Annotated in this window: 55 protein-coding genes (1 of these 55 only partly in view); 19 read left to right on the plus strand and 36 right to left on the minus strand. The window is 66.1% G+C overall.

Annotated elements, in window-relative coordinates; genetic code table 11:
• Window positions 1–263: 263 nt before the first annotated feature.
• Together J5474_RS18800 and J5474_RS18805 are read left to right on the plus strand one after the other, a co-directional pair.
• Window positions 264–1,430: a GAF domain-containing sensor histidine kinase gene (locus J5474_RS18800; protein WP_209362963.1), complete on the plus strand. Its 1,167-nt coding sequence runs from the start codon at window positions 264–266 to the stop codon at window positions 1,428–1,430.
• Window positions 1,427–2,155 (plus strand): response regulator transcription factor, encoded by a 729-nt coding sequence (locus J5474_RS18805; RefSeq protein WP_209362966.1) that lies wholly within the window; start codon window positions 1,427–1,429, stop codon window positions 2,153–2,155. Before J5474_RS18800 ends, J5474_RS18805 begins: the two co-directional genes overlap by 4 nt.
• 7 nt (window positions 2,156–2,162) lie before the next feature.
• On the opposite strand, the gene J5474_RS18810 is transcribed toward J5474_RS18805, so the two are convergent.
• Genes J5474_RS18810 through J5474_RS18830 form a run of 5 tightly spaced genes read right to left on the minus strand, consistent with a single transcriptional unit; the run spans window position 2,163 to window position 6,804 of the window.
• Window positions 2,163–2,837, minus strand: coding sequence for an RraA family protein (locus J5474_RS18810; protein WP_209362968.1), 675 nt, complete (start codon window positions 2,835–2,837; stop codon window positions 2,163–2,165).
• The gene (locus tag J5474_RS18815; RefSeq protein WP_209362971.1) at window positions 2,834–3,853 is read right to left on the minus strand and encodes an amidohydrolase family protein; all 1,020 of its coding nucleotides are present in this window, start codon (window positions 3,851–3,853) and stop codon (window positions 2,834–2,836) included. Before J5474_RS18815 ends, J5474_RS18810 begins: the two co-directional genes overlap by 4 nt.
• Window positions 3,850–5,367: a tripartite tricarboxylate transporter permease gene (locus J5474_RS18820; protein ID WP_245216587.1), complete on the minus strand. Its 1,518-nt coding sequence runs from the start codon at window positions 5,365–5,367 to the stop codon at window positions 3,850–3,852. Before J5474_RS18820 ends, J5474_RS18815 begins: the two co-directional genes overlap by 4 nt.
• Window positions 5,368–5,372: 5 nt before the next feature.
• On the minus strand, window positions 5,373–5,792 hold the full coding sequence (locus tag J5474_RS18825) for a tripartite tricarboxylate transporter TctB family protein (protein ID WP_209362973.1): 420 nt from the start codon (window positions 5,790–5,792) through the stop codon (window positions 5,373–5,375).
• Between the two features lie 43 nt (window positions 5,793–5,835).
• Window positions 5,836–6,804 (minus strand): Bug family tripartite tricarboxylate transporter substrate binding protein, encoded by a 969-nt coding sequence (locus tag J5474_RS18830; protein WP_209362975.1) that lies wholly within the window; start codon window positions 6,802–6,804, stop codon window positions 5,836–5,838.
• 244 nt (window positions 6,805–7,048) lie between these two features.
• Between J5474_RS18830 and J5474_RS18835 the strand changes: the two genes are divergently transcribed.
• Window positions 7,049–8,290, plus strand: a complete 1,242-nt coding sequence (locus tag J5474_RS18835; RefSeq protein ID WP_209362977.1) for a LysR family transcriptional regulator — start codon at window positions 7,049–7,051, stop codon at window positions 8,288–8,290.
• Window positions 8,291–8,395: 105 nt separating this feature from the next.
• Here J5474_RS18835 and J5474_RS18840 read toward each other — a convergent pair whose 3' ends face one another.
• Complete coding sequence (locus tag J5474_RS18840; protein WP_209362979.1) at window positions 8,396–9,496, minus strand: ParB/RepB/Spo0J family partition protein; 1,101 nt, start codon at window positions 9,494–9,496, stop codon at window positions 8,396–8,398.
• Complete coding sequence (locus J5474_RS18845; protein WP_209362981.1) at window positions 9,493–10,800, minus strand: AAA family ATPase; 1,308 nt, start codon at window positions 10,798–10,800, stop codon at window positions 9,493–9,495. The genes J5474_RS18840 and J5474_RS18845 overlap by 4 nt, the downstream gene beginning before the upstream one ends.
• 513 nt (window positions 10,801–11,313) lie before the next feature.
• Between J5474_RS18845 and J5474_RS18850 the strand changes: the two genes are divergently transcribed.
• Window positions 11,314–12,015 (plus strand): hypothetical protein, encoded by a 702-nt coding sequence (locus J5474_RS18850; protein ID WP_209362983.1) that lies wholly within the window; start codon window positions 11,314–11,316, stop codon window positions 12,013–12,015.
• Window positions 12,016–12,026: 11 nt separating this feature from the next.
• Here the strand turns inward: J5474_RS18850 and J5474_RS18855 are convergent, their stop codons facing one another.
• On the minus strand, window positions 12,027–12,788 hold the full coding sequence (locus J5474_RS18855) for a sulfite exporter TauE/SafE family protein (RefSeq protein WP_209362985.1): 762 nt from the start codon (window positions 12,786–12,788) through the stop codon (window positions 12,027–12,029).
• 38 nt (window positions 12,789–12,826) lie between these two features.
• On the opposite strand from J5474_RS18855, the gene J5474_RS18860 reads away from it, so the two are divergent.
• Complete coding sequence (locus J5474_RS18860) at window positions 12,827–13,762, plus strand: LysR family transcriptional regulator (protein ID WP_209362987.1); 936 nt, start codon at window positions 12,827–12,829, stop codon at window positions 13,760–13,762.
• Here the strand turns inward: J5474_RS18860 and J5474_RS18865 are convergent.
• The 6 genes from J5474_RS18865 to J5474_RS18890 form a co-directional block, all read right to left on the minus strand.
• On the minus strand, window positions 13,734–14,717 hold the full coding sequence (locus J5474_RS18865) for an NAD(P)-dependent oxidoreductase (RefSeq protein WP_209362989.1): 984 nt from the start codon (window positions 14,715–14,717) through the stop codon (window positions 13,734–13,736). The two genes, J5474_RS18860 and J5474_RS18865, sit on opposite strands and share 29 nt — an antisense overlap.
• Entirely contained in the window at window positions 14,714–16,387 is a 1,674-nt protein-coding gene (locus tag J5474_RS18870) for a thiamine pyrophosphate-binding protein (RefSeq protein ID WP_209362991.1), read from the minus strand. Before J5474_RS18870 ends, J5474_RS18865 begins: the two co-directional genes overlap by 4 nt.
• Before the next feature lie 9 nt (window positions 16,388–16,396).
• A complete protein-coding gene (locus J5474_RS18875) occupies window positions 16,397–17,512 on the minus strand; it encodes a 4-oxalomesaconate tautomerase (protein WP_209362993.1) in 1,116 nt (371 codons plus the stop codon).
• Window positions 17,513–17,520: 8 nt separating this feature from the next.
• Complete coding sequence (locus J5474_RS18880; RefSeq protein WP_209362994.1) at window positions 17,521–19,527, minus strand: tripartite tricarboxylate transporter permease; 2,007 nt, start codon at window positions 19,525–19,527, stop codon at window positions 17,521–17,523.
• A gap of 81 nt (window positions 19,528–19,608) precedes the next feature.
• Entirely contained in the window at window positions 19,609–20,694 is a 1,086-nt protein-coding gene (locus J5474_RS18885; RefSeq protein ID WP_342454067.1) for a tricarboxylate transporter, read from the minus strand.
• Between the two features lie 159 nt (window positions 20,695–20,853).
• The gene (locus J5474_RS18890; RefSeq protein ID WP_209362995.1) at window positions 20,854–21,924 is read right to left on the minus strand and encodes an AbrB family transcriptional regulator; all 1,071 of its coding nucleotides are present in this window, start codon (window positions 21,922–21,924) and stop codon (window positions 20,854–20,856) included.
• 79 nt (window positions 21,925–22,003) lie between these two features.
• Between J5474_RS18890 and J5474_RS18895 the strand changes: the two genes are divergently transcribed.
• From J5474_RS18895 to tcuB, 3 genes are read left to right on the plus strand one after another with little or no spacing between them, the layout of a single operon-like run.
• Window positions 22,004–22,684 (plus strand): GntR family transcriptional regulator, encoded by a 681-nt coding sequence (locus J5474_RS18895; protein ID WP_209362996.1) that lies wholly within the window; start codon window positions 22,004–22,006, stop codon window positions 22,682–22,684.
• The gene (tcuA, locus tag J5474_RS18900; RefSeq protein ID WP_209362997.1) at window positions 22,681–24,084 is read left to right on the plus strand and encodes an FAD-dependent tricarballylate dehydrogenase TcuA; all 1,404 of its coding nucleotides are present in this window, start codon (window positions 22,681–22,683) and stop codon (window positions 24,082–24,084) included. The genes J5474_RS18895 and tcuA overlap by 4 nt, the downstream gene beginning before the upstream one ends.
• Entirely contained in the window at window positions 24,074–25,186 is a 1,113-nt protein-coding gene (tcuB, locus tag J5474_RS18905; protein WP_209362998.1) for a tricarballylate utilization 4Fe-4S protein TcuB, read from the plus strand. The genes tcuA and tcuB overlap by 11 nt, the downstream gene beginning before the upstream one ends.
• A 4-nt stretch (window positions 25,187–25,190) precedes the next feature.
• Here tcuB and J5474_RS18910 read toward each other — a convergent pair whose 3' ends face one another.
• Window positions 25,191–26,078, minus strand: a complete 888-nt coding sequence (locus tag J5474_RS18910) for an NAD(P)-dependent oxidoreductase (RefSeq protein ID WP_209363000.1) — start codon at window positions 26,076–26,078, stop codon at window positions 25,191–25,193.
• 123 nt (window positions 26,079–26,201) lie between these two features.
• Here J5474_RS18910 and J5474_RS18915 point away from each other — a divergent pair, with 123 nt between their 5' ends.
• From J5474_RS18915 to J5474_RS18925, 3 genes are all read left to right on the plus strand, one after another.
• Window positions 26,202–27,407, plus strand: a complete 1,206-nt coding sequence (locus J5474_RS18915) for an acyl-CoA dehydrogenase family protein (protein ID WP_209363002.1) — start codon at window positions 26,202–26,204, stop codon at window positions 27,405–27,407.
• A 71-nt stretch (window positions 27,408–27,478) separates the two neighbouring features.
• Window positions 27,479–27,973, plus strand: a complete 495-nt coding sequence (locus J5474_RS18920; RefSeq protein ID WP_245216588.1) for a CinA family protein — start codon at window positions 27,479–27,481, stop codon at window positions 27,971–27,973.
• Window positions 27,970–30,033 carry an NAD(+) synthase gene (locus tag J5474_RS18925; RefSeq protein WP_209363004.1) on the plus strand — a complete coding sequence of 688 codons (2,064 nt, stop codon included), beginning with the start codon at window positions 27,970–27,972 and terminating at the stop codon, window positions 30,031–30,033. The genes J5474_RS18920 and J5474_RS18925 overlap by 4 nt, the downstream gene beginning before the upstream one ends.
• Window positions 30,034–30,083: 50 nt before the next feature.
• On the opposite strand, the gene J5474_RS18930 is transcribed toward J5474_RS18925, so the two are convergent.
• The 13 genes from J5474_RS18930 to J5474_RS18990 form a co-directional block, all read right to left on the minus strand.
• Window positions 30,084–30,287, minus strand: a complete 204-nt coding sequence (locus tag J5474_RS18930) for a hypothetical protein (protein ID WP_209363006.1) — start codon at window positions 30,285–30,287, stop codon at window positions 30,084–30,086.
• Window positions 30,284–31,519 (minus strand): formate dehydrogenase subunit gamma, encoded by a 1,236-nt coding sequence (locus J5474_RS18935; RefSeq protein WP_209363008.1) that lies wholly within the window; start codon window positions 31,517–31,519, stop codon window positions 30,284–30,286. Before J5474_RS18935 ends, J5474_RS18930 begins: the two co-directional genes overlap by 4 nt.
• The gene (fdh3B, locus tag J5474_RS18940) at window positions 31,516–32,112 is read right to left on the minus strand and encodes a formate dehydrogenase FDH3 subunit beta (RefSeq protein WP_209363010.1); all 597 of its coding nucleotides are present in this window, start codon (window positions 32,110–32,112) and stop codon (window positions 31,516–31,518) included. The genes J5474_RS18935 and fdh3B overlap by 4 nt, the downstream gene beginning before the upstream one ends.
• Before the next feature lie 3 nt (window positions 32,113–32,115).
• Complete coding sequence (locus J5474_RS18945) at window positions 32,116–35,319, minus strand: molybdopterin-dependent oxidoreductase (protein WP_245216589.1); 3,204 nt, start codon at window positions 35,317–35,319, stop codon at window positions 32,116–32,118.
• Window positions 35,320–35,345: 26 nt separating this feature from the next.
• Complete coding sequence (locus J5474_RS18950) at window positions 35,346–35,540, minus strand: twin-arginine translocation pathway signal protein (RefSeq protein ID WP_209363011.1); 195 nt, start codon at window positions 35,538–35,540, stop codon at window positions 35,346–35,348.
• Window positions 35,541–35,859: 319 nt separating this feature from the next.
• Window positions 35,860–36,987, minus strand: coding sequence for a flagellar biosynthesis protein FlhB (gene flhB, locus J5474_RS18955; protein WP_209363012.1), 1,128 nt, complete (start codon window positions 36,985–36,987; stop codon window positions 35,860–35,862).
• 3 nt (window positions 36,988–36,990) lie between these two features.
• Entirely contained in the window at window positions 36,991–37,746 is a 756-nt protein-coding gene (locus tag J5474_RS18960) for a flagellar biosynthetic protein FliR (RefSeq protein WP_209363013.1), read from the minus strand.
• Window positions 37,743–39,827 (minus strand): flagellar biosynthesis protein FlhA, encoded by a 2,085-nt coding sequence (flhA, locus tag J5474_RS18965; RefSeq protein ID WP_209363014.1) that lies wholly within the window; start codon window positions 39,825–39,827, stop codon window positions 37,743–37,745. Before flhA ends, J5474_RS18960 begins: the two co-directional genes overlap by 4 nt.
• Complete coding sequence (locus J5474_RS18970; RefSeq protein ID WP_245216590.1) at window positions 39,827–40,687, minus strand: lytic transglycosylase domain-containing protein; 861 nt, start codon at window positions 40,685–40,687, stop codon at window positions 39,827–39,829. Before J5474_RS18970 ends, flhA begins: the two co-directional genes overlap by 1 nt.
• Window positions 40,687–40,956, minus strand: coding sequence for a flagellar biosynthetic protein FliQ (locus J5474_RS18975; RefSeq protein ID WP_209363015.1), 270 nt, complete (start codon window positions 40,954–40,956; stop codon window positions 40,687–40,689). The genes J5474_RS18970 and J5474_RS18975 overlap by 1 nt, the downstream gene beginning before the upstream one ends.
• A gap of 17 nt (window positions 40,957–40,973) precedes the next feature.
• The gene (gene fliE, locus J5474_RS18980; RefSeq protein WP_209363016.1) at window positions 40,974–41,306 is read right to left on the minus strand and encodes a flagellar hook-basal body complex protein FliE; all 333 of its coding nucleotides are present in this window, start codon (window positions 41,304–41,306) and stop codon (window positions 40,974–40,976) included.
• A 13-nt stretch (window positions 41,307–41,319) separates the two neighbouring features.
• Window positions 41,320–41,730, minus strand: coding sequence for a flagellar basal body rod protein FlgC (gene flgC / locus J5474_RS18985; RefSeq protein ID WP_209363018.1), 411 nt, complete (start codon window positions 41,728–41,730; stop codon window positions 41,320–41,322).
• 11 nt (window positions 41,731–41,741) lie between these two features.
• Complete coding sequence (locus J5474_RS18990; RefSeq protein ID WP_209363020.1) at window positions 41,742–42,143, minus strand: flagellar basal body rod protein FlgB; 402 nt, start codon at window positions 42,141–42,143, stop codon at window positions 41,742–41,744.
• Window positions 42,144–42,210: 67 nt separating this feature from the next.
• On the opposite strand from J5474_RS18990, the gene fliI reads away from it, so the two are divergent.
• The gene (gene fliI / locus J5474_RS18995; RefSeq protein ID WP_209363022.1) at window positions 42,211–43,548 is read left to right on the plus strand and encodes a flagellar protein export ATPase FliI; all 1,338 of its coding nucleotides are present in this window, start codon (window positions 42,211–42,213) and stop codon (window positions 43,546–43,548) included.
• Here the strand turns inward: fliI and J5474_RS19000 are convergent.
• Genes J5474_RS19000 through motA form a run of 3 tightly spaced genes read right to left on the minus strand, consistent with a single transcriptional unit; the run spans window position 43,545 to window position 45,104 of the window.
• Entirely contained in the window at window positions 43,545–43,979 is a 435-nt protein-coding gene (locus J5474_RS19000) for a flagellar export protein FliJ (RefSeq protein ID WP_209363025.1), read from the minus strand. The two genes, fliI and J5474_RS19000, sit on opposite strands and share 4 nt — an antisense overlap.
• Window positions 43,969–44,241, minus strand: a complete 273-nt coding sequence (locus J5474_RS19005) for a hypothetical protein (protein WP_209363027.1) — start codon at window positions 44,239–44,241, stop codon at window positions 43,969–43,971. Before J5474_RS19005 ends, J5474_RS19000 begins: the two co-directional genes overlap by 11 nt.
• The gene (gene motA, locus J5474_RS19010; RefSeq protein ID WP_209363029.1) at window positions 44,238–45,104 is read right to left on the minus strand and encodes a flagellar motor stator protein MotA; all 867 of its coding nucleotides are present in this window, start codon (window positions 45,102–45,104) and stop codon (window positions 44,238–44,240) included. The genes J5474_RS19005 and motA overlap by 4 nt, the downstream gene beginning before the upstream one ends.
• A 140-nt stretch (window positions 45,105–45,244) precedes the next feature.
• On the opposite strand from motA, the gene J5474_RS19015 reads away from it, so the two are divergent.
• Window positions 45,245–46,312: a hypothetical protein gene (locus J5474_RS19015; protein ID WP_209363031.1), complete on the plus strand. Its 1,068-nt coding sequence runs from the start codon at window positions 45,245–45,247 to the stop codon at window positions 46,310–46,312.
• Window positions 46,313–46,314: 2 nt separating this feature from the next.
• Here the strand turns inward: J5474_RS19015 and J5474_RS19020 are convergent, their stop codons facing one another.
• Window positions 46,315–46,992, minus strand: coding sequence for a winged helix-turn-helix domain-containing protein (locus J5474_RS19020; protein ID WP_209363034.1), 678 nt, complete (start codon window positions 46,990–46,992; stop codon window positions 46,315–46,317).
• Window positions 46,993–47,144: 152 nt separating this feature from the next.
• Between J5474_RS19020 and J5474_RS23320 the strand changes: the two genes are divergently transcribed.
• The 6 genes from J5474_RS23320 to J5474_RS19050 all read left to right on the plus strand — a co-directional run bounded on the left by J5474_RS23320 (window position 47,145) and on the right by J5474_RS19050 (window position 52,145).
• Entirely contained in the window at window positions 47,145–47,402 is a 258-nt protein-coding gene (locus J5474_RS23320; protein ID WP_425342902.1) for a MucR family transcriptional regulator, read from the plus strand.
• A gap of 63 nt (window positions 47,403–47,465) precedes the next feature.
• Window positions 47,466–47,879 carry a Ros/MucR family transcriptional regulator gene (locus J5474_RS19030; RefSeq protein ID WP_209363038.1) on the plus strand — a complete coding sequence of 138 codons (414 nt, stop codon included), beginning with the start codon at window positions 47,466–47,468 and terminating at the stop codon, window positions 47,877–47,879.
• Between the two features lie 9 nt (window positions 47,880–47,888).
• Complete coding sequence (locus J5474_RS19035; protein WP_209363040.1) at window positions 47,889–48,866, plus strand: flagellar motor protein MotB; 978 nt, start codon at window positions 47,889–47,891, stop codon at window positions 48,864–48,866.
• 326 nt (window positions 48,867–49,192) lie between these two features.
• Window positions 49,193–49,951, plus strand: coding sequence for a hypothetical protein (locus J5474_RS19040; RefSeq protein WP_209363042.1), 759 nt, complete (start codon window positions 49,193–49,195; stop codon window positions 49,949–49,951).
• Between the two features lie 169 nt (window positions 49,952–50,120).
• The gene (fliK, locus tag J5474_RS19045) at window positions 50,121–51,461 is read left to right on the plus strand and encodes a flagellar hook-length control protein FliK (RefSeq protein ID WP_209363045.1); all 1,341 of its coding nucleotides are present in this window, start codon (window positions 50,121–50,123) and stop codon (window positions 51,459–51,461) included.
• 15 nt (window positions 51,462–51,476) lie between these two features.
• A complete protein-coding gene (locus J5474_RS19050) occupies window positions 51,477–52,145 on the plus strand; it encodes a flagellar hook assembly protein FlgD (RefSeq protein WP_209363047.1) in 669 nt (222 codons plus the stop codon).
• 60 nt (window positions 52,146–52,205) lie between these two features.
• Here J5474_RS19050 and J5474_RS19055 read toward each other — a convergent pair whose 3' ends face one another.
• From J5474_RS19055 to flgG, 4 genes are all read right to left on the minus strand, one after another.
• Window positions 52,206–52,832, minus strand: a complete 627-nt coding sequence (locus J5474_RS19055; protein WP_209363049.1) for a hypothetical protein — start codon at window positions 52,830–52,832, stop codon at window positions 52,206–52,208.
• A gap of 148 nt (window positions 52,833–52,980) precedes the next feature.
• On the minus strand, window positions 52,981–53,742 hold the full coding sequence (locus J5474_RS19060; protein ID WP_209363052.1) for a flagellar basal body L-ring protein FlgH: 762 nt from the start codon (window positions 53,740–53,742) through the stop codon (window positions 52,981–52,983).
• Window positions 53,739–54,404, minus strand: a complete 666-nt coding sequence (gene flgA / locus J5474_RS19065; protein WP_209363055.1) for a flagellar basal body P-ring formation chaperone FlgA — start codon at window positions 54,402–54,404, stop codon at window positions 53,739–53,741. The genes J5474_RS19060 and flgA overlap by 4 nt, the downstream gene beginning before the upstream one ends.
• A gap of 3 nt (window positions 54,405–54,407) precedes the next feature.
• A protein-coding gene (gene flgG, locus J5474_RS19070) for a flagellar basal-body rod protein FlgG (protein ID WP_209363057.1) crosses the window boundary here: on the minus strand, window positions 54,408–55,143 show its 3' portion. 50 nt of this gene lie beyond the right edge of the window; the window shows 736 of its 786 coding nt (coding positions 51–786); its start codon lies beyond the right edge, outside the window; it ends in the stop codon at window positions 54,408–54,410.

Here is a 55,143-nt window from a genome sequence, read left to right on the forward strand (position 1 = left end):
TGCGCGCTTTGTCATCCCCGCGCGCCTGCGCTTTGTAATCCCGGCGCGTTGCGCGTGCTTCCTCCCCCCGCCGCCGGTTGACCCCGCGTCGGGTTGGCGGGGATGGTGACCGGGCAATCCGGACCTGTAAAGGCTGTCGCCCGCAGACCTGTTGCGGGTTCCCGCACATGGTTTGCGGGCGGGGGTGTTTCCTTTGGCCCGCGATGGGGGCAAACTTGCGGGAGCGCGCAGCCCCCGGGTCCACCGCGCGACAGGGAGGACAGATGACCGACACGCTCGACGAACCGCGCACCGGCGCGGTGTTGCTCGATATCGCGCGACGGCTCGGCGCGGTAACCGACATCGCCGGGGCGCTGGAATCCGTCGCCGGTGACATCGCCGGGCTGATCCCTTTTACCCATTGCGACATCTGCCTGCTGGATCGCCCCGGTTGGGTCGTCAGCCACGAAGTGGGCATCCGCACCCGCTGGTCCCGCGCCTCGGGGCGCATCGACCACGCACCGGTGCGTGATCTGCTGACCGGACAATGCGAGGTCATGCTGTCCGAGGACGCGACCCAGGACCCGCGCTACACCTTCGCAGGGGCGATCTGCGAACCGATCCTGAACCACAAGCTGCGCAGCCGTGTCAACGTGCTGATGCGCGTGCAGGGGCGGATCATCGGCACGCTCAACATCTCGCATTCGACGCGCGGGCTGTATGACGCGCGGGCCGTGGATCTGGCGCAGCGCATCGCGGACGTGCTGGCGCCGTGGTTCCACATCCTGCACAAGGCCGACCGCGCCCGCCGACTGCCCCGCGTCAACCCCGACGAAGAAGCCCTGCGGCGCGGCGCGCTGGAACTGACCCGCGCGCTGGAAACCGAACGGCAGCGCATCGGGATGGACCTGCACGACCAGACGCTCGCCGACCTCTCGCGGCTCCTGCGCGAAGCCACCGGCGACAGTCCCCTGCCCCGCGAAGTTCTGGCGGGACGCCTGCGCCAGACCATCGACGACCTGCGCCGCATCATCGATACCGCCGTGCCGACGCTGCTGGAACTGTTTGGCTTTGCCCATGCCGTCCGCGTGCATCTGGACCGCGCGGGCGGCGACGGCGGCGCGCAACTGACCGTCACCGACCTGACGCAAGGCGCGCCCGACACCCTCGACCCGACCGTGCGCACCGCCCTGTTCCACATCGCGCAGGAGGCGATCAACAACGCCACGCGGCACGCCGGCGCTTCCCGGATCGAGGTCGCGATGGACCGTCCCTCCCCTGCCCTTCTCACCATCACCGTGCGCGACGACGGGTGCGGCATCCCTGCCGCGCCAGCGCGCCAGTCCGGACTGATGCACATGCGCACGCGGGCCCGGCTGATCTCGGCCGCGCTCGACATCTCTGCCGATCACGGAACCGTGGTCCGCGTCTCGCTGAGGATCGCGCCATGAGGGTACTGCTGGTGGAAGACGACCAGTTCCACGCCTCCTACATGGAAGATGTGCTGGCGGAGACCCTGCCCGAGGTCACCGAGATCTTCCATGCTGTCAACGGCGAAGAGGCCGAACACGAGGCCCGCGCGCTCTCCATCGACGCGGTGGTGATGGATCTGCGCATGTCCACCCGGAACGGCATCGAAGCCGCCCGCACGCTGTGGACCGAACGCCCCGAGACGCGCATCCTGTTCTGGTCGAACTACGCCGACGAAGCCTACCTGCGCGGCATCGCCGCCATTGTCCCGGAGGACAGCGCCTATGGCTATCTGCTGAAGACCGCGCCCCGCGACCGGCTGAAGCTGGCGTTGCGCGCCGTACTGGTGGAGGGGCAGATCATGGTGGACCGCGAAATCCACCGCCTGCAACGCCGCGCCGCGTCGCCGCGCAACACGCTTGACGACAGCGAATTCGCCGTGCTGCTGGACCTCGCACTCGGATTGCAGGACCGCACCATCGCGGAGCGACGGGGCATGTCGCTGCGCACGGTGCAAAACCGGCTGTTGTCACTGTATGAAAAGCTCGGCGTGGACGCCGAGCGCGACCCCGACATGCCGCTGAACAAACGCGTCCGCGCCCTGAACCGCGCGCTGGTGACGCGCACACTCAATATGGAAACGCTGGAGACCGCGCAGCGCGACCTTGACCGCTGGAAGGCGGGTCAGCGGAAGCGGGCGGGCTGAGCGGCGCTCAGTCCACCCAGAGGCAGCCCTTTTCCCGCAACACCGTGTCGATCCAGGCCTTTTCCAACGTGCCGTCCAGCGTTGCCCGCATCTGCGCCTGTTCGGCGGCCTGCTTGGCACCGGCGCGCGACAGCACCTCCGCCGCCGTGGCGCGCGGCACCGACAGCACGCCGTCTCCGTCGCCCATCACCAGATCGCCGGGCGCGACCACCATGCCATCCACCGCGATGGCAAAGCCGATCTCACCGGGGCCGTCCTTGTAGGGGCCGCGATGGCAGACGCCGCGGGCAAAGACCGGCAGGTTGATCGCCGCGATCTCGTCGCGGTCGCGGATCGCGCCGTCGATGACGATGCCCGCCAGGCCGCGCACCTTGGCGTGGGTGACCATCAGTTCCCCGATCAGGGCATTCTCCACCGCGCCGCCGGCATCGACCACCACCACGTCGCCGGGCTGCGCCATCTCCAGCGCCATGTGCAGCATCAGGTTGTCGCCGGGCCGCGTGCGCACCGTGAACGCCGGCCCCGCCATGGCGCCGGAGGCGTGGAAACGTCGCAGCCCCCCTGCCCCGCTCAGACGGTTCATGCTATCGCTGACGTTGGCCACGGGCAGGCCCTCCGCCGCCGCGACCACCTCCGGCCCGACGCGCCCCCACGACCGACGGATGCGAAACCCTTCGCTCATGCCGTCACCGGCAGTTTCAGGCGCGGATACACCCGCTGCGCATTGTCGCAAAAGATCAGCGCCCGCTGCGCCGCGGTCAGGTGCGGGCTCGCCTCGATATACCGCCGCGTATCGTCGAACCAAGCCCCCGTCTCCGGGTCGCGGCAGCGCACTGCGCCGTGCATTTCCGAGGCGAACAGCACGTTTTCCACCGGCACCACGCGCGACAGCAGATCAATCCCCGGCTGGTGATAGACGCAGGTGTCGAACCACATATTGTCCCTCATCAGATCCGCCGGGTCCGGGCGTTCGCGATCCAGCGCCAGCCCGCGATACCGCCCCCAGTGATAGGGCACCGCTCCACCACCGTGCGGGATGACCAGCCGCAACCGGGGAAAGCGCTCGAACAGGTCGCTGTCGAGGATCTGCATGAACACCGTCGTGTCGGCGTTCAGGTAATGCGCGCCGGTGAAGTGGAAGTTCGGATTGCAGCTCTGGCTGACGTGGATCATCGCGGGCACGTCGAGCTCTTCGAGCACCTCGTAGACCGGAAACCACCAGGGGTCCGTCATCGGCGGGTCGGTCCACATGCCGCCCGAGGGGTCGGGGTTCAGATTGCAGCCTATGAAACCCATCTGTTCCACGCAGCGGCGCAGTTCGGGGATCACGCCCGCCGGCGCGCAGCCCGGCGATTGAGGCAGCTGACAGACGGGGGCGAAGTTCTGGGGATACAGGTCGCAGACCCGCCGGATCAGGTCGTTGCACAGCCGCGCCCAGTCCTGCGCCATCGCCTCATTCCCGATGTGGTGCGCCATTCCCCCAGCACGCGGCGAGAAGATCGTCAGGTCGGTGCCGCGTTCCTCCTGCAGGCGGATCTGCGTGCCCAGCAGACTTTCGCGGATTTCGTCATCCGAGATCGCCGGCCCGTCGGGGTCTGCCAGCTGGCGCCGGTCGCCCTGCGCCGCCACCTGCGCCTTGCGCCAGGCTTCGTGTTGCGCGGGCGCGGTGGTGTAATGGCCGTGGCAGTCGATGATCATGCGTGTCCTCCGGGGTTGGGGATGTCGTTCAGCCGCCGCGCGCGCCGCCGCCGCAGGGCAGGCCCGGCCAGCGCCAGCCCCCCGAGCGCGAAGCACATCAGCAACACGATGGCCGCCATCGGACTCGATGCGAAGTACAGCGGATCGCCCCGCCCCATCAGCCAGCCGCGGCGCAGGTTTTCCTCCAGCATCGGCGTCAGGACAAAGCCGATCAGCAGCGGCGCCGGGGCGAACCCCTGCCGCCGGAGTACGTAACCCAGCACGCCGAATCCCAGCATAAGCCCGACGTCGAAGGTGCTGTTGGAGATCGAGTAGGAGCCGATGCAGATCAGTACGATGATCGAGGGGTACAGCAGCCGGTAGGGAATGTTCAGCAGCGCCACCCAGACCGAGATCAGCGGGATGTTCAGGACCAGCAGCAGCAGGTTGCCGATCCAGAAGCTCATCACCAGTCCCCAGAACAGCGCCGGTTCGTTCTGCACCAGCATCGGCCCCGGCACGACACCGTGGATCATCAGCGCTCCGATCATGATGGCCATGGTGGGCGTGCCCGGAATGCCGAGGCTCAGCGTCGGGATGAAGGCGGTCTGCACGGCAGCGTTGTTCGAGGCCTCCGGCCCCGCGATGCCCTCCACCCGGCCCTGGCCGAACTCATGGGGCTCCTTGGACACCCTGCGTTCGGTGGCATAGCTGGTCAGCGCCGCGACCGACGGCCCGGTGCCCGGCAAGGGTCCGAAGATGCAGCCGAACCCCGCGCCCCGCAGCATCGGCAGCCCCATGCGACGCCAGTCCTCGCGCGTGGGCAACATCGACCGCAGGGTGATGCTCTGTTTTGCACGGGTACCGCCATTGCGCACCGACAGGATGATCTCTGACAGGCCGAAAAGACCCATCGCCACCGGCACCAGCGACAGGCCGTCAATCAGTTCGTCGCGCCCGAAGGTGTAGCGGTAGCTGCCGTCGTAGAGGTCGATGCCCACCGTGCTGACCAGCCCGCCGATCAGGATCATGGCGATGTTCTTGCGCACGTCGAGCGCGCCGATGGCCGATACCGCGACAAAGCACAGCAGGATCAACGCGAAATACTCCGCGGGACCAAAGGCCACGGCAACGTCGACGATGACCGGCGTGAGCAGCGTCAGCACCACGATGCCGATGGACCCGCCGACAAACGACGCGATGGTGGTGATGAACAGCGCCACCCCCGCCCTGCCCTGCTGCGCCATGGGATAGCCGTCCAGACAGGTGATCGCGTTCGACGGCGTGCCCGGCAGGTTCAGCAGGATCGACGCCGTCGATCCGCCGTATTCCGCGCCGTAATAGACCCCCGCCAGCATGACGATGCCCGTGGTCGGGTCCAGCGAGAAGGTCAGCGGCAGGATCAGCGCAATGGCCGCCATGGCGCCGATGCCGGGGATCACCCCGATCGCGGTGCCAAGGATCACGCCGCCGAGGCAGGCCAGCAGGTTCATCGGCAAAAGCGCCGTACTCAGCCCGAGGATGATGTTTTCCATGTGCCTCAGCCTCCGAAGGCGGGGACCGGCAGGCCCAGCCCTTGTGTGAAAACCACCCAGACCCCGGCGGCGAAACAGACGGCATAGGTCAGGAACCCCGCATAGCGGCGTTCGGACTGACCGAGGTAGGCCACCGCCATGCACAGTACCGTCGCGGGCACCAGTCCCAGCGCCTCTACCGAGAGGATGAAGATCACCACCCCCCCGACCACCGCGCCAAAGGGCCGCCAGTCAGGGGGCAGGACCTCTCCGCGCTCGGGGACGAGCAGGCCCAGCACGGAAACGATGACCACCCCTGCCGACAACGCGGCGGGCAGCGGGGCGGACCCGATCTGCGGCCCCCGGCCCCAGCCAAAGCGCAGCGCCATGATGAATGCGGCGGCGCCAAGAAGCGCCAGAGTGATCCAGGTTGCGTATCGTGCCATGCGGTTCATGCAGGCGGGGCGGCGCGGGCCGCCCCGGCCCGCCTCACTCCTTGAACACGGGGTTGTCGAGCGTTTCACCCCACCAGACGTAGCCCGCCGCGATGAAATCGGCGAAGGCCGCCGGACTCTCGGATGGCGCGGCCTCCAGCCCCAGCGCCTTGTAACGCTCCACCACGGTCGCGTCCTCGTCCAGCGTGGCCATGGCGTCGAACAGGATCTGCACCACGTTCTCGGGCAGGCCCTTCGGGCCCATCAGCCCGTACCACGACCCCATGACGAAACCATTCAGCCCCTGTTCGGCGGTGGTCGGCACGTCGGGCAGCAGCTTGCTGCGCTTCTCCGCCGCGATGGCCAACGGCTTCACTGCGCCGCTTTCGATGTGCGACAGGAAGGCGGGCACGTTGTTCATGTTCAGCTGCACGCGCCCGGCGACGAGATCGTTCATCGCCTCCCCTGCCCCGCCGTAGGGAATATGCAGCAGATGCGAGCCGGTCTTCTGGTTGTACAGTTCCCCCGCCACATGGGCGACGGTGCCTACCCCGCCAGAGGAAAAGTTCATCGCCGCCCCCGCGTCCGAGGCGGTCAGGGTCATCAGGTCGGCCAAAGTGTCGGCCTGCACCTCGGGGTTCGCCACGATCAGGACCGACGACACCACGCCCGCGCTGATCGGGGTGAAATCCGCGATCGGGTCATAGTCGACCTCGCGCAGGCGGGGGTTCACGTTGTGCGTGCCTGTGGTGCCGAACAGCAGCGTGTAGCCGTCCGCGTCCGCCTTTGCCACCATCGCCGATCCAATGGTGCCGCCGCCGCCGCCCCGGTTCTCGACCACGACCGGCCGGCCCAGTTCATCCGACAGATGCTCCGCCGCGATGCGCGCGATGGAGTCGGTGTTTCCGCCGGCCGAGAACGGCACGATAATGGTCACCGCGCGTTCGGGGTAGTCGGCAAGCGCCGAGGTGGCCGTCAGAACGGCCCCCACGGCAATGCCGAGGGTCAGAGATTTCATGGTCATGGCTTCCTCCCTTTGTGGCGGGAAGGGAACATGACGCAGGGTTCCACGGCCAATACATTCCTCTGATCCTGGTTGCGTTCTGTTTATGGGTAATAGAATGAGGCCGCGACATACTGCGAACAAAGGATAATCCAAGCCGTTTATATTATATTTATCAGTTGGTTACACTGAATGCAAAAACCGCCCCCTGTGTCCGCGCTTGCAATCCGTCTCCGACCTGCAATCCTTTCCGCCGGAGGTGGCGATGACGACCGATCCGGAACCCAGCGTGGCACTACGCCATTTGCGCGCCTTTCTTGCCGTGGTGGAAACCGGCGGCTTCTCTGCTGCGGGGCAAAGCATCCGGCGCAGTACCTCGGCCGTGTCGCGTTCTGTATCGCTCCTGGAGGGCGCGCTTGGCCGCCCGTTGCTGCTGCGCGGACCGGGTCGCCAGATCCCCACCCCGGCGGGCGAAGCGGTGGCCCGCCGCTGCGCCCTGATCCGCCGCGAACTGGCGACATGCCGCGATCAGGTGGCGCGCTATCACGCGGCAGCGATCCCGCCCTCGTCGGCGCTGTTCGGAATGATGGTGGATTGCGCCCACCTGCGCGCACTGGTGGCGGTGCGCGATTTCCGGTCGGTGCAACGCGCCGCGCGGGTGCTGGGAGTGACGCAACCGGCGGTCTCCTATTCCATCCGCCTGCTTGAGGCCGACACCGGCGTGACGCAGTTCTCCCGCCTTCCGACCGGCATGGTCGCCACCCCGGCGGGCGACAGCCTGGCCATCACCGCGCGCCGCGTGCTGGCGGAACTGTCGCGCATGGTCGACGACGTGCGCTCTGCCGAGGGGGTGTCCACCGGCCTCGTCCGTGTGGGCGCATTGGCCTATTCCCGCACCGCGCTTCTGCCCGGCGCCATCCGGCAGGTGCTGGCGGATCACCCCAATGTTTCCGTCTGCACCGTGGAGGGGCATATCGATCACCTGATGACCGCGCTCCACCACGGCGAAATCGACGTGCTGCTTTGCGCCTATCCCGACCGCTCGCTGCTGGACGGGATCAGCCTCGAAAGGATCGAACGCGACCGGCTGGGTTTTTTCGTGCGCCCCGATCACCCGCTTGCCGGACGGCGCGGCGTGGCGCTGACGGCGCTGCTGGATCATGACTTCATCCTGCCGCCGCAGGGAACGATCACGCGGGTCCTGCTCGAGGAGTTCTTTGCCGAGAATGGATTGCGTCCCCCGCGCGGGCGGGCGGAGACGAGTTCCTATTCGCTGGTGCGGGAACTGGTGGCAGGGTCGGATTGCATCGCCTTCCGCACGCGGCGGGAATTTCCGCCACATCCGGATGCCGCCGCCGTGGCGCTGGATACCGCCGTGCCCGCGCCGGAGCGGGAGATCTGCGTGCTACAACGCCTGGAGGCGCATCAGACTGCGGCGGTAGGGGCGTTTCTGGATGTGGTGCGCGGGATGGGGTCGCTGGGGCCCGACGGAATTACCCATGGGTAACATCCCGCTTGTTACCCATGAGTGACGCGCCGCCCTGTAACCTGCGGGTAACGCGATCCGGTTTTTCCCGCGTGGAAATTACCCATGGGTAAAACCGGAGCCCAGTCAGTCCTCCTCGTCGAGAACGGCGTAAAACGCGGCAACGGCACGTTCCAGAGCACGACGGTCGATGGCGGAAAAGTCGCGGTCCTCACGCAGTTCCAACCGGCCCTGCGAGGCGCTGCATTTCGCCATGCCCTCGGCCAGTGGAACCTGAAAAGTCGTCTTCGCCTTGCGCGGTTTGGCGGGTGTCGACGCGGATTTACCCATGGGTAAATCCTCCGGTGCCTCGACAAAGCTGCGCAGGATATCCACCTCACGCGCGGCATCGCGCCCGGGTTCCGCGCGCAGTGCGGTGACGATACGCATCTGCAGACCGTCCTGCCGCTCCATCTGGCGTTTCAGTTCAACGCCCACGTTGCGCGGAATCTCCTGTGGAAAGTTCAGCACTTTCTCCAGCGCCTGCAGCAGTTCGGCGAAGGCGCGGATATAGCTCCGCTTGACCGGGCTGGCAGATTTGAAAAGGATCGAAACCGCTTGTGCCACGCTATCGCAGTGGTTTTCCGGCTGGTTTGTGTACCGGCGGGCCAGCGTTGCCATCTCCGCAAAGGAGATGTCTCGGCGCACGAGGTTCTCGTCCACCATCCGGCGATAGCTGCCGACCACTTCCTTCTCAAAGGGCTGGATCCCCGCCGGGATGCGGTCAAAGCCGTCCTCGCCCTCTGCGTGAAGCGCGCGGAACGCCATCAGGCGCCGCATCCCCTGGATCAGTTCGAAACGCCCGTCGGCACGCGCCTCCACCCGGATCGGGTTGGACAGGCCCACGTCGCGGATCGACTCCTTCAACTCGCCCAGCTCCTCGTCCTCGCCCGGCTTGCGGTCGCGCACAAGCCGTTCGGTCAATACCGCGTCCAGCGGGATGCGATCGACCACCAGCCCCTCGCGTTTCAGCCGGACGAACTCCTGGGCGAGGCGTTCGTTCTCCTCCCGGATCTGCGCCTCTGCCGCCTGACGTTCGCGCAGTGAACTGGCGTTTTCGGTGATCGCGGCGGCCATCGGACCGCGCCGCAATCCGCGTTCCGACAGCTCTTCGCGGCGGGCCTCCGCTTCGGGCACCTCGGGCGCCTCGGGCATGTCGATGTCGAAAATCCTGCGCTTGCGGCTCATTCTCCGGCCTCCATCTTGTCCCACGCGCCGATCAGAACGTCGCGGAATTCCTCGTATGCCTGATCGAAAGTCGACCGCGCGCGGCGCCATGTCTCTCGGGTCATCTCTCGGTAATCCATCTCGTAGACGGAACTCAGAAAGCGGCCCGACTGCTCAACCGCGCGGGTCATTTCGACCGGGTGCTGCGCGAGGTTTTCACCGAAAACCTTGGCAAAGGCTTCCTGCATCGCACGGTGCAATTCGTTACCCGGTTCGAACCTGGTGATCAGGAACCGCAGGTCGAGGAACGCTTTCGGCAGCTTGATTTTACCCGTGGGTAATTCCGCGTCGAAACCGTGGGCGAGATCCTCCAGAGCCTCGGACAGCTGACCGATGAAAGAGGTTGTGGAATCGTATTCCCAGTAGCCGGGGCCGGAAGGGATATAGAGTACATCAGCCGCAAAGACCGCGTTCATCGACTGGTAGCCGATCGCCGGCGGGCAGTCGAAGAGGATCATGTCGTAACTGTCGTCCGGGATCTGGTCGAGGTAGCGGGAGACAGCGGCAAAGAACGACCAGTCCGGGTTCAGGTGCCGATACTGCGCAGAAGCGAATTCGACAAAGGCGGCGTTGGCACAGGACGGGATGGCATCGATGGTGGGCCAGGAGGTCGGCTTGATGAAGTCTGTGATGCGCAGTTCGCCAAGCCCCAGTTCCGTGATCGCGGAGGGCAGGTGGCGGCGGGGCAGGGCGGCCCCGGATTCGGCACCCACGGGACCGCGGTTCATGCGCTCCGTCTCGCGGATCAGGTCGCGCGCCATGATGCCCCAGACGGTGTGATCCTCCGCCACGTCGGTCAATCCCATCGAATGGCTCAGCGTGGCCTGTGGGTCGAAGTCGACCACCAGCACCCGGTAGCCGTCCAGTGCGGCGGCATGGGCGAAGTGCAGCGCGACGGTCGATTTCCCCGCGCCGCCCTTGAAATTGGCGATGGCGGCGCGGACCGCGCGTTTGCCTGCAGGACGGGGCGGCATCAGGCTGCGCTTGTTGACGCGCAGGCGGCGGCGCAGTTCGTTGACCTCCTCAAGAGAGAACCAGCGCTGGCGCCCGTCGGGTTCCACTTCGCCTGCCGGCAGGGAAGGGTCGGCGGCCAGCTTGCCCCGAAAGGTCGACTGGTTGATGCGGAAGATCAGCTCCGCCACTTCCCAGGATGAAAAGCGGCGCAGCGTCTTCTCCATCTCGGGGGAAAAGGTTTGCTGCCGGATCCAGCCCTGCAGTTTCAGGGATCGGTTCTGAAGCTCACTCAGGTCTTCGTGCGTGTACATGCCTGCTCCTCTGGACGCTCTTTCGTCGTTTTTTCCCGTTTACGCGCGATTTGCGTTTTTGGCAAAAGGAAATACCATGCACTGGTGTTTTTACCCGTGGGTAACACCGTTCCGCATCCGCGCAGTGCAACACCCCGTAGGGCAAGACGAATTTGATTCGACGGGGCCGAGCCGACACATCGAGCGAATCGCATGGCGGCTGAGCACATTTGGGGGGACAGGTCAGGCAGTTTCCTGCATCTTGGGGGGACATTTCCGGCACATTGGGGGGCGCTCTAGATGTCCCCCATCACCATACCTTCACCAATTCTTTTAAATTTGATTTGAGTTTCCGGTCACACAATCAGCCCGATCGATCGACCGCCTTGACAGAATCGGAACTCTGGACGCAAATAGCCGACAAGTTCGGAAAAGCGTTTGAGCCGCTGCAATAACCGGACAGCCAACCGGGATAACCCCGGAGACAGAACGAGGCACCCCAGTGGGCAGTGAGTTTATGCGGGCAATGAAATCATGCGGGCGGTAAAGGCTGTCGGGCGCAATGCCGCCGCACTGAAATACGATATCCTCTCCGCCCTTGGCGTGCACGCCCTCGCGGCGGACAAGCACCGGCAACGGTTGGCGCTGCGCATGATGGTGCTGATCACCACCCGGTTCAACTGGCAGGCCAATGAGCTCAGCATCGGCCGGGCCGAGATCGCGCGGCTCTGGTCAGTGGACGAACGCACGGTGAAACGCGAACTGGCAAAACTGCGCGACCTGCAATGGCTCACGGTCAAACGCGCCGGGGTGAAGGGGCGGGTGACGGTCTACGAACTCGATTTCGCCGCGCTGCTGGGCGAGACGCGGGATGTCTGGTCTGCCATCGGCCCCGACTTTGTCGACCGCATGGGCGGCACGGAACCGGAAGCCCCGGCGACAGACGCACCGAACGTGGTGCCTTTCCAGCGCCGCCCGGAGGCCACGGGGCAGGGGGGCGAGCCGGCCGGTGCATGGGCGCAAGCGCTGGCGGAACTCGGTGCGCGCGAACCCGCCATGGCCCGCGCATGGTTCGCCGGGCTGACGGACGCAGGCATCACCGACGGGGTGCAGAACCTCATTGCCCCCTCCCGCTTTGTCGCGGATTATCTGACGATCCACCACGCGCCGCGCCTGCTGGCGGCGTTGTCGGGGGCCGACGGGCAGGTGCGGGAGGTCCGCATCACATGGACGTAGAGTTCAGGGATCTAAACGCCAAGCACCCCGCGCCCGCCCGCCCAGACCAGCCGCAGCGCGAGCAGGATCAAGACCGCGTTCAGCGCGAGCTGGAACCGGCGGTCGTCCATCCGGTTGAGGCAGAGCTTGCCGACCACTGTGCCCAGGAACCCGGACGCGATCATCGCCATGACGAAGCCCCACCAATGCGAGAAGGCAAAGCCCAGCAGTCCGAAGGCCAGCGTCTTCAGCCCGTGCTGCACGGTCATCAGCGTCGCGTGGGTGGCGACATGGGCGTGGCGCGGCAGTTGCTGCGATTTGGTGTAGGTCGCCACGAACAGCCCGGTGGCGCCAAAGAACATTGTCAGGAAGCTGGACACCGCACCGACCACGCCCGGCCAGTCGCGCACCTGACGGGGCGGGCGGCCCAGCACGGAATAAAGGACAAAGCCCCCGACGCAGATCTGCACCCATTCGCCGGGCAGGTTCACCACCAGCGCGCCGCCCATGGCCGCGCCCGCCAGCGACCCGATGGTAAAGGCGGGCAGGGCGGGCCAGTAGACGTGGCCAAAGGTCAGCATGGCGCGGAAGACGTTCGACCCCAGCTGGATCACACCATGCGTCGGGATCAACGCCGCGGGCGGGACCAGCGTGGCCATCACCGCCAGCAGCATGCCGCCACCCCCAATGCCGAAGGCCACCGTGATCAGCGACCCGGCAAAGCTCGTGAGCATCAGTGCGGCAAAGACGAGCGCGCTCATGCCGTCGGGCATCAGGAAATCGGGCAGGGTCATGGGGCGATCCTCGGACGGCTGCGGTAGGGGAGGGGGACATGCGCGTTGACTATCTCGGCCTCGAAGCCTTTGTCGCCATTGCGAATTACGGATCGTTTCAGCGCGCGGCGGAGGGGCTGAACCTCAGTCAGGCGGCACTGAGCCACCGACTGCGCAAGATCGAGGAGGATCTCGGCACGGCGCTTCTGACGCGCTCCAACCGCGAGGTTTCGCTCACGGCGGCGGGGCAGGAGCTTTTGCCGGAGGCGCGCAAGCTGCTGAAGGGATTGCAGGACGTCTATGAATCGGTGCGCTCGGGCGGGCGCGGCAAGATGCGGCGTTTTTCTTTTGCCTGCCTGCCGACGATCGCCACGGCGATCCTTCCGGAGGTGCTGAAGGGATTGCAGACCGATGAGCCGGATCTTGCCTTTGACCTCTATGACATCCCGGTGCCCCGCATCGTGGAGGCGGTGCGGTCGGGGGCGGCGGAATTCGGCATAACCATCGGGTCGGCGGAAATGTCGGACATCCGGTTTCGCCATTTCGCGGACGAGGAATACCGCCTCTTCGTGCACCGGGAGGCGCCGCTGGCGGCGCGGGCGTCGGTGACGATGGAGGATCTGGAGCCGGTGCCCATGGTGCGCATCGCCTCGCAGTCGAAGAACCGGCAGTTGCTCGACATGGCCTTTGGGCAGATGCGGGATCGGATGCGCTGGCAGATGGAGGTCCAGAGCGCCGCCGTTGCCATGCGCATGGTATCGCAGGCCATGGTGGCAACGATCCTGCCGGCCACGGCGCTGTTCATGGCGCCGGCCTCCGTGGTGGCGATCCCTTTCAAAGGCGTCCGGATGCAGCGCAGTCTGGGCGTGGTGCAGCGCCGGGGCGTGCCGCTGTCGGATGGGGCGCAACGTCTGCTGGACCGGATCGAGACGGCGATGCAGACGGGCATGCACGGTCATCTGAAGGTCACGGACACCCCCCGGTCGCGGGGGTGATGACGTGCTGTGGCGTGCCCGTGGCAAAGGCGTTGACCAGCGCGTAGATGTCGCGGAACTGGCGGTCGAGCTCTTCGGCGGTGACAAAGCCGACGTGGGGCGTGGGGATCACCTTCGGGTGGGCCAGCAGCGGATCGTCCGGGTCGGTGACGGGTTCCCCGGCATGGACGTCGAGCGCGGCCCGCCCAATGTGGCCTGCCTCAAGCGCGGCGAGTACTGCGCCCGGTTCCACCAGCGCGGCGCGGGCGGTGTTCACCAGCACCGAGTCCGGCTTCGTCGCCATCAGATCGGCACGGGTCACGCCGTGACGGGTCGCAGGCGTCAGGCGCTGGTGCAGGCTGATCACGTCCGAGGTCGCAAAGAAGGCCTCGCGGCTTGGCGGCACGGTCTCTCCGGCGGCGCGGGCACGGCCGCGACCCTCGTCGCTGCCCCAATACTGCACCACCATGCCAAAGACGCGGGCGTAGGCTGCCACCGCCTGCGCGATCTTGCCATAGCCATACAGCCCCAGCACCTTGCCCGCGACGTTGCGGCCCAACGGTGCGCCGCCCTGCCACTGGCCCGCGCGCGCGCTGGCGATCTGGTCGGGCAGGTAACGCAGCGCGGCAATGATCAGGCCAAAGGTCAGCTCGGCGGTGGAGGTCGAGGGCCCGTCCTTCGCCATGTGCGAACAGAACATTACCCCCGCGCGGGACAGTGCTTCGGCATCGACATGGTCGTGCTGGCCGCGCATGGCTATCAGCTTCACGCCCTCCAGCTGTGTGGCCAGCGCGGGTGAGATTGCCGTGCGGTCGCGGAACAGCACAACCGCCTCCGCGCCCTTCAGACGGGTCGCGAGCGTTGCTTCGTCGGGCGCGCGGCCGGTCCAGACGGTGACGTCGTGGCCGTCGAGCAAGGCAAAGCCCGGCAGGCCGCGCAGCACGTCGTACCAGTCGTCGAGAATATGCACCTTCACAACAGGTCCTCCACGGTAATGGGGTGTTCGGTGCCCCCGTGCCCCGCCGGATGCGCCCGGCGGATGACGGGGGAGGCGACGCGATCCGAGATCGGGAAATCGAAGACCGCGACACCTCCCGTTTCGGCATAGCTTTGCACCAGCGCGGGCAGGCCGTCCAGATCGGTCACGGTTTCCCCGCCGACGCCAAAGCCGCGCGCGATGGCCGCCAGGTCGGTCGCGCCAAAGACGGCGCCCGCCTCCGACAGGCCCTCGTCGCGCAGCTTGTGGATCTCGGACCCGTAAGCGCGGTCGTTCAGCACGCAGATCAGGATGTTCAGGCCATGGCGGCGCATGGTCTCCAACTCCTGCACATGCATCAGGAGCGAGCCATCGCCGTCGAGCAGCACCACGGTATCTCCGGGGCAGGCGCGGGCCACGCCCATGGCGTAGGAGGTGCCGTTGCCGATGGCGCCAAACTCGCGGATCGTCAGGAAGCGGTCGAAGGGCCGGTCCATATGCGCGAAGTAGAACGAACAATGCCCGGAGGAATTCACCATCTGCCAGTCGGCTGGCAGGGCGCGATCCAGCGCCGTCACAACGTCACGCGGGTCGTGCACGCCGGGTTCGGGCGGGAAGGTCGCAGTGTCGGAGACGGCCGTTGCGATGGCTTTTGCCAACCGGTCGGAGCGCCAGCCGGAGCGGGCGGCGGTGCGGCTAGTGAGGCCTTCGGCGGCCAGGCGCGCGTCGCCCCTGAGGTGCAGGCCGGCGGGCACGGCACCCTGGCTGAGCGCACGCGGGGCGGTATCGACCTGCAGGACACGGGCATTCGGGAACAGCTTGCCCTTGGCGAGGTTGTGCTGCGTCAGGCGGCAGCCGAGGGCGATGACGAGATCGGCCTGTTCGAACAGCGCCGCCGTCAGGGTCGAGGAGAAGCCGCCCGCGACGCCCACATGGAACGGGTGGCCGTGGAACAGCCCGCGCGCGGGCAGGGTGGTGGTCAGCAGTGCGCCGAGGTGATCGGCCAGCGCCGTGGCGGCCTCTGCCGCGCCGGAGTCCACCGCGCCGAGCCCCGCCATGACGACGATGCGCCGCGCGCCGTCGATCTCGCGCGCGATCTGCGCGACAGCGTCGGGGTGGGGCGGGCAGGGGTGGAGCTTTGGCAGGATGTCCGCCGAAGGGGCGGGCAAGCCGATGTCGGCGCTTTGGTATTGCAGGTCGAAGGGCACGCCCAGCACGACCGGCACGCGTTCCTCTTCCGCCTCTACAAAGGCGTCGCGGATCGCTTCGGCCATGCGCGGGACGTGGTGCAGCGGGTGGTAGCGTGCGCCGGTGGCGGTGACAAAGGGCGCCTGATCGATGGCCTGATTGTACCACGCCGTGCCGATGGGTGCCTCGCCCGCGAGGATCACCAGGGGCGTGCGCGCCCGCACCGCTGCCGGCAGCGCGGTCAGCACCTGCGTCAGCCCCGGCCCGCAGGTCACGGTGGCGACGCCGGTGCGGCCGCTCTTGCGCGCATAGGCGGTGGCGGCGGCGACGGCGCAATGTTCGTGCCGGACGTAGGTCATGTCCACGCCCAGCCCCGCCAGTGCGGAGGCAAAGGCCATGTTGGCATCGCCCAGCAGCGCAAAACAATCGCTTACCCCCTCGCGCGCGAAGACCTGCGCGAGGGTTTCGAAAACATGGGTCATTCCGGTCCCCTACGGTGTCCAGATGGCGGCGGGTACCATGACCTCGCCGCGAGCGATCAGGCGGGCGGTGCGTACAAGACCCGCCGAGCGGATGTCGACGCCGGAAGCGGTTCCAATATCGGTGCCCGTTTCGGTCCGGGTGAAATCCACCAGCACTTCGAATGTGCCGACGGGGTGTTCGATCCTGACCAGCAGCGGGGAGGCGCCTTCGGTGCCTTCGGTCAGCCCGTCGGCCACGGTACCCGGCAGGATTGCACAGGCGGCGATGCATTGCGCGCCGGTCACCGCCATGGACGGGTGGCACGCCCACGGCATGAAGTAACGCGCGGTCACGGTGCCGCCCTTGGTCGGCTTCGACAGGAGCGTGATCTTGGGTGTCACGGATTTGGAGACATCGCCGAGGCCCATGCGTTCGCCCGCCTTCAGGCGCACCGCCTCCATCCGGGCAAAGAGGTCCTTGTCGGCGTCCAGCTCTGCCTGCGTTTCGGTGCCGGTGAGGCCGAAGGCCTCGGCGCGGGCAAACATGACGGGCATGGCGACATCCATACAGGTGACTTCGATGCCGTCGATCATGTCGCGCAGGTTGCCGGTGGGCAGGAGCGCGCCGGTGACCGATCCGACCGTCTCCATGAAGGCCAGCGCCACGGGGGCGGCGGTGCCGGGAACGCCGGCGATTTCGGCTGCACCGTCATACCGCACAGCGCCGTCCGGGGTCTGCACGCGTGCCTCGACCACCGCGCCGGTGTTGACGGCGTGGATGCGGACCGTGGTTTCCGCGCCCGTGACGGGAACGAGGCCCATTTCGATGGCAGCGGGACCGACGCCGACAAGGATGTTGCCGCAGGTCGGGCGGTAGTCGACTTCGCGCTTCTCTACCGCGACCTGGGCAAAGAAGTAATCCACGTCGCAGTCGGCGCGTTCGGATTTCGACAGCATGGCGACCTTGGTGGTCACGGCGTTGCCGCCGCCGATGCCGTCGATATTGAGCGGGTGGCCCGCGCCGCAGACGGCCATGAGCACCTGCGAGAGAGTCTCGCGGTCCTGGGGCAGGTCCTCGCGCCGGAAGTATGGCCCGCGCGAGGTTCCGCCGCGGATGAAGTGATAGGGGATCGGGGTCTGGTTCATGTCGAGTCTCAGGTCAGGGGCCAGGGAAGGTCGCCGAGGGTTTGCAGCCAGCCCGGCGGCAGGTCGCGCCCGAGGATCGCGGCGAGGCCGGTGATGAAGGCGAGCCCGAGGGCGGAGGCAATGAGCGCACGCCGCCAGCCAAAGCGGCCCCGCAGGCGGAAGAAGGCGATCAGCCAGACCGTCAGGGCGATGAACAGCCCGAAGGTGAAAGTCAGTATCAGCAGCGCGAGGAACCACGCGAGTGTCGACCACAGGCCGTGCGGCGCGGTGGCCTCTCCGCCTGCTTCGAGGTCGATGAAGGCGTCGTCGGTGGCGGGCCGGGTCGCCATGCGGACCAGCAGGGCGGCGGCGCCCGCCAGTGTCACCAGCCCGATGGTCAGCGGAAAGACCCGGTCCTGCAGGCGCTCCACCATCCACGCGTCCCATGTGGCGACAGCGACATAGGCGGTGATGACGGCGAGGAAGATCGTCGGGCCGGTCTTTGTTCCCGTGGGGGTCTCGATGTTCTCGCGGATGTTCTTTGACGCCTTGATGCCGACCACGACGGAGACGACCGTCAGGATCAGCAGCGTTATGCTGATCGGGGACAGAAGGTAATCCCAGCCCGCCTCCGCCGAGCGGCGGAAGCGCGCGCCGGCGATCTGGAAGGCCTGGTTGACGAAGACTTCGGTCTGGTTCGACAGCACGAAGCCGATCAGGAAGGCCGGGCGCGAGAAATCGAAGCGCCGCAGCAGGATGCCGAGCGCGCCGATCCCCAGCAGGGCCGCGAGGTCCAGCGCCGACTGCCGCGACTGGAAGGCGGCGAAGGCGATGATCATGAAGAGGTAGGGCGCGATGATGGTAAAGCGGATCGTGGTCATCTTCGCGATCCACTTGGACAGCAGGATGCACAGGCCCGCGCCAAAGACGTTCGCCAGCGCCAGCGACCAGACGATTGTGTAGGTGATATCGAGGTTGTTTCGCACCATCTGCGGGCCGGGCGTCATGTTCAGAAGCGCAAGCCCGCCGAGGAAGATCGCCATGGAGCCGGAGCCGGGGATGCCGAAGATCAGCGTGGGCACGAGACCGCCGCCTTCCTTTGCGTTGTTCGAGCTTTCGGGCGCGATGACGCCGCGAATGTCGCCCTGTCCGAACTTTGACCGGTCCTTTGCGGTCTGCACGGCGGAGCCGTAGGCCAGCCAGTCCACGACCGATCCGCCGAGGCCGGGAATCACGCCGACGATGACGCCGATCAGCGCGCAGCGCAGCGACAGCCACTTGTTCTGCCACCAGTCGCGCAGTCCCTGCGTCCAGCCGTCGCCCAGCGTGCCGCCGTCGGCGATGGCGCTGTCGCGCCGCAGGAGCGATACGATTTCGGGGATGGCGTACATCCCGAGGCCCACGATCACCAGCTGGAAGCCGTCGACAAGGTAGGGCAGGTCGTAGCTGGACATGCGCAGAGAGCCGCCCGCCGGGGCCGCGCCGATGGTGCCGACCATGATGCCGAGGCCCGCGGCCACGATGCCCTTCAGGGGGACGCGCCCCGCGAGGATGGCAACCATGGACATGCCGAGAACGGTGATCATCAGCATCTCTGGCAGGCCGAAGGCCAGGATCAGCGGGCGCGCGATCAGGATGAAGACGGTCAGCACGATGGCGCCGAACAGCCCGCCAAAGAGCGACGACACGAAAGCCGCCGACAGCGCGCGCGCGGCGTGCCCCTGTTTCGAGAGCGGGAAGCCGTCAAGCACGGTGGCCTGACTGGCCGACGACCCCGGAATGCCCAGCAGGACGGAGGAGAACGTATCCGACGTCGGGATCACCGCGACGAGGCCGACCATAAGGGCGAGGCCGGAAACCGGCTCCATCCCGTACATGAAGGGCAAAAGCAGCGCGAGACCCGCGATGCCGCCCAGACCGGGCAGGACGCCGATGGACAGGCCCAGCAGAACGCCCCCCATCAGATAGAGAAGCTGCATGGGGTGGAAGATGTGCGTGAACGCTACTCCCAGCTCGGGCAGGATTTGCGCGAACATGGACGGGGACTCCGGGTGATGGGCAGGGTCAGGAAAGCCCCGCCCGATCGCAGCGGGCGGGGAGGGGATCAGGCGCCGGGATTACTCCACGGTGATGCCGTAATCCTCTTTCAGCCAGTCCAGCACGAACTGCTTGGCCTCGTCGGTGATGTTCGTGGCCTGATTGGTGGCTTCGACGGCGGCGGCGCCGGTCAGCTGCGGATAGTCACCCAGCGTTTCGGCGGCTTTCTCGGTGAAGTCCGGTGCCGAAACGACCTGCTTGGCCGCGGCCACGTAGGCGTCGTAGGTTTCCTGGCTGGCCGACTGCGGCAGGAAGATCGTCTTCTGGTTGGCAAAGCCCGCCACGAAGAAGGCCTTCCACGCGTCCCATGCGGTGCCTTCGGTTTCACAGCCCTCGGTGGCCTCGCAGACTTCCTTGAAGGTCGCCAGGTCCGGGAAGGTCGGATCGCGCACGATCACGCCTTCTTCGTTCAGGGAACCCCAGGTGAAGATCGGCGTCGCGAGGTTCTGTTCGACCAGCGGCACCACGTTGGCGAGGTATGCCGAGGAGGTCTGATAGTCGATGTTGGCCTCGCCGCGTTCGAACATCAGCCGGCCGTCGCCGCGCCCCTTGACGCCGAACACCGGGTCGACCTGAAGGCCGAGCATCTTGAACGCCAGCAGCGGCACGAGGTCGAGCGTCGTGGCGCCCTGCGAGCCGTAGAGGTAGAATTCCTCCTTGAGGTCATCCATGTCGCCGTCGAATTTCGCGCCCAGATCGGGCGGCAGGTAGACCACGCCGCCGGTGGCGGAGGCGACGACCGGCTGCCAGTCCTTGTACTGGTAGCGCACGCGCGGATCGCCCAGCAGGTAGGGGAACTTGGTCGAGCCGGAGTCGCCGAAGATCAGCGTGCCGTCGCCCTTGTCCTGCTGGGTCTGGAACCAGTTGGCACCCTCGGTCGAACCGGCGCCGGGGCGGTAGCGGACCACCATCGTCGGGCCGCCCGGAAGGGCGCCGGACAGGAGCGGCGCGTAGAAGTTCGCCCACTGGGCGGAGCCGCCGGATTCCGAGAACGGAATGACGTATTCGATTGTCTGGCCCGAGTAATCCTGAGCCGAAGCGCCGGTGGCGGCCATGACGGAAAGAGCGCCGGCCGCAGCTGCGGCGACGATGGATGTGCGTTTCACGTGGTTTCCTCCCTTGGGTCGGGCCGTCTCTCCAGAACGGCCCCGTGCCCGGACAACGGTCCGGGCGGCATCACCATGCGGCGCAAAGATGCATAAATCAAATGAGTTTTAATAAATCTCAGTTGCAAGAAATGAATGGACTTTTGAAGCCGGGTGCATCTAGTGGCGCGTTTCCTTGCGGCGTACCCCCACCAGCGCGGCGGCAATCGGCGCGCCGAGGATCACCAGCGTGATGCGCAGCAGGTGGTGCACCACGACAAAGCCCAGATCGGCCCCGGCGATGATGGCGAGCACGGTCATTTCGGCCTGACCGCCGGGCGCGAAGGACAGGAAGCCTTCGACCGGGCGGGCGAGGCCGAGCTGCACGACAAGCTCGGTCACGAGAAAGGCCAGAACCGCGAGGATGACGACAAAGACCATGCCGGACAGCACGTACCGGCGCAGTTCGTGGAGCGTGACGCCGACGTAGCCGACGCCGATCCCGATCCCGATGAAGAACTGCGCCGCGAGGATCGCCTCGCGCGGGGGGCGGTGTTCGATCACGCCGCTGAGCGCGAGCACGGCGGTCGCGATCAGCGGTCCGAGAATGGTGGCCCCGAAAAGGCCGACGCGCTCCGCCGCCCACCAGCCGCCGAGCGCGGCTGCGGTCATCAGGGCGAGTTCGCGCAGCGGCAGGTCGCTGGCGGGGGCGCCGACGGGATTGATCAGGGGGCTGTCAAAGACCCAGACCAGCAGTGCGGGAACCAGGGTGACGATGACCAGAACCCGCGTGGCGTGGATCAGTGACAGCGCGCGCACGTCCGCGCCCGCGTCCTGTCCGAAGGCCACCATGTCCTGCAACCCGCCGGGCATCGCGGCAAAGTAGGAGGTCGGCAGGTCAAAGCCGCAGACCTTGTGGAAGAACGGCACCCCCACGGCACCGATCAACGCGATATAGAACGGCACGAACGCCACCGACCCCAGCATCTGTGGCACCTGTTCCAGCACCGCCGGGGTGAGCGAGGCGCCCACTGCCACGCCGAGGATGGTGCGCGCGCCCTGTGAGACCGGCGGCACCCCGCGCAGTGGCGCGCCAAGGAGAGCGGCGGCAAGGCAGGCGAACATCGGTCCGAACAGGTAAGGGAGCGGCAGCGAGAGCGCATCGAACAGGGCGGCGCCAAGGCCCGCCAGCCCGAGGGTGAAGCCCCGCCGGAGCCATTTGTTTTCGGGGAAACGGAGTGGTGAGGGCATGGGATACCTGTCCTGGCAACGGGCTTGACGGGTTTGTATCCGTGTGTATACACGCGGACGCAAGATGGAAAGCGGAAACATGACGAGCGACAGACCCGGACCGGACACCGCCCGCCCCTTGCAGGGCCAAAGCGCGTATGAACGCCTGTGCGAGGACATCCGCTCCGGTGTTCTGCGACCCGGCGCGCGGCTTCTGGAGACGGAGATCGCGGAGCGCCTGCAGGTCAGCCGCACCCCCGTCCGGGAGGCGATCCGCCGGCTGGAGGCGGAGGGGCTGGTCGATCATCAGCCGCGCACCGGCGCCGTGGTGCGCAAGCTGGATTACCCCGAGATCATGGAGCTTTACGAGATGCGCACTGTGCTCGAAGGCACGGCCGCGCGGCTCGCGGCGCGGGCGGCGTCGGATATGGAGCTGGAGGAGTTGCGGCGCATCAACACGGAGATGGAGGAGTCCACGGGCGACCCGCACGCGCTGGTACGGCTCAACCGCCAGTTCCATGCGCGCCTGATGGACGCCGCGCGCAACCGCTTTCTGCTGAAGGCGGCGAGCGCGGTGGAAAAGACGCTCCTGATCATCGGGCGGTCGAACATGGAACTGCCCGATCGCGCGCGCGAAGCGGTGATGGAACACGCTTCGGTGGTGGCGGGGCTGACCGCCCGTGATGGCATCGGCGCGGAAACGGCCATGCGCGCGCATCTGGAAAACGCGCAACTGGCACGTCTGCGGCTTTTGCGCAAAGACCTGGAGGGAGAGGAATGAGCGACCCGAAGACCCTGGCCGCAGAGGCCTGGGATGTCGTCGTGGTGGGCGGTGGCAATGCCGCGCTCTGCGCCGCGATCGAGGCGGCAGAGACGGGGGCCCGCGTGGTCATCCTCGAAGGCGCGCCAAAGGATTACCGGGGCGGCAATTCGCGCCACACCCGCAACTTTCGCTGTATGCACCACGGGCCGCTGGGCCCACTGGTCGAAACCTACGACGAAGAGGAATTCTGGCAGGACCTGCTGCGCGTCACCAAGGGCGTGACCGACGAGGCGCTCGCCCGCCACGCGATCCGTACCTCTGCCGAGTGCCTGCCCTGGATGCAGGACCACGGCGTGCGCTTTCAGAAATCGCTCAGCGGCACCCTGTCACTGGACCGCACCAACGCCTTCTTCCTCGGCGGCGGCAAGGCACTGGTGAACGCCTATTACCTGACGGCCGGGGATCTCGGCGTGACGGTGGCCTACGAGGCAAGCGTGAAACACGTGGGCATCGAGGGCGACACCGCAACCCACGTGGAGGTGGAGATCGGCGGCGAGCTGGTGACCGTGCGCGGCCGCGCCTTTGTGCTGGCAGCGGGGGGCTTTCAGTCGGATCTGGAGTGGCTGGCCCGCGCATGGGGGCCTGCGGCAAAGAACTTCCTCATTCGCGGCACGCCCTACAACCGGGGCGTGGTGCTGAAGGACATGCTGGACCACGGCGCCGAAACCGTGGGCGACCCGACGCAGTGCCACGCGGTCGCCATCGACGGGCGCGCACCGAAATACGACGGCGGCATCGTCACGCGGCTGGACTGCGTGCCCTTCTCGGTCGTGGTGAACCGCGACGGGCAGCGGTTCTACGACGAGGGCGAAGACGTCTGGCCAAAGCGCTACGCGATCTGGGGGCGGCTGGTAGCCGCGCAACCCGACCAGGTGGCCTATTCGATCATCGACAGACGCTCCATCGACCTCTTCATGCCCTCGGTCTATCCGCCGGTGACCGCCGACACCCTGCCGGAGCTGGCCGCGAAGCTGGGACTGCCGGTGGCGGAGACGGTCGAGACCATCGACCGTTTCAACGCCGCCTGCCGGGGCGGAGATTTCCACCCGCAGCAACTGGACGGCGTGGCGACCGAAGGGCTGGAACCGCCGAAGACCAACTGGGCGCGGGCCATCGTGGAGCCACCGTTTTACGCCTACGCGCTGCGGCCGGGCGTGACCTTCACCTACCTGGGGCTGAAGGTCGACCTGACCGCGCGCGCCACCGGCCCCGAGGGGCCCTATCGCAATATCTGGAGTGCCGGAGAGATGATGGCCGGCTCGATCCTCGGGCAGGGTTACCTGGCCGGGTTCGGCATGACCATCGGAACCGTCTTCGGACGTATCGCCGGACAGGAGGCCGCCGCCCATGTCGCTTGACGTCAGTCTGCAAACCGATCCCGGGGTCCTGTCGGACGACCCCATGCAGGAAGCCCGCCGGCAGGTGGAGATCTGCAACGCCTGCCGTTACTGCGAGGGCTTCTGCGCCGTCTTCCCGGCGATCACGCGCGAGAAGGTCTTTGCCGACGGCGACCTGACGCAGCTCGCGAACCTGTGCCACAACTGCCGCGGGTGCTACTACGCCTGCCAGTACACCGCGCCGCATGAATTCGACCTGAACCTGCCGCGCGCGCTGGCCTCGGCCCGGGCCGAAAGCTGGGAGCGGCTGGCCTGGCCCGGCGGGCTGGCAAAGACCTTCCAGGCGAAGGGCGGCGCGCTGGTGGCGGCGCTGGTCGCGGGCTTCGCCATCATGTTCGCCGCCATTGCCGCGCTGCCGGGGGAGGGCGAGGGCTTCTACGCCTGGTTGTCGCACAGCGCGATGGTGGCGATCTTCGCGCCCGCCTTCCTGTTGCCACTGGCGGCGCTGGCCGTATCGCTGCGCCGCTACTGGCGTGAGGTGGGCGGCACATGGCTGACGCTGGCCGACTGGCGTGAGGCCGTGGGCAGCGCGGGACGCCTGAAGAACCTGTCCGGCGGGCAGGGGCAGGGCTGCAACTTTGAAAAGGCCGAGCGGTTCTCCGACGCGCGGCGCCATGTGCACCAGGCGGTGATGTACGGTTTCATGCTGTGCTTTGCCTCGACCTCTGTCGCGACGTTGCTGCACTATGTTGCCGGGATGGAGGCGCCCTATGGCCTGTTCTCCCTGCCAAAGCTGCTGGGCGTGCCCGGTGGCCTGCTGCTGGTGGTGGGCTGCGCGGGGATGATCGCGCTCAAGGGGAAGGCGGACCCGGATCTCGGAACGCCCGGCCGGGCGTCGGGCGAACGCGCCTTTATCTGGCTTCTGGGGTTTGTCGGGCTGTCGGGGCTGGTGCTGTATGCGGTGCGCGGCACCGGGCTGACGGGCCCGCTTCTGGCACTGCATCTGGGCAGCGTTCTGACCTTCTTCCTGCTGACGCCCTATTCGAAAATGGCGCACGGCTTTTACCGTTTCACCGCCCTGCTGCGCGAGGCACAGGAAAAACGCCTGCGCGCCAAGGGCTGAGCGTCTAGAGCCGGGACAGTATCGTTTCGGCGCGGGTCCGCAGGTCGTCCTCTCCGGGATCGGCCTGCAGACCCGCGATCAGAACCTCCCACCGGGCCGTCGCTGCCGCCATGCGTCCGCCAAGGCCCAGTTCCTCGACCGTGCGGGCGACCTCCTGCATTTCAGCCGCGCGGCGGGCGCCGTGCACCATCATGCGTTCCAGATTGTACGCCCCCCGCCTGCGCCAGGCGATATCGGGGTCGGAAGCTTCCAGCGAGCCGATGACCTCTTCGGCCACGCCCGCCCGATAGGCGGCAAGGAAACATTCGGCGGTCAGCGCCTCCATACCCTTCACCATGACGGATCGCAGCATCTTGATGGAGGACGCCCGGCCGACCTCTTCGCCAGCGGGTTCCGGACGCATGTCTAGCGAGAAAAGCACCGCCATGCCCGCGTCGGCATGCGGGCCGGAAACCAGCAGCGGGGCGTGGTGCAGTTTCGGATGCACAGGCGACATCACGGCGACATCGACGTAGCGCCCGCCGGCCGCCTCGATCACCTCGGCGGCCTGGCGTTTGGTTCCGGGCGCGCAGGAGTTGCAGTCGAACCAGAGCGCGCCGGGGGCAAGGTGCGGCGCGGCGGCCTGCGCCGCGATCAGTGCCTGATCGGCGGTGACGGTGCAGAATACCGCCTGCGCGCCGGTCATCGCTTCGCGCAGGTTGTCGCGCCCGTCTATGCCCGCCTGTGAATAGCGCGCGTGCATCGCCGCGCGGGTCGGGGTGGCGTCGGTCTTGATGTCGTAAGCGCGGACCAGATCGGGGCGTCCATCGTCCCAGCCGGTGTGAAAGGCGGCGCCTGCCTCTCCGAAGCCCACGAAGGCCACGCAGGCCGGGCGATTGCTGAACTCGGTCATTTCGGGTCCTCTTCCTGTCGCGGCGAGACTGCCCCGGATCACGGAGGGCGGCAAGATGGGGCGCTGGCCTTCGGCGCCGTCATGTATATGACTTGTGCGGCGCACAATGCTGAAAGGACGCCCATGGATTTCGCCATCTCGCCCGAACTGGAGGCCCTGCGCTCCCGTGTTGCCGATTTCGTCGAAACGGGCCTGATTCCGCTTGAATCCGACCCGGTGAGCTATGACGCCCACGAAAACATCGACGAGGGGCTGCTCGAACGGCTGCGGGCGGAGGCGCGGGCGCAGGGGCTGTGGTGCCTGCAACTGCGCCCCGAAACCGGTGGCGGCGGTTTGGGGAAGGCGGGCATGGCTGTGGTCTACGAGGAAATGAACCGCTCCATCTTCGGCCCGGTGGTGTTCAACTCCGCCGCGCCCGACGACGGCAACATGATGGTGCTGGAGGCGCTGGCCACCGAGGCGCAGAAGCAGCGCTGGCTGGCGCCCATCGTGCGCGGCGAGGTGCGTTCGGCCTTTGCCATGACGGAACCGGCACCGGGCGGCGGGTCCGATCCGGGCATGATGCTGACCCGCGCGGAAAAGCGCGGCGGCCGTTACGTGGTCTCGGGGCGCAAGTGGTTCATCACCGGGGCGGCCGCGGCCGCGCATTTCATCCTGATCGCGCGTACCTCGGATGACGCGCGGCGCGGGCATACGGCGTTCCTGTTCCACCGCGACGATCCCGGCTGGGAGATCGCGCGCCGCATCCCGATCATGGGGCCGGAGGAGCACGGCGGCCATTGCGAACTGGTCTTCGACGGGCTGGAGATCCCGGAAGAGAACGTCCTGATGGGGGAGGGGCTGGGCATGAAGGTGACGCAGACCCGCCTCGGCCCGGCGCGGCTGACGCACTGCATGCGCTGGCTGGGGCTGGCGAAGCGCTGCATGGAGATCGCCACCGAGTATGCGGAACGTCGCGAAGGCTTTGGCCAGCGGCTGATCGAGCGGGAAAGCGTGGCGCAGATGCTGGGCGACATTGCCATGCGCATCGAGGTCGGCCGCCTGCTGGTGATGAAGGCGGCGTGGGAAATCGATCGCGGCGGCTTTGCCCGCAAGGAGGTGTCGATGGCAAAGATCCAGGTGGCGAACGTGCTGCACGACGCCGCCGACGTGGCGATCCAGATCAACGGCGCGCGGGGCTATTCGAAGGATACCGTGCTGGAATGGATCTACCGCTACGCGCGGCAGGCGCGGCTGGTGGACGGCGCCGACGAGGTGCACCGCATGGTGCTCAGCCGAAGCCTTGGCGCGGAGGGCCGGGGCTTCTGGTCCTGGCCGGTGGAGAGCTGATTCACGCGCCCCGGAACCCGCCGCCACGTCCGGGGTTTCCTTCGAAACAGGACCGCGAAAGGAAGGACCGGATGAGCGAAGAGCGGCATGACAAACGATCCGAGCAACGTGCGCGGCGTATGCTGACGACGCTCTGCGAGGGCGGGCTGAAGCTGGCCAGCGCCGAGAGCTGCACCGGCGGGCTGATCGCCGCGTTGGTGACGGATATCGAGGGGTGTTCACACGCCTTCGAACGTGGCTTCGTGGTCTACAGCGACGATGCCAAGCACGACCTTCTGGGCGTGCCCCGCGCCATTCTGGAGGAACAGGGCGCAGTGTCGGAAGACGCGGCACGCGCCATGGCGGAAGGCGCGCTGCAGCGCTCCGGCGCGGACCTTGCAATCTCTGTCACCGGCTACGCGGGACCCACGGAGGACGGCGGCACCGAGGGCGACGTACATTTCGCGCTGGCCCGGACGGGCGAAACGCAGCATCGGTTCGAAAGGTTCGGACCGCGCGGGCGCGACGCGATCCGGCAGTGCTGCGTTGACACGGTGCTCGAGATGCTCGAGTCAGCTGTATCATGACCGACACGCCCCAGCCCGCCTTCACCGCCTACCACCGCCACGGCTTTGTCCGGGTGGCGACCAGCACGCCGCGGGTCCGGCCTGCGGATGTGGGCTACAACTGCGACAGCATCCTCGAAGAGGCCCGCCGCGCGGACCGTGCCCGCGCCGATCTGGTCGTGTTCCCCGAACTGTGCCTGTCGTCCTACGCGCTCGACGACCTTCATATGCAGGACGCGCTGCTCTCGGCGGTCGAGGCAGACCTCGCGCGGATCGCGGCAGAGAGCGCGAAGCTGACGCCTGTGCTGCTGGTGGGCGCGCCGCTGCGCCGCGATGGGCGGCTTTATAACTGCGCGGTGGTGATCGCGCGGGGCCGGGTGCTGGGTGTGGTGCCGAAATCCTTCCTCCCGAATTACCGCGAGTTCTATGAAAAACGTTGGTTCGCCCATGGCCGAGCCACCGGCGGAGAGATCACGGTCGCGGGGCAGACTGTGCCCTTTGGCGACGACCTGATCTTTGAGGCGCGCGATCTGACGGGCCTGATCTTCCACGTCGAGATCTGCGAGGACCTTTGGACCCCAGCGCCGCCGTCGGGGCAGGCGGCCATGGCAGGGGCGCTGATCCTCGCCAATCTTTCGGCCTCGAACATCGTGATCGGCAAGGCATCGGACCGCCACCTGCTGTGCCGCTCGCAGTCCATGCGCGCCTTTGCCGCCTATGCCTATGCCGCCGCCGGGCCGGGCGAGAGCACGACGGACCTCGCCTGGGACGGGCAGGGGATGATATATGAACTGGGCGACCTGGTGGCGGAATCGACCCGCTTCGCCGCCGATCCGGAACTTACGCTGGCGGACGTGGACACCGGGCGCATTCTGTCGGAACGGATGCGCACGGGCAGTTTCAACGACGCGGCGCGGCATCATGAACCCGCATTCCGCCGGGTGGCGTTCGACCATCGGCCGCACCATGAGAACGCGGGGCTGATCCGGCCGATGCGCCGTTTCCCCTACGTGCCGAACCGGGAAACGCACCTCGACCAGGACTGCTACGAGGCCTTCAACATCCAGGTCGAAGCGTTGCGGCGCCGGTTCGAGGCGACGCATGGCAGGTCCATGGTGATCGGCATATCGGGCGGGCTCGATTCCACGCACGCGCTGATCGTGGCGGCGAAGGCCTGCGACCGGATGGGCCTGCCGCGCGACCGCATCCTTGCCTTCACCATGCCGGGGTTCGCGACCTCGGAGGGTACGAAGGACAACGCCTGGAAGCTGATGCGGGCCATGGGCGTCACGGCGGACGAGATCGACATCCGCCCCGCAGCGCGGCAGATGCTGGCGGACATGGGGCACCCGTTCTCGGACGGGGAGCCGGTTTACGACGTCACTTTCGAGAACGTGCAGGCGGGGCTGAGGACGGATTATCTCTTCCGGCTGGCGAACCAGCGGCAGGGTTTCGTGATCGGCACGGGCGACCTGAGCGAGCTGGCGCTTGGTTGGTGTACCTACGGCGTGGGCGACCAGATGAGCCATTACGCGGTAAACGCGGGCGTTCCGAAGACGCTGATCCAGTACCTGATCCGCTGGACCACCCGCACCGGACAGTTCGACCCGGAGACGGACCGCGTGCTGGAGGCGATCCTCGAGACCGAGATTTCACCCGAACTGGTGCCCGCCGGAGAGGGCGAGGAAATCCAGAGCACGGAGTGGGTGATCGGTCCATACGAGCTGAACGACTTTTTCCTCTATCACATCATGCGCTACGGGGCGGCGCCGTCAAAAGTGGCCTTTCTCGCCTGGCACGCGTGGCATGACATCGGTGAAGGGCGTTGGCCCGACGGCTTCCCCGAGGCCAAGCGCAACCAGTACGATCTGGAAACCATCCGTCATTGGCTGGAACGCTTTGTACAGCGGTTCTTTGCCACCAGCCAGTTCAAACGCTCGGCCCTGCCAAACGGGCCGAAAGTCAGCGCCGGTGGCGCACTCAGCCCGCGCGGCGACTGGCGCGCGCCCTCCGACAGCGTGGCGACGCCATGGCTGAACGAACTCCGGGCGAACGTTCCGGAACGCTGGCCATCGGACTGACGGCGCCATCCACTCTGAAGCTGTGACGTCAACCGAACCGGGTCGCTTTGTCAGCTGCCCGATGCGGGCTCATGCTCATTCGCCCCGTCGTGCGGCACATCGGAAAACGGGATGTGGGGCTGATTGACGCCTTCAAGGTTCACGGCAGGGGTTTCGCTCCGTTCGACCGAGGTCTGGGTAAAGGCGTTGAGCGCGAACCAAGTCGCGAGCGACAGCGCGACCGCCGCCAGCGCGCCTGTCAGAAAGCCGGTCATCGGGTGCCCTCCGGTTGCTTGCCCTCGATTTCTGCCAGCCAGAGATCGTGGTGTTCCTTCGCCCAGTTGCGATCGACGTCGCCCTGCCACATGGCGTCGATGGCGCCCTGCATCCCCACCGTGCCGATGTAGATATGCGCGATGAAGATAGCGATCAGCATCAGGCCGATCGTTGCGTGGGCCAGCATCGTCCAGCTCATGCCGTCGACACCGAAGAAGTAAAAGGGCACCATCAGCACGATACCCGTAGCGACCATCAGCCCGCCGCCCAGCACCGCCGACCAGAAGATCAGCTTCTGCCCGGCGTTGAACTTGCGCGCCGAGGGGTGGTCGGGGCTGTCGGTCATCATGCCGCCCGCGCGGCGCAGCCATTCGATATCCAGCCTGGACGGCAGATTGTGGCGGAGCCACATCCCCGCCATGATCACCAGACCCAGCGCGAAGGGCGGGAAGAACATCATATGCCCCCACGTCGACAACCAGCCGGCGTCGCCCAGGAATTCCTCTCCGAAGGGGAGGAGCAGCGTCTTGCCGTAGGCGATGGTGATGCCGGTCAGCGCCAGCATTATGAAGGAAACCGAAGTCATCCAGTGCGTCGCGCGTTCGATCAGGCCAAAGCGCTTTACACAGCGCCGGCTGCGGCCTTCGACAATGGGGACGCGGCCCCGGATGGCCAGCAGCAGCGCCAGCAGGAAGCTGAAGCCGAGGATCGCCAGAGCGCCAAGATGCGTGACCAGATCCGCGATGCCGACGCGCCAGTCGCGTGCAAAGGGACGTTCGAAAATCTCGGCGGCGGGATAGGGCAGAGAAGAAATGCCCGCGACCCGGTCCGAGGGTTTGATCATCGGCAGGGCCTCGTTGTCGGGCGTGGCCCAGGCTTCGGTGAGGAAGGGAGAGGGGTCCTCGATCGGGACCGTGTTCAGGACCACGCCACTGCGCAAGGCGAGGTCCGGGATCTCGCCTTCGGGCGAGGGGCCGGTGCGCCAGCGTTCGTCCAGCAGCTTGGTGCGGGCGATGATGACCTCGGATGCCTCCATGCCGCCGACGTCGGGCGTGTTGTCCGCTGCGATCCAGCTGACCTCTGGCACGGTGCGGGCGTCGCCGTCGAACAGTTCCCAGACCTGAAAGCAGAGCGCCACGAACAACAGGGCCGCAACGATAGCGCCTCCGATGCGGTAGGCGGTGAAGTCGCGTCCGCGCACGACCACCGGGCCGGGTTGGTAAATGCTCATCCCTGTTCCTCCGGGTAATAGGCCGTTTTCCAGCCCCACGCGCCAGCGCCGTAGCCGCGGGCAATCACGCGTTCGCGGTAGATTTCGCCGATCTCGTCGCCGTCTCCGGCCAGCAGCGCACGGGTCGAGCAGACTTCGGCGCAGAGCGGCAGCTTGCCTTCCGCCAGACGATTGCGGCCGTATTTGCGGAACTCCTCCTCTGAGCCGTTTTCCTCCGGCCCACCAGCGCAATAGGTGCATTTGTCCATGGTGCCGCGCGTGCCGAAGAGCGTGGCGCGCGGGAACTGCGGCGCGCCGAAAGGGCACGCGTAAAAGCAGTAGCCGCAGCCGATGCAGGTGTCCTTGTCATGCAGCACCACGCCGATGTCGGTCTGGTACAGTGTCGAGACCGGGCAGACCGCGACGCAGGGCGCATCGGTGCAATGCATGCAGGAAATGGCAATGGACTTTTCGCCCGGCTCGCCATCGTTGATCGTGACGACACGGCGGCGGACCATGCCCCAGGGCACCTCGTGCTCGTTCTTGCAGGAAGTCGCGCAGGCGTTGCATTCGATGCAGCGGTCCGTGTCGCAGAGAAATTTTGCACGCGCCATGCGTCAGCTCCTTTCGATCCGGCAGAGGCTGCATTTGGTTTCCTGCATCTGGGTCACCACGTCATAGCCATAGGTCTGCACGGTATTGGTGGCCTCGCCCGACACGTAGGGCGCGGCGCCTTCGGGGTAGCGGTTGGTCAGGTCCTCGCCCATCCAGAACCCGGCAAAGTGGAACGGGAGGAAGACTGTCTTGCGCCCGATCCGGGGGGTCACCAGTGCGGCCACGCGGATACGGCCTTCGGGGGTGGCGACCCAGACGAATTCTCCCGAGGAAATCCCCATTTCGGCGGCGTCCTCGCGGTTGATCTCGACGAACATCTGCTGCTGGAATTCCGCCAGCCATTTGTTCGACCGGGTTTCGTCGCCTCCACCCTCGTATTCCACCAGGCGGCCGGAGGTGAGGGTCATCGGGTATTCGGCGGCGAAATCGACCTCTTGAATCGACTTGTAGAGGACGGGCAGGCGCCACAGGCGACGGTCGTCGTAAGTGCCGTATTCCGGCAGCAGGTCGCGGCGCGCTGTCATCAGAGGCTCGCGGTGCAGCGGGACCTCGTCGGGGAAGTTCCAGACCACCGCGCGCGCCCGACCGTTGCCGTAGGGCGCCAGGCCGTGCGCGATCATCACTCGCTGCAACCCGCCCGACAGATCGGTTTTCCAGTTCACGCGGCGGATCTTGTCCGCCAGCGTGGTATCGTCCGGGGCGGGGCCGTCGGGATTGTTGGCAAGGTAGGCGCGGATCGCGTCCAGCGCCCGTTCGGGATAGTCGGGGAAAAAGGCCGCCGCTTCTCCTGGCAGGAGATTGTCACCCTGATCCTCGCCGTTGTCGTCGTCGGCCTGGTCGTCGCCGGTGCCGGTTACGTCATCGGAGCCATCCGCCGAGGCAGTGACACCGTTCGCGCGGGCCTGGCGGGCCTCCTCGCGGCGCAGCCGCCGGACCTCATCCTCCAGCGCGGCAAGCGCCTGTTCGGCTTCGGCCTCGTCCATCTCCAGCATGTCGAGCTTGAACCGGTCCGCACCCACGGCCCCGATGATGAGCTTTTCACGCGCGGTCAGCTCGTGCACCCAACCCAGAGCTTCGAGCATTCCGACGGTGCCCTCCGGGTAGCCGGTGAGGATCTCCGACCCTTCGGTAAAGCTGTCCTCGGCCAACAGGCTCCGGCCTTCGTGGCTGACTCCCCAGCGGGCGCGGAAAGGCAGGCCGCCCTCGGCAACGGATTTCGAAAGGTCATAAAGCAGGGGCGTGCCGGGGTGCTTCAGTTCGGGCCGCCCCCAAGCGGGCCAGGGGAGGCCATAATATTCGCCCTTGACCGGCTCTTCCTTGCCCCGAAGCGTGATGCTGTCGAACTTGTCCTGATGCTGCATATGGCGCTTCAGACGTTCCGGGCTGTGCCCGGTATAGCCGATGGTCCAGGACCCGCGGTTGATCTCGCGCATGATGCTTTCGGCCTGTGGGAGTTTGCCGACGACCTCGATGGTCTTGAACATCTCGTCGGCGAAACCCAGCGCCTCTGCCAAAAGGTAGGTGATCTCGTAATCGGTCTTCGATTCCCAGAGCGGTTCGAACACCTTATCCCGCCATTGTACCGACCGCGAGGAATTGGTCACCGATCCGTCCATCTCCGCCGTGGTGGCGGCGGGCAGCAGATACACGTCGTCCTGCTTGTTGGTCATGATCGCGACCTGCGTCGGGTGAGGGTCGATGATGCAGAGCAGGTCGACCGCCTCCAGCGCCTTCATCTGGTCGGGGCCGCGCGTGATCGAATTCGCCGCGTGTCCCCAGAACATCAGCGCTTTGACCGGGTTCGGCTGTTCGAGGTTCTCCGGGTCTTCGAGGATCGCGTCCATGTACCGCGAGAGTGGCATCCCGGCGGCTTCCATGAGCTCCTTGGACCCGAAGCGCCCCTTCATCCACTCGTAATCAACGTCCCAGATGCGGCACCAGTGGCGCCATGCGCCTTCGCTCAGGCCGTAGTAGGCGGGCAGCGATTCGCACGAAACGCCAAGATCCGTGGCGCCCTGGACGTTGTCGTGGCCGCGAAAAATGTTGGTACCGCCGCCAACCTTGCCGATGTTGCCCAGCACCAGCTGCAGGATCGACGCCGCGCGGGTCATCGACGACCCGATAGTGTGTTGCGTCAGCCCCATGCACCAGACCAATGTGCCGGGGCGGTTTTCGGCCAGTGTCCGAGCCACGCGTCGGGTCTGATCCGGCGGAATGCCGCAGACGCGCTCGACCTCCTCGGGCGTCCATTTTTCGACCTCCGCCTGCACCTGTTCGATGCCAAAGACGCGCTTTTCGAGATATTCCTTGTCTTCCCAGCCGTTGCGGAAGATCTCGCGCACCAGACCCCACAGGAAACCGATGTCCGATCCGGGCCGGATGCGCACGTATTCATCGGCATGGGCGGCGGTGCGGGTGAAACGTGGATCGACCACGATCATCGGCGCGCCGTTCTCCTTGCCCGCCAGCACATGCAGCATGGAAACCGGATGCGCCTCCGCGGGGTTGCCGCCGATGATGATGATCGACTTGGAGCGGCGGATGTCATTGAAAGTGTTGGTCATCGCGCCGTAGCCGAAGGAGTTGGCAACGCCCGCGACGGTGGTCGAATGGCAGATCCGCGCCTGATGATCGACGTTGTTCGTCCCCCAGAAGGACGCGAACTTGCGGAAAAGATAGGCCTGTTCGTTGGAATACTTGGCGGAGCCTAACCAATAGGCGCTGTCCGGGCCGTCGGTGTCGCGGATCTTCAGCAGTTTGGCGGAAATTTCCTCGATGGCCTGCTGCCACGAAATGCGGGTCCATTCCCCCGCGACCTTTTTCATCGGGTACTTCAGCCGCCGCTCACCGATGGCGACTTCGCGCATGGCGGCACCCTTGGCGCAGTGCGTGCCCTGATTGATCGGGCTTTCAAAGGCCGGTTCTTGCCCGACCCAGACGCCATTCTCGACCTCCGCCCACATGGAACACCCGACAGAGCAGTACTGGCAGATGGTCTTGCGGGTGACCCGATCGACGGCGGCCAAGGGGGCGGTCGGCGCGGTCTGGGCCTGAATGCGTCCGGCGGGGCCGGACAGACCGGCGAAGGCCAGCCCCGCCACGCCGGAGGCCTTCAGGAAATCGCGGCGGGTCTGACCTTTGGCGACATCCGGCGGAACGGTGATCCGTTTCGAGGTCGGGCGGCGGTCGGTCTTCCTTTTCAGCATAGGCTCTTCCCCTGCGGTCCCGGCATTCAGGACCGCGCCAGTGTGTAATAGGTCCGGGTGTGCGGCGTGTCGGCCAGTCGCGGCTGGCGCGGATCGGGCGGTCCCTCCGGCGCGTCGTTCTGGGCGGCGGCGGGCGTCGCGCAGGCGGCGATGCCCACCGCAGGCGCGATGCAGAGCAGGTCGCGGCGTGCGACGGTCGGGCTGGTCTTCTTGCCGGTCATGGGAACCTCCGTTCAGGTACAATCGTTTGATCTGGCTGAAGTTCCCGCCCTGCTTTAAAAATTTTGCACCGGCGGCCTGGCGGTCCCCCCACACTTGGACCACCGCGAGGCGGGGGCCACCCGCGCCATGACCTGCCAGAGGAAGCGCGCTGTACCACCGCTTCCCGCGCGCCTTTACCTGCCTTTTATCTGCATTGGGCGGTCCTGCTGAGGGTGGTCCTGCTGAAATGGGCAGGCGGCTTTGACGAAGACGCTGGTGCTCAGGTCAGGCACCAAAGCAGCATGACGCGCGGAAACTGCGGGAACCGTCAGCGCGACGTCAGTGAGTGTCGCGCAGGCTGGAGCCCTCGGGCGGCGGGCGGCGTACGTTCCTTTGCAGATCGAGGACGTAGCCGATAATGGCGGCGACCGCCTCCCAATGCTCCAGCGGGATCTCGCGGTCGAGTTCGGCCACGTCATAAAGCGCGCGGGCGAGGGGGCGGTTCTCCACGATGGGAATTTCGGATTCGCGGGCCAGCTCGCGGATGCGGGCAGCCATGCGGTCGGCGCCCTTGGCGACGCAGATCGGGGCCAGATCGACACCGTTTTCGTATTTCAGCGCCACGGCGTAATGCGTCGGGTTGGTGAGGATGACCGTGGCGCGCGGCACCGCGGCGGCCATCCGCTGACGCGCGCGCTGGCGGCGCAGGCTCATGCGCTTTGCCCTGATCTGCGGGTCGCCCTCGGTGTCCTTCATCTCGTCCTTGACTTCCTGCTGGGTCATGCGCTGCTTGCGGCGGTGGTCGAAGCGTTTCCACAGGATGTCCGCCCCGGCCACGGTGACCACCAGCGCCAGCACCACCATCAGCATCCCCGCCGCCGCGTCGCGGGTGAAGGCGATCAGCCGTTCGGGCAGGACGCCCTGTGTCTGCCAGATCTGGGTGACGGCGCGGCGGGTGACAAAGAAGGCGATCACGCCGATCACCAGCACCTTTGTCATGCTCTTGACGAATTCAACGAGGTTCGAGGCCGAAAACATCCGCTTCAGTCCGGCGAAGGGCGAGATCTTTGACAGCTTGGGGCGGATGCGTTCGGCGGCGACGACGATTTCCCCTTGGAGCAGTACTCCGGCCACTGCGCCCAGCACCATCAGCAGAAGAAGCGGCGCGAGTAGCAGCGTCACCCCTTGCAGCAGCGCGCCGGTCACGTCGCCCAGATCGCCCATTCCGGCGGAATCGCTGCCGACGGTGAATCGCCCGGCACCTTCGAGCGTTCGGCGCAGAACGCCCGCAAGTTGCGCAGAGACGGAGGGCAGAACGAAGCTCGCGATGACAAAGAGGGAGAGTACCGTCATGACGTTGCCGGCCTCGCGCGATGAGGCGACGTCACCCTTTTCGCGGGCACGGCGAAGTTTGCGCTCTGTCGGCTCCTCGGTTTTGGAGCTCTGGTCCTGATCGTCCTCCGCCATTGTCTAGAACACCAGAAGGCCCAGCCATTGTGCCAGGCGTTCGGCGAATTCGCGCAGCATGACCGGGGTGGCCATGGCAAGCACCAGCAGGCCCGCGGCGATCAGCACGGGGGCGGCGACAAAGAACACCGGCAGCGCGGGCATCATGCGCGCCGCCAGTCCCATCCCGAGGTTTGCAAGCAGCCCCATCACGTAGAAGGGCGCGGCGATCGACAGCCCGAGGTAGAAGCTTTGCCCGGCAGCGCGGATCATCTGCTGCGCAAGATCGCCGGGCATGATCCGCCCCGGTGGGAAGACGTCATAGCCAAGAAGAAGCGCGTCGATGATGAGGTGGTGCAGATCGGTGGCGAAGATGACCGCCAGTCCGCCCAGCGTCAGCCCGGTCGAGATCATCGTACCGCCCTGAAAGGACCCGAGCTGCGAGGAGAAGGCATTCGACAGGCCGATGGTCAAGCCGATCTGATCGCCGACGAATTGCAGCGTGCTCAGCAGGATACGCGCAGTCATGCCGAACCAGATGCCCAGCGTGATCTCGATCGCGAAGCTGCCGATCAGTTTCGCCGGGTCACTCAGTGACAGCGGCCCGATCGGCACCAGCGGATAGAGCGCCAGCGACAAGAGGATCGCGAAAGCCAGCCGGTGCCGGACGGGCACAAAACTTTCGCCAAATGCGGGAACGAACATAAGCGCCGCGCCGATGCGGGCAAAGACCATCGCGACGCCGAGGAATTCGACCGTCAGGAGCGCGGCGAGGTTCATTGCCCGATGGTTGCGACGGTGCGCAGCGCGGCCTTGCGGTGGACCTCGTTGTGCGACAGCACGACGGTCATCGGGCTGACGCGTTCCAGCATGGAGCGCACGAAGCTGCGCACCTCCGGGCTGACCAGCAGCGCGGGCCATTTGTCCTGCTCTGCGAATTTCTGGATTTCGCGGCGGGTCTGCAGGACGAATTCCTGCACCCGCTGGGGCGACATGACAAAGTTGCGCTCGTCGCCGCTGACACGCAGCGCTTCGAGGAATTCCTTTTCCCATGTCGCGCTCATGGAGATGACGGGGATGAAACCCGAGCCGTCCGCCAGAGACTTGCAGATCTGGTTGGAGAGGCGGCGGCGCACGCCCTCGGTGATCTCGGTGACGTTGGAGGTGTTGCGCTTGGTCTCGGCGATGGCCTCGATGATGATTGGCAGGTTGCGGATGGAAACGCGTTCCGCCAGCAGCATTTGCAACACCTGCTGGATCAGAACCATCGGCGCATTGCCGGGGATTTCCTGCGCCAGCTTCTGATACTCGCGGTCCAGTCCCTCGATCAGCGCCTGCGTCGCGCCGTAGGTCATGAGTTCGGGCAGGTGATCCTTCACCACCTCCGTCAGGTGGGTGATGATGACGCTTTCCGGGTCGACCACGGTCAGGCCGAGCGCCTCGGCGCGGGGGCCGTCCTTCGCGTCGATCCACAGCGCTTCGAGGCCGAAGGTGGGGTCATGGCCGCGTTCGCCGGGGATCGGACAGTCGCCGGGGTTCACCACCATGAGACCCTGCGGCCGGATCTGACCCTGCGCCACCTCCACGCCCTGTACCACCAGTGCGTAGCTTTGGGCGTCCAGCATCGGGTCGTCCTTGATCCGCACGGAGGGCAGGACAAAGCCGAATTCGCGGGCAAAAAGGTTGCGCAGGCTGCGGATCTTGCCCGTCAGCGCGGCGTCGCTGCTGGAAATCAGCGGGACCAGCGTCTGCCCCAGATCGAGCCGGATGGTGTCGAGCTTCAGCGTGTCCTTGATGTCGTCCTCGGCGGGGGCGGCTTCGGCCTTCTGACGGGCGGCCTCCGCCTGCTGGGCGCTGGACTTGTCGGCGGCGATCCTGCGGTTCACCATCACGCCCAGAAAGACCATCAGGCCCGCCAGTGCGCCAAAGACGAAACTGGGGAAACCCGGCAGCAGGCCGATGCCGAAAAGCAGCGCCGCCGCCATGTAAAGCGCCTTGGGGAAGCGGGACAGCTGACCAAGAACGGCCTCGTTGGTGGCACCCTCGGTGCCGCCCTTGGTGACGATGAGGCCCGCCGCGAGCGAAACGATCAGCGCCGGAACCTGCGTCACCAGCCCGTCGCCGATGGTCAGCACGGTGTAGAAATTCGCGGCTTCAGACAGCGAAAGGTCATGCTGCGCTACGCCGATCAGAATACCACCAATAACATTGATGAGCGTGATGATGATGCCCGCCACCGCGTCGCCGCGCACGAACTTCGACGCACCGTCCATCGCGCCGTAAAAGCCGCTTTCGCCCTCCAGTTCCTTGCGGCGGGCGCGCGCCTGGTTTTCGTCGATCATGCCCGCGCCGAGGTCGGCGTCGATGGCCATCTGCTTGCCGGGCATGGAATCGAGCGAGAAGCGCGCGGTGACTTCGGCGATGCGGGTCGAGCCCTTGGTGATGACGACGAAGTTGATCACCACGAGAATGGCAAAGACGACCACCCCGATGATGAAGTTGCCCGACACGATGAATCGCGAGAAACCTTCGATCACGCCGCCAGCGGCACCGGGGCCGGTGTGGCCCTCCGACAGGATCAGCCGGGTGGAGGCGACGTTGAGCGAGAGTCGCAGCATGGTCACGACCAGCAGCAGCGTCGGGAAGCTGTTGAAGTCGAGCGGTTTCGGAATCCACAACGCGACCATCAGGATCAGCACCGACAGCGACAGGGAGACCGCCAGACCGAAGTCGAGGATCACCGGCGGCAGCGGCACGAAGAGCACCGCCAGCACCAGGGTCACACCGATGGCAAAGCCGACGTCCCGGTTGGCCATGCCGCGGCCCAGCAGGCCGGAAGAAGAAGGCTCGGTCGCGGACATCAGAACATCTTTCGGAAGGCGGGCAGGAGCGGGGCGATGACTTCGCGTCCGTACAGGCTGCGAGCGCCTTCCTCGGCGGCGCCGCTGCGGCGGGTGATTTCGGAGGTCCAGAAGTGGCTGGCGGGCAGGGCGGGCGGCTGGGGCCGCGCGTCCTGGGTCGAAAGATGCGGCATGCGGCCCGTGGTGTTTCCACCCCCGCTCGCGGCGGCCAGTTCGCGGAAGGTGTCGAGCCGGTCGTTGGCGATCTGGAGGTTGCCCTTGAGGCGATCGAGGTAGGCGGTCTGATATTGCTCGGTGCCTGAATGATAACGCGTGGCGGCGGTGGTCCAGTCCCCGGTCCGGCTGTGGAGCCGGGTCAGGAACCGCGCCGCGTAATCCACGTTGCGGGCCGGGTCAAAGCCCTGTTCCGGGGTCACGAAGGCCTCCGGGTGCCAGCGCAGATTGATCTGCATACAGCCCACGTCGACCGATTCGACGCCCACATCGAGTTGCGCCCGTACCCAGTCCGAAGCCGCGTCGGCATCGGGGAAATAGCGCCCGTCGCCCTCGGCGTTGGCGGCGTAGGGCCAGACGGTCAGTTCGCCCTTGTGCATGATCCCGGCCTCCTGCAGTCCGATGGCCAGCAGCAGGTTGCCGGGGATGCGGTAGCGCAGTTGAGCGTGCAGGATCTCGCGGATGCAGGCGCCGCTGGCGTCGCCGGAGGCGGGCCGGGGCGTCTGCAGGGGTTCGGCAAGCGCGGCCTCGGTGCGGGGAGCGGGGCGGTAGAAATCGGCCCATTCCGCCTGTCCGGGCCGTGTCCCGGCCAGCAGGGCGGGCAACGCCAGTGCAAGCAGTCCGACCCGGCGCAGCAAGGCTACCATTACAGGCCCCCGTTCATCATCATGTCAAAGGCCTGGTCCGAAAGCGATTTCACGACCGTGTACATCAATGGCATGAAGACCAGCAGGCCGATGAATATGGCCACGATCTTTGGCACGAATGTCAGGGTCATTTCCTGGATCTGGGTCAGCGCCTGAAACAGAGCGATGGCCAGACCGACGACAAGCGCGATCGCCATGATCGGCCCGGCCGCATAGAGCACCGCAAGCAGGGCGTCGGACAGGACTGCGTAGGTATCGCTCTCGTTCACTGCCCGCCTCCTGCGCGTCAGATCGGCATTCGGGTGATTTCCTGGTAGGCTTCGACCAACTTGTCGCGAACCGAAACAGCCACCCGCACGGTGGAGTCCAGTTCCAGCGTCGCCTCGACCACGGCCTGCGTGCTGGCGGAGCCGGTGAGCCCGCCCTTGGCTGTGGCCTCGGCCTCGCGCATGGATGCCGCCGCATCATGCCCGGCGCGTGCGAGCATATCGCCAAAGCTGGTGTTCTGCGTCTCTTCGGCGGTCGGCGGCACTTGCAGTGACGACATCTCGCGCGACGCACGATAGGCGCCCGAGGCCTGATTGACAGAGAGCAGGGAGGTGGTGAGGGGATCAGCCATGCCGGATCACGTCCTATTTGAGCAGATCGAGCAACTGCGAACGCATTCCGCGTGCGGTTTCGAACATGTTGAGGTTGGCCTGATAGCTGCGCGATGCTTCGCGCATGTTGCTCATTTCCAGAATGGTCGAGACATTGGGCATCTTGACGAAGCCTTCGCCATCGGCGGCCGGGTGCGACGGGTCGTAGCGCAGTTCGAACCGGGAGGTGTCATAAGACACGCTTTCGACCTCGACCATGGAGGCGCCCGAATCGCGGTCCACGACTTCCTGAAAGGACACCATCTTGCGGCGGTAGGGATCTTCGCCCGCTGCGGTGCCGGTGGAATTGGCGTTGGCGACGTTCTCGGAGACGATCTTCAAACGCTGGCCCTCGGCGCGCATGCCGCTGGCGGCGACGGAGAGAACTGATTTCAGGGGATCCATGGTATTTCCCTTCAGCGCGTGCCGGTGGCGGCGATGGTCAGCAGGGCGTGGCCCTTGCGATAAAGCTCGGCCGCGAGCCGGTAGCTGCCTGCGACGTCGGCGGCGGCCATGGTCTGCTGTTCCAATTGTACGGTATTGCCGCTTATGCTCGATTCCGGCGCGTCGCGGTCGATGTCGACGCGGACGCCCTCTGGCGTGGCCTGATCGCCGGTAATGTGCTGAGCGCTGGTCACGGCCAGTCCTTGCCGGGGTGCGTTCTTTTGCACCATTTCATCGAACGCGCTGATTTCCTTCGCCTTGTAATTCGCCGTGTCGGCGTTGGCGATGTTCTGCGAAATCACCGATTGTCGCGTGCCCAGCCAGCTCATCCGCTGGGACGCGAGCTGAAAGAATGACATCTCACCAAGCTTCATGAGGCGTTTCCTTTTCCTTGATACAAGGATAACATGATTAAAACACGCACTGCAATGGATAGACGTCATGCATACCGCGTTTTCAGAGCTAACTAGTCTTGCCAGGGGCATGGACAGGGCCAGCGTCGCAGGGGAGGTCGTCTCCGCGCTCGGATTGGTACTGACAGTGTCCGGCCTGCAACGTGCGGTGGGAATCGGGGCGCATTGCACGGTGGAAGGCAGTGGCGGACCGGTGCTGGCCGAAGTCGTCGGCATCGACGCGGCGGGCACGCGGCTTTTGCCTTTCGGCACGTGGGACGGTGTCCGGGTGGGCGACCGGGTGAGCGTGACGCAGGGCGGGGCTGAGTTGCGCCCGGACGATGCGTGGATCGGACGTGTGATGGACGCGCTCGGGCGGCCGCTGGATGGGCAGGGACGCCTACCAGAAGGGGCGGAGCCCCGGGCCTTGCGGGCCGCGCCGCCGCCCGCGTTCCAGCGCCGCCGGGTCGGGCCCCGCCTGTCGACGCAGGTGCGGGTGATGGACGCCTTCACACCGCTTTGCCGGGGGCAGCGCATGGGGGTCTTTGCGGGTTCCGGTGTCGGCAAGTCGACGATGATGGCGATGCTGGCTCGCAATGCGGAGGCTGACGTGATCGTGGTCGGCCTCGTCGGTGAGCGCGGCCGCGAAGTGCAGGATTTCATTCAGGACGATCTGGGCGCGGAGGGGCTGGAGCGTTCGGTCGTTGTGGTCTCCACCGGGGATGAACCACCTTTGATGCGGCGGCAGGCGGCCTGGACAGCGACGGCGGTGGCGGAGCATTTCCGCGATCAGGGCAAACAGGTCCTGTTGCTTGTCGACAGCGTGACGCGCTTTGCTGCCGCGCAGCGGGAAATCGGACTGGCCGGGGGTGAACCGCCGACGGCAAAAGGCTACCCGCCCACCACCTTCACCGAACTGCCGCGCATGATGGAGCGTGCCGGACCCGGCACGGGTGAAAGCGGCGATATTACCGCGCTGTATACCGTGCTTGTGGACGGCGGCGACATGGATGACCCGGTGGCGGATGCGGTGCGGGGGATCATGGACGGGCATATCGTGCTGGACCGCCGTATAGCGGAGCAGGGGCGCTTTCCGGCGGTCAGCCTGCTGCGCTCGATCTCGCGGATGCTGCCGGACTGCCACACGCCGGAGGAGTTTGCGATCTACCGCGCCGCCCGGCGGGCCGCCGCGCGGTATGCCGACATGGAGGAGTTGATCCGCATCGGCGCCTATCGCAAAGGCAGTGATGCGGATGTCGACGCCGCCATACGCCTGAGCGGTCCGCTCGATACGCTGCTGACGCAGGGCAAGCGCGAAGCGACCGCGGCGGGAGAAACCTTCGCCGCGCTCGCGGCCTGCCTCGACGAGGCGGGCATCGCGCCCTAGACCCGGTCGGGCTGGCCCCAGCGCAGGAGCGATATTTCGTCCTGAGCCTTTTCCTCGCGTTTCGCCTTTTCGATGCGTTCTTCGCGCAGACGGGTCTGGTGCAGGATCTCGAAAGTCTTCTGTTCGGCCAGCGCGTCGCGCAGCGCATCCTCTGCGCGCGCCAGTTCGGGGGCGAGCTTCGCAGCCGCCGCGGTGTTGCGGTCTACCTCCTGCCGGATGGAGCGGATAAACCGCCCGAGGTAGGGCGCGCCCTCCAATCCTTCGATGCGGGATTCGCCGGTCAGCCGCCCCAGCAGCGCTTCTTTCTCCGCTTCGAAGGTGCTCATGCGGGCACGGATTTCGCCTACGGCGCGCGCCTTGTCCTCCGTCTCCAGCCGCTTCACGCGGGCCATGATCTCGAGCGCGCGCAGCCTGCGGGGGTCAGTGGCCATTAGAGTGATCGGGTTTCGCAGTGGGCGTCTGCGGATCGCTGTCGGCGGGCGCGCCCGACAGCTTCAGGCGGATTGCGGCGAGCGTGGCGGGGTCGAACCCTGCGCCGGACGGGGGCAGGACGCTGAGTTGCCCGGCCTTGGCCGCAGAGCGGAAGGCGGGGTCCTTGGCTCCGGCGCCATCTTCCGGACCGCTCGCCGCCCGCAAGGCAGAGCCCGGCACGCAGAAGAGCAGGCAAAGGCAGATGAGCCCGCGCCCGGTCATGCTGCGGGCAGTTCTTTTTGCAACGCCTCGACAGCGTAGAAATCCGGCTGCATGCGCGTCGGGATATTGCCCCGGCCGATCTCGACGCAGATGCTGGGCGGGTGATCGGAGACCATCGCAACAAAGACGTCGCGGATCACGTGGTAGAAAATGCCGTCCTCGTCCTCGATCTGCTTCAGTCGACCAGAGATCGGCTGCACCATGCAATAGGCGAGGAATACGCCGAGGAAGGTCCCAACCAGAGCCCCGCCGATCATCGAGCCGAGGATTTCCGGCGGCTGGTCGATGGAGGACATCGTCTTGATCACGCCCAGGACGGCGGCAACGATGCCGATGGCGGGCAGGCCGTCGGCCACCTGCTGGATGGCATTGGCCGATTCCAGCGATTCATGGTGGTGCTTCTTGATCTTGCGCGTGATCACGTCCTCGGTGGCGTACTTGTCCTCGAACTGCATCGACAACATGCGAAAGCTGTCGCGGATGAGGTCGACGGCGAAATGGTCGGCCATGATCTTCGGATAGCGCGAGAAGATCTCGCTGCTCTCGGGCTGCTCGATGTGACCGTCGAGGGCGATGATCCCGCGTGTCTTGTAAAGGCGCGTAAGCTCGAACATCAGATTGAGCAGGTCGGTGTAGTCCTGCCCCTTCCACTTCGGACCCTTCATCACCTTGAGGATGCCTGCGGCGGAACCCTTGATGACATGAAAGCCGTTGGCGATCACGAATGCGCCAAGCGCGGCGCCGATGATCATCATGCCTTCGAAGGGCAGCGCGTGCAGGACAATGTCCATCTTGCCGCCGGACAGCATGAACCCCCCGAAGACGAGGCCGAAAACGAGTAGTAGTCCGAGGATGAGTGTCATGGTCCATGCTCTCCCGTCGTTGCGATGTGGTGCCGGGCGTCCAATCTCTTCTTGTTAGTTCATATGGATATTTGACATCGGTTCAAGTATAAACAAGAATAGATTTCGGACATTCAAGAACAGGCTAGGAAGTTGCTACCGTGAGCGCCGAAAAGCTTGCATATTTCTTCGAGGCCAGCGACCTCGCGACGGTGTTCGGTGACTGGCCGGCAGAGGTCGGGCTTGTGCTGTGTCTCGACGCCGCGGGGGCCTGCGAGATGCTGCTGCATCATGCGGAGGAGGATCGCGAGACGGCCGTTCTGCGCAAGGCGGCGGCCCTGCTGGGTGCCGACAAGGGCGGCTTTGCCGTGGTGCCGGAAATGGCAGGCCACCCCACCAGACGCATCGTTTTTTCCGATCAGCAAAAGCTTTTGGCGCTGGTTGAAAGCGAAGGCGACATCGCCGAACTGGCGGCGGATTTCCTGCTGAACTACCGATTCGAGAAGGAGCGTGCCGCGAAGGCCGCCCTGGCAGAGAAGATCGCGGCCAAGGCTGTCGCTTTGAAACCCGACTCCGGGAAGGGGCGCAAGGCAGAGCCGGTGGTGCAGCCGTTCCGCTGGCGCCCGCGCCTGCATCTGTCGGAACTGCGCTCGACGCCGCCGGTAAAGCGCCGAACCAATGCGATCCCCGAGGGGTACGTCCCGGCCGAGGCGCTATCGGCCGAAGACTGGCAAATCCTCGACGCCGAATTGCGGGTGGATCACCGCGGCGTGCGTCTGCTGCTGGCGCCCGAGCAGGTGACGATAAAGACCGTCACGCGGCTGGTGCAGGAGGTCGGTTTCAGCGAGGAATCGGCGCGTTTCGTTGTTCCGCGCAAGGCGGTGGACGACTGGAAGCCGGGTGAGCCGCTGGTCATCGACATGCCGGAGTCGCGCTTCCCCGACAGCGTGCGGCGCAGGCTTGCCGCGGGCGCACGCGCGGCGGAGGTCACCATCACGGGCCGGGGCGTCTTTGTTACGCCCGGCGTGTTGCTGCCGCCCCCCGCGCCGCAGCCAGAGGCGGGCCCGCGCCGCCGCGGGTTCCTGTCGCCCATGTCGATGGGGATGATCGCCGTTACCATGGTGGGTCTGACCCTGGGTACGATGATCAACGCCGTGGAAATGCCCTCCAACGTACGGACCGAACTGAGCGCCCTGCAGGAACTCGTTCACCGCGCGCGGAACCGATGAGATCAGAGGGGCGGGGGGCGATGCATCGGGGACTGCAGAACGTAACCCTGCGCACGTATGGTGCGAACGTCGCATGTTCCGCCCGCCCGCTCGCGCAGTTTTTGACGGATGCGCGCGATGTGCACGTCAAAGCGTCGGTCGCCGTATTGCCAGTCGGTCTCTCCCAGTTCCTGAGCCAGCGCCGAGCGGGTCACGATTTCGTCGCGGCGGGCGCTGAGGCAGGCAAAGATACGTTCTTCGATCGGGGTCAGGCCCAGCTGCGCCACCCAGGCGGCGCGGAACGGGCTGTTGTCTGCCCGGCTGAGGCGCGCGGCAAGCCGGGCGCGCAGTTCAGCCGGGTTGGGGTTCGCCCGCAGGGCATCGTCGGCCCCTGCGGCAAAGGCTGCCACCGCGCCGTCGCTGCGGTCGCCGTGATCGACGGCAAGGATCACCGCGTCCTCGATCTGGCGCCGCACACTGGCGATCAGAGAGAGCATGGCGTTATCCTGCGCGCCGCGCGCGGAAAGCCCGACGATCATGGCAGACAGCGGTTCTCCCGGGGCGATCAGCGCGCCCACCTCGCTGGGACGGGTCCGTTTGAGCACGCGCGGCAGGCCGGCGCCGCGCATCAGATCGGCCCACTCGTTGCGGAGCGGGGCGTTGCGTTCGACGACAAGGGTAAAGGAAGATCGGGAAGACATGGGCTGCTTGGTGGTCGGGCGCTTCTTGCTTTGGTCGGGCGCGACGTTTTCGGCGCGGGCACCGGCCTGCGCGGGCCTTCGCGGGGGCGCCCTTGGAAAGCTGTAGACATATCCGGCCCTTGCGTCGAGAACAAGTTGGTGAGACCCGGCGTATGAAGAGTATTGTGTTGCGCGTGTTGCGGCGTGTTTGGGCATCCCGGCGGGCGCCGCCCAGTTCCGGCTCCGGTCCGCTGACTTGCCTTGAGACTGGCCAGCGGATGCATCTGATGCGCCGCCATCTGCGCGAAACGCTCGACATGACACCCAAGGATTACCGCACGAAATGGGGACTTTCGGACGACGCCCCCCTCGTTTCCGATGCATACATAGAGCGGCGCAGTGCAGTTCGTGCCATGAAAGACCAAGGATAAGCTTGGGTTTCGTGAAAAGTGCGCTACAATAGGCAAGGTTATACAGCGTCGCGAGGCGGAAGCATGGCAGGTCAGGAAGACACCAGAAGCGCAATCGGACGCATTGTGGCGGCCTATGCTTCGCGCCCCGACGTGGGGCCGGACGATATCGTGCAGCTTTATCACCGCCTGAGTGATGAGCTGACAGGCCCGTCGGCGGTCGCCGCCGACACGGTGGTGCAGGGCCGTCCTGCCCTGTCGCCCGAAAGCGCGGTAACGGAGGATAAGGTCTACTGCCTGTGTTGCGGGCGCGGCTTCAAGATGTTGAAGCGGCATCTGGGTTCCGAACACGGTATGACGGAGGCGGCGTATCGCGCCACCTTTGGCCTGGCGGAGGACGTGCCGCTCGTCGCGCCCAGCTATTCGCGCAAGAAGGCGGCCCACGCCAAGGCGAAGGGGCTGGGCAAATACGACCGCTCTCCGGTGGGTCAGGACTAAGCAGACCCAATGGCCAGTAACGAGCAACCGATCATCATCAAGAGGGTCGAAGAGGACAGCGATCACGGGCATCACGGCGGTGGCTGGAAGGTCGCCTACGCGGACTTCATGACCGCAATGATGGCCTTTTTCTTGCTGCTGTGGATTCTTGCCTCTTCCGACGAAGAGAAACTGCAAGGTCTGGCGGATTACTTCAGCCCCAGCCTGTCGCAATCCCACCGCGCGGGGGACGGGCTTCTGGATGGCACCGTCACGGCGGCGGATGGTGCGATCGACGCCGGCGAGGGCGCGGCAACGCCGGTCAAGGTGCCCACTTTCGGGCAGGAGAACCCGCTCGCGGTCTTCGACAGCCGTCTGCGCGACCAGGCGCCGGAGGTCGTGGTGGAATACGACACCTCCGGGTCTGCCAAGCCGCCTTCGGAGCAATCCGCGCTGGAAGCCGCCCGCGAAGCGCAGGAAGCCACCGAGGCGGCGCAGGCCGAGAGTGAATGGCAGGCGGCCCAGGTGCACCTGCAAAGCGAGATCATGGACAAGGTTGTGGATACCCCCGCGCTGCGTGCCCTGTCCGAAAATCTGCGGTTCGAGCGCACGTCCGAGGGGCTTGAGATCCAGCTGGTCGACCGCTCCGGCAGTTCGATGTTCGACAAGGGCAGTTCGCGGGTCGACGACCTGACACGCGGTCTGCTTTCGGTCATCGCCGACGCGGTGGCCGATCTGCCGAATGACATCATGATTTCCGGCCACACGGATTCCGTGCCCTATTCCGGCGCCACGGCCTACTCCAACTGGGAGCTTTCAGCCGACCGCGCGGCGGCGACCCGGCGGGTTCTGGTGGAGAGCGGCGTGGGCAGCGACCGGATTGCGCGAATCTCCGGCGTGGCGGACACCGATCCGCTGGACCCCGATCAGCCCGACGCGCCCGAAAATCGTCGGATCAGCATCACCATCGCCTATCCTAAAGAGATAGCTGCCCCTGCGGCACAGTAGGTATCTCAGCCCTTTCGGCGCGGTTATCCACAACATTTCGTGGTTTTTATGCAGTCCTGGACTGTATATTGGTGTCTCGTTAACGTTTTGTTAAGAAAACTCAGGGCTTGTGAGCGACGGCGATGGGCGGGCGAACCGGTATTTCCCAGAGAATTTCCCAAGATTCAAAATGGCTTAACCTAAAGCAATCCGATTCGCGTATCTTGGTGCCCTGAGTCAACCTGACCCTCTATATGGTGGCTCGGTTAACATTTGGCCGCTTCCGGCGATCCCTGCGCACCAATAGTGTTCGAGATGGGACGACACAACGCAAGCGAGACCAAGACATGAAGAGCGGAGACGTGCTTTGCCTGATCTGGCAGGACGGTGTGACAGTACCGGACCGTGCCGCACGGGCCCGTTTCGAAACCGCCTTTCACGCCCTGCTGCCTGTGCGCCATGTGGCGTTGAAGGCGGGCGGGGCCTGCAGCAATCCGCTGGCACTCGCCGACTCGCTGGAACTGGCGCCGGCATTGCCGCTGGGCGATGTGCTGGTCGAGGAACTGCCGCTCGATCTTCCGTATGATACGCTGGTCCTGCTGCTGCCGCAGGATGCAGAATGCGAGGCCGAGCAACTGGGCGGTGCTGTCGTCGAAGCGCTGCACCTGATGATCCGCACCGGCGGCCTGCCGATGGAGCGCGAAACAGACGCGCTCTTTGTCTCCGCGCATGTGGCCGCGCGCCGCGCCCGCCACATGGGTGCGCGGGACGCCGGGTTCGACGCCGCGCGGTTCTGCATCGGCATGGCCCGCAGCCTCGGGCGGATCTGGGGCGGTGCGAAGGCGACTGACCCGACAATGTTCACGCGGCCCGATTTCCTCGTTCAGGTTCCCTTCCTGATGCACCTGCGCGCGCTCGATCCATTCTTTACCGCGCCGGACCCCTCGCAGATCCCCGACGCGCTGCTGGACGTCGCGGCGGAGCCGATCTCGCTTTCGGCATGGGTCGCCCGGATGGAGTCCGTCCTGCGTGCGATCTTCGGCGCGCCTGTCCGTGGCCCCGCCCGGGTCCCGAGCAGCTTTCCAAAGGCCTTCAACCCGGACTGATCCACAATTATGTTTATGATGTCGGCGGTTTGTGCTTATCTGATCTTGTAAAGAGCAGATAACAAACAGGCCAACCCGCCATGAGATCAGAGTTAGGACCGGGCCCGGCCCGGTATGGCGCGTGGCAATCGCCTGCGCTTGCGGGTTCCAACCGAAGGATCGTCGCGCGATGAAGCTGATGGCGCTTTTCAACACCCTCCCCGCGGCGGGCGAGGGTGCGACCAGTGCGGAGAAGCCCGCCGCAGAGGGCGGGCTGTTCGGGGCGATGCTGTCACTCCTGCAGTCGGTAACGACGGCCACGCCGGAGGGCGGGGACGCCACGGCAGAGGGTGCCGGGGCCGATTTCCTGAAGTTGGCCGATCCGAACCTTTCCGAAGGTGAGCGCGATGCGCTACTGGCCCAATTGGCTGAAGAACTGTCCCTCACCCTGACGCCGGAGCGGTTGGCAGCAGCGCAGGCCACGCTTGCGGGCGAAGATGCCGCGGCGCTGCGGGACGGGCTGGCACGGTTGGCGGCAATGATGGAGGATGCGGATCTGGGTGACGCCGAGCGCACGGCCATGTTGGCGCCGCTGGTCGGCGGACTGACGACCGTGCTTTCCCAGGCGGATGCCCGAACCGCTCTGTGCCTCGTTTTGGAAGGGGCCGGAGTGCCCGAACCGGTCGACGCCGATGGGCAGAGCCTGCTTCCCAAGGGTGACGCGGCGGACGTGGTCGCACTGGCAAAGGCCATCGCCGGGGCAACCGGAACACAGCACGCGCCGGGAGCAGGCAAGGCTCTGGACCGGCTGGCTGCGCGGCTAGCGGAGGCGCAGACGTCGCAGCGGGTCCAGGCGACGGGCGAGGCCGCGCGAATTGACCCCGAGACGATCGAACCGCTGACCCGCGACCTCGTCGAGACGCTGACCACGCAGGGAGATGCGCGGACAAAGAGCTTTCGGGAAGTGATCGCCGCGCTGACGGGCGCGCCGGAAGCAGATTCCGTGAGGTTTTCCCCTGCGATGGAGGGGGATGCCATGGCCGCGAGCCCGGTGGACAGCCTGCGTGCCTATCGGACCAGCGCCGAGCCGGTCCCCGTGGCCCAGGCGGCACGACCAGAGGTGGCCGTCGAGCCGCGTCAGGTGCTGGATCAGGTGCGCGGCAAGGTTTCGGAGGATGGCCGCATCCGCGTGGCGTTACGGCCCGAGGGGCTGGGGGCGCTGGAAATCGACCTCGCGCCGGACGAAGCCGGGCGGCTCCAGGTGACGGTACGCGCCGAACAGGCGTCGGTGCTGACCGCGCTAAGGGCGGACCGCGACGGGCTGGTGGCGCTTCTGCGGGACGCCGGGCACGCACTGGACAACAGCAGCCTGACCTTTGCCGACATGGGCGGGCAGGGCACCCGGCAAGGCCAGAGACAGGGCGCTCCGCAGGGGCAGGGCTTTTCGGCCTTTTCCGGCGAGGCGCCCGCCGAACAGGACATCGATATCCCGTTGCAGGTCGCGGCGGGCGGTGTCGACATCAGGGTGTGAAACAAGGAGACCCGCATGGCCATTGACCCCCTCGGCCTGACGGCCGCATCCTCGGCGGCCCCGACGGCTTCGGCCTCCATGAGCCAGCTCAGCGAGGACTACCAGAGCTTTATCACGCTGCTCACGGCGCAGATCCAGAACCAGGACCCGCTGGAGCCGATGGACAGCACCACTTTCATAAGCCAGCTGGCGCAGTTGAGCCAGGTGGAACAGGCGGTATCGACCAATGACAAGCTGGACGGCATTGCGACGCAGCTGTCGAGCATGGCGGCGGTGTCGGGGTTGTCGCTGATCGGCAGGACCGTTGTCGCGCCGGGCGATCAGGTCTCGCTCGCGGATGGCTCGGCCACCGTCGGCTATCGTCTGAGCGCTGACGCCGCAGCGGTGCGGATTTCGGTGCAGGCCGCCGACGGCACGCTCTTGCGGATGCTGGACGGCAGCGGGACGACCGGCGGCGAGGTGCACCAGATCACGTGGGATGGTGACGACTACGAGGGGCTTCAGGTGCCGGACGGCACTTACAACGTCGTGGTGGAGGCCCTGGACGCCGAGGGCTACACGGTCCCGGCGCAGGCCTATGCCTCGGCCCAGGTGGCCAGCATGACCTTCGAGGACGGGCTGGCGACGCTGCATCTGGAAAACGGCCGCAGCGTCGCGGCCGGATTGGTCGAGGAAGTTCGCTGAGCGGTCTTCCCGTTTGGGCGAGCCGGGGCATGACTGCCCGGCTCGCGGCAACTGCCCCGCTTAGATGCGGGGCACGTCTGCCTTGATCAGCGACAGGAAAAGCACGTCGGATACATCGGCGCCGAACCCGTCCCGCAGGTCGGAGGCCAGCTTCTCCGACAGCTTCTCCGTGTCGATACTGGGCCCGGTCATCAGCGCGGTGGTCGCGGCATGGTGCATGGAGGTCAGAATGGCATCGCGCAGGCGGGATGCATTCTCCGCCTCGGCATAGATCCCCGCCGCAGCGCTGTCCTTCATCGCCACGCCCACGTCGGAAACCACGTAAGTAACGGTATTGGCGCGGTAGACAGGAACGCTCATGCGGCCCAGTCGGACCACGGCGGCGTCGGAGACCGGCTCCGGCCGGGTCATGGACGCCTTCGTCGGCGTCATTTCCTGCACGGAGGCATGGCCACTGCTTTTGCTGGCGGAGGGCATGTGCCGCGTGTCGTCCTCGATGGAGGAGATTTGCGGCTCGCTCTCGGCCAGTGCATCGAGCGCCCGCTCGGCGGCAGAGCGGGCGGGGGTGGCATTGCTGGCGTGTTGGTCGCTTGCGGGTTCTGCGACGAAAAGGATCTCTCCTCCCGCATAGCCCGCAGCCCCGCACAGGATGGGCAGGGCCGTAAATGCGATGATAATTTTCTTCATCTTGGAATCCCGAATTCTCCAGGTCGCCGTCGACCATGATGGGGGATTCGGGCTTTAGTGTCTTTGGATCGTGACCGAACCGGGGCGATTTCCCGCTCCGGTCACCAATCCGCAGGTCGGGCGCCGATCGACGCCGGACGGGAAACGATCAATAGGGCAGGATGACGTCCATGATGTCTTCGCCGTAGCCGCGTGCCTGCTGCCGCGAAACGGCGCCGCGCCCACCGTAGCCGATTCGAGCTTCGGCCATCTTGTCGTAGGGAATGGTATTGTCGCGGTCGATGTCCTGCTGGCGAATGATGCCAGAGACGCGCAGTTCACGCAGTTCCTCGTTCACCTTAACCTCTTGCCGGCCGATCACCACGAAATTGCCGTTCGGCAGTTCCTGCACCACCAGCGCCGCCATGCGCAGCGAGATGCTTTCGTCGCGCTTGATTGCCCCCTTGCCTGACGCACCGGTGGAGGAGCTGATATCGACGAGGTTGTCCTGCGGCAGATCTTCCGGCCCGACGCCGGGCAGCACCTTGTCGATCTGGGTGCCGTAGCCAAAGAACTTCGGGAAGGCGAGGGTACTCTGCCCGGATCGCTCGCGGCTCGAGGAATTCCGCAGGCTTGCCGCGTCGCTGATGTCGATGACGATGGTCAGGATATCGCCGACCTCGGTGGCCCGCTGATCGCCGAAGAAGCCGGTGGAGCCGGTTTCCCAGAGCGACGCGGCCTCTGCCCGGTAGGGCATCCGCGCGGGTTCCGGCGCCGGCATCGGCACGTTGACCGTCCGCGCTTCGGTCAGCTGCTGCTGATCGACGCCGACCGGGCTGAGTTCCGGTTCGCGGTCGAAGACAGGAGAGCTGCACCCCGCCATGACCAGGAGGACGGGGCCGGTGCAAAGGGAAAGACGGGAGCGTGTCATCGGATTACCTCGACAAGGCCTTCTTCGCGGGCGATGGCCACGAGAGGCGTGTTGCTGACAAGATTGACGATGCGCACGTCCTGCCCCTTGTGGGCATCGTCCAGTGCGCGTCCCGGGGCGGTCACCACAAGGCGGCCGTCGTCATAGAGAATGTTGACCTTGTCGCCCCGCGTGATGACCAGCGGCTGGATGACCGACTGCGACATGACCGGACGGCCGGGCGACAGCATCCGGCGCACTTGCATACCCTCAAGGTCCTCGGCGGCGGTGACGGTATAGGCTCCGACGCGGCGCAGCGGCAGGTCGACCATGTTGAAGTCGGACTTCGACACGATCTGGCCCGGCATCAACTGGCGCGTCGGCACCGGGATCGAAAGCTGCGCAACGGCGATACCCGCCAGGCGGTGGGTCAGCCCGTCCTCGGTCACCGCATTGGCGAGAAACCGCCCGGTGTCCCGATCCATCCAGAAGGCGGAGATCAGGTCGGCGTCCTGCAGATCCGCGCCTTGGGTAAAGCGCAGCTTCAGCACTGCGTCGATGGGCAGGCGGCCCTCCCAGTTCTGACGGACCTGTTCGTCGATCAGAACGTCGGGCGTTTCCGCCCGGAGGGCGGGGGCGAGCAGCGTCAAGGCGGCAAGCAGGAGCGGGAGGGCGCGGTGCATGGCTTACTTGATCTGGTTGGCCGCGGACATCATCTGGTCGGCGGTCTCGATGGCCTTCGAGTTCATCTCGTAGGCCCGTTGCGCCTGGATGAGGTCGGTGATCTGGCGGATGATGTCCACGTTCGAGGATTCCAGGTAACCCTGACGCAGAATGCCGATCCCGGCATCCCCCGGCAGCGCGGGGACCGGGTCGCCCGAAGCCTCGGTGGCCTGCAACAGGTTGTTGCCAAGCGGCCGCATCCCGGCATCGTTGACAAAGGTGGTCAGGGTCATCTGTCCGACTTCGACGGGCAAGGTCTCGTTCTCGACGAAGGCGCTGATGATGCCGGATTCGCTGATCTGTACGGAGGTGGTGTTGTCTGGCAGCACGATGCCGGGATCGACCTCGAAACCCTGGTGGTTGACGATCTGTCCCTGCGCGGACAGCCGGAAGGAACCGTCCCTGGTGTAGGACTGCGTTCCGTCCGGCATGTTGACGGTGAAATAGCCGCGCCCGTCGATGGCGACGTCTAGCTGGTTCTGCGTTTCGGTCAGGCCGCCCTGGGTATTCAGCCGCACGGTGCCCACGGCGCGCACGCCCAGGCCCACGTCCAGCCCGACGGGGCGGGTCGTGCCCTGCTCCGAGGTCGCAGCGCCTTCGCGGGCCTGGTTTTCGTAGATCAGGTCGGTGAACGAGGCGCGCGCGCTCTTGAAACCGGTGGTGTTCGCATTGGCGATATTGTTGGAGATGACGTCGACG

Origin of the sequence: Sagittula salina (assembly GCF_017813235.1) — a bacterium.
GTDB classification, from domain to species: Bacteria; Pseudomonadota; Alphaproteobacteria; order Rhodobacterales; family Rhodobacteraceae; genus Sagittula; species Sagittula salina.

Bases quoted from the DNA above. Each gene is read 5' to 3' on its own strand.
- J5474_RS18825 (WP_209362973.1), bottom strand. From the start codon at position 5,792: ATGGCACGATACGCAACCTGGATCACTCTGGCGCTTCTTGGCGCCGCC.
- J5474_RS18935 (WP_209363008.1), bottom strand. From the start codon at position 31,519: ATGAGCATTTACCAACCCGGCCCGGTGGTCGTGCGCGGACGCGACTTC.
- J5474_RS18895 (WP_209362996.1), top strand. From the start codon at position 22,004: ATGACGAGCGACAGACCCGGACCGGACACCGCCCGCCCCTTGCAGGGC.
- flgC (WP_209363018.1), bottom strand. From the start codon at position 41,730: ATGGATCCCCTGAAATCAGTTCTCTCCGTCGCCGCCAGCGGCATGCGC.
- motA (WP_209363029.1), bottom strand. From the start codon at position 45,104: ATGACACTCATCCTCGGACTACTACTCGTTTTCGGCCTCGTCTTCGGG.
- J5474_RS18945 (WP_245216589.1), bottom strand. From the start codon at position 35,319: ATGCTGAAAAGGAAGACCGACCGCCGCCCGACCTCGAAACGGATCACC.
- J5474_RS18925 (WP_209363004.1), top strand. From the start codon at position 27,970: ATGACCGACACGCCCCAGCCCGCCTTCACCGCCTACCACCGCCACGGC.
- J5474_RS18820 (WP_245216587.1), bottom strand. From the start codon at position 5,367: ATGGAAAACATCATCCTCGGGCTGAGTACGGCGCTTTTGCCGATGAAC.
- J5474_RS19050 (WP_209363047.1), top strand. From the start codon at position 51,477: ATGGCCATTGACCCCCTCGGCCTGACGGCCGCATCCTCGGCGGCCCCG.
- J5474_RS18920 (WP_245216588.1), top strand. From the start codon at position 27,479: ATGAGCGAAGAGCGGCATGACAAACGATCCGAGCAACGTGCGCGGCGT.
- J5474_RS18860 (WP_209362987.1), top strand. From the start codon at position 12,827: ATGCGCGTTGACTATCTCGGCCTCGAAGCCTTTGTCGCCATTGCGAAT.
- J5474_RS18970 (WP_245216590.1), bottom strand. From the start codon at position 40,687: ATGGTAGCCTTGCTGCGCCGGGTCGGACTGCTTGCACTGGCGTTGCCC.
- J5474_RS18880 (WP_209362994.1), bottom strand. From the start codon at position 19,527: ATGTTCGCGCAAATCCTGCCCGAGCTGGGAGTAGCGTTCACGCACATC.
- J5474_RS18855 (WP_209362985.1), bottom strand. From the start codon at position 12,788: ATGACCCTGCCCGATTTCCTGATGCCCGACGGCATGAGCGCGCTCGTC.
- J5474_RS18870 (WP_209362991.1), bottom strand. From the start codon at position 16,387: ATGACCCATGTTTTCGAAACCCTCGCGCAGGTCTTCGCGCGCGAGGGG.
- tcuA (WP_209362997.1), top strand. From the start codon at position 22,681: ATGAGCGACCCGAAGACCCTGGCCGCAGAGGCCTGGGATGTCGTCGTG.
- J5474_RS18810 (WP_209362968.1), bottom strand. From the start codon at position 2,837: ATGAGCGAAGGGTTTCGCATCCGTCGGTCGTGGGGGCGCGTCGGGCCG.
- J5474_RS19060 (WP_209363052.1), bottom strand. From the start codon at position 53,742: ATGACACGCTCCCGTCTTTCCCTTTGCACCGGCCCCGTCCTCCTGGTC.
- fdh3B (WP_209363010.1), bottom strand. From the start codon at position 32,112: ATGGCGCGTGCAAAATTTCTCTGCGACACGGACCGCTGCATCGAATGC.
- J5474_RS19005 (WP_209363027.1), bottom strand. From the start codon at position 44,241: ATGACCGGGCGCGGGCTCATCTGCCTTTGCCTGCTCTTCTGCGTGCCG.
- flgA (WP_209363055.1), bottom strand. From the start codon at position 54,404: ATGCACCGCGCCCTCCCGCTCCTGCTTGCCGCCTTGACGCTGCTCGCC.
- J5474_RS18950 (WP_209363011.1), bottom strand. From the start codon at position 35,540: ATGACCGGCAAGAAGACCAGCCCGACCGTCGCACGCCGCGACCTGCTC.
- J5474_RS18815 (WP_209362971.1), bottom strand. From the start codon at position 3,853: ATGATCATCGACTGCCACGGCCATTACACCACCGCGCCCGCGCAACAC.
- J5474_RS18850 (WP_209362983.1), top strand. From the start codon at position 11,314: ATGCGGGCGGTAAAGGCTGTCGGGCGCAATGCCGCCGCACTGAAATAC.
- flhB (WP_209363012.1), bottom strand. From the start codon at position 36,987: ATGGCGGAGGACGATCAGGACCAGAGCTCCAAAACCGAGGAGCCGACA.
- flhA (WP_209363014.1), bottom strand. From the start codon at position 39,827: ATGTCCGCGACCGAGCCTTCTTCTTCCGGCCTGCTGGGCCGCGGCATG.
- fliK (WP_209363045.1), top strand. From the start codon at position 50,121: ATGAAGCTGATGGCGCTTTTCAACACCCTCCCCGCGGCGGGCGAGGGT.
- J5474_RS18960 (WP_209363013.1), bottom strand. From the start codon at position 37,746: ATGAACCTCGCCGCGCTCCTGACGGTCGAATTCCTCGGCGTCGCGATG.
- J5474_RS18930 (WP_209363006.1), bottom strand. From the start codon at position 30,287: ATGACCGGCTTTCTGACAGGCGCGCTGGCGGCGGTCGCGCTGTCGCTC.
- J5474_RS23320 (WP_425342902.1), top strand. From the start codon at position 47,145: ATGAAGAGTATTGTGTTGCGCGTGTTGCGGCGTGTTTGGGCATCCCGG.
- J5474_RS18845 (WP_209362981.1), bottom strand. From the start codon at position 10,800: ATGTACACGCACGAAGACCTGAGTGAGCTTCAGAACCGATCCCTGAAA.
- J5474_RS18800 (WP_209362963.1), top strand. From the start codon at position 264: ATGACCGACACGCTCGACGAACCGCGCACCGGCGCGGTGTTGCTCGAT.
- fliE (WP_209363016.1), bottom strand. From the start codon at position 41,306: ATGGCTGATCCCCTCACCACCTCCCTGCTCTCTGTCAATCAGGCCTCG.
- fliI (WP_209363022.1), top strand. From the start codon at position 42,211: ATGCATACCGCGTTTTCAGAGCTAACTAGTCTTGCCAGGGGCATGGAC.
- J5474_RS19040 (WP_209363042.1), top strand. From the start codon at position 49,193: ATGAAGAGCGGAGACGTGCTTTGCCTGATCTGGCAGGACGGTGTGACA.
- J5474_RS18840 (WP_209362979.1), bottom strand. From the start codon at position 9,496: ATGAGCCGCAAGCGCAGGATTTTCGACATCGACATGCCCGAGGCGCCC.
- J5474_RS18830 (WP_209362975.1), bottom strand. From the start codon at position 6,804: ATGACCATGAAATCTCTGACCCTCGGCATTGCCGTGGGGGCCGTTCTG.
- J5474_RS18875 (WP_209362993.1), bottom strand. From the start codon at position 17,512: ATGAACCAGACCCCGATCCCCTATCACTTCATCCGCGGCGGAACCTCG.
- J5474_RS19035 (WP_209363040.1), top strand. From the start codon at position 47,889: ATGGCCAGTAACGAGCAACCGATCATCATCAAGAGGGTCGAAGAGGAC.
- J5474_RS19020 (WP_209363034.1), bottom strand. From the start codon at position 46,992: ATGTCTTCCCGATCTTCCTTTACCCTTGTCGTCGAACGCAACGCCCCG.
- J5474_RS18805 (WP_209362966.1), top strand. From the start codon at position 1,427: ATGAGGGTACTGCTGGTGGAAGACGACCAGTTCCACGCCTCCTACATG.
- J5474_RS19055 (WP_209363049.1), bottom strand. From the start codon at position 52,832: ATGAAGAAAATTATCATCGCATTTACGGCCCTGCCCATCCTGTGCGGG.
- tcuB (WP_209362998.1), top strand. From the start codon at position 24,074: ATGTCGCTTGACGTCAGTCTGCAAACCGATCCCGGGGTCCTGTCGGAC.
- J5474_RS18915 (WP_209363002.1), top strand. From the start codon at position 26,202: ATGGATTTCGCCATCTCGCCCGAACTGGAGGCCCTGCGCTCCCGTGTT.
- J5474_RS18890 (WP_209362995.1), bottom strand. From the start codon at position 21,924: ATGCCCTCACCACTCCGTTTCCCCGAAAACAAATGGCTCCGGCGGGGC.
- J5474_RS19030 (WP_209363038.1), top strand. From the start codon at position 47,466: ATGGCAGGTCAGGAAGACACCAGAAGCGCAATCGGACGCATTGTGGCG.
- J5474_RS18835 (WP_209362977.1), top strand. From the start codon at position 7,049: ATGACGACCGATCCGGAACCCAGCGTGGCACTACGCCATTTGCGCGCC.
- J5474_RS19000 (WP_209363025.1), bottom strand. From the start codon at position 43,979: ATGGCCACTGACCCCCGCAGGCTGCGCGCGCTCGAGATCATGGCCCGC.
- J5474_RS18990 (WP_209363020.1), bottom strand. From the start codon at position 42,143: ATGAAGCTTGGTGAGATGTCATTCTTTCAGCTCGCGTCCCAGCGGATG.
- J5474_RS18910 (WP_209363000.1), bottom strand. From the start codon at position 26,078: ATGACCGAGTTCAGCAATCGCCCGGCCTGCGTGGCCTTCGTGGGCTTC.